At 51.0% G+C, this 57,472-nt stretch carries 61 protein-coding genes and 1 tRNA gene (2 of these 62 cut by a window edge); 10 read left to right on the top strand and 52 right to left on the bottom strand.

Translation table 11 applies throughout. From position 1 onward, the window contains the following. Positions 1–319 carry the 3' portion of a DUF2062 domain-containing protein gene (locus HZ297_RS01170; RefSeq protein WP_178861100.1) on the top strand. It extends 206 nt beyond the left edge of the window, so only the last 319 of its 525 coding nucleotides appear in the window; its start codon lies beyond the left edge, outside the window; its stop codon occupies positions 317–319. A gap of 34 nt (positions 320–353) precedes the next feature. Here HZ297_RS01170 and HZ297_RS01175 read toward each other — a convergent pair whose 3' ends face one another. Together HZ297_RS01175 and HZ297_RS01180 are read right to left on the bottom strand one after the other, a co-directional pair. After that, a complete protein-coding gene (locus HZ297_RS01175; protein ID WP_178861102.1) occupies positions 354–857 on the bottom strand; it encodes a hypothetical protein in 504 nt (167 codons plus the stop codon). Between the two features lie 63 nt (positions 858–920). Further along, positions 921–1,011, bottom strand: a tRNA-Ser gene (locus HZ297_RS01180). 150 nt (positions 1,012–1,161) lie between these two features. On the opposite strand from HZ297_RS01180, the gene HZ297_RS01185 reads away from it, so the two are divergent. Next, entirely contained in the window at positions 1,162–1,476 is a 315-nt protein-coding gene (locus tag HZ297_RS01185; protein ID WP_178861104.1) for an MGMT family protein, read from the top strand. An 82-nt stretch (positions 1,477–1,558) separates the two neighbouring features. On the opposite strand, the gene serS is transcribed toward HZ297_RS01185, so the two are convergent. The 5 genes from serS to HZ297_RS01210 form a co-directional block, all read right to left on the bottom strand. Then, complete coding sequence (serS, locus tag HZ297_RS01190; RefSeq protein WP_178861105.1) at positions 1,559–2,845, bottom strand: serine--tRNA ligase; 1,287 nt, start codon at positions 2,843–2,845, stop codon at positions 1,559–1,561. Between the two features lie 87 nt (positions 2,846–2,932). Next, entirely contained in the window at positions 2,933–3,319 is a 387-nt protein-coding gene (crcB, locus tag HZ297_RS01195; RefSeq protein WP_178861528.1) for a fluoride efflux transporter CrcB, read from the bottom strand. A gap of 33 nt (positions 3,320–3,352) precedes the next feature. Next, a complete protein-coding gene (locus HZ297_RS01200) occupies positions 3,353–4,693 on the bottom strand; it encodes a replication-associated recombination protein A (RefSeq protein ID WP_178861107.1) in 1,341 nt (446 codons plus the stop codon). A gap of 18 nt (positions 4,694–4,711) precedes the next feature. Further along, positions 4,712–5,338, bottom strand: a complete 627-nt coding sequence (gene lolA / locus HZ297_RS01205; protein ID WP_178861109.1) for an outer membrane lipoprotein periplasmic chaperone LolA — start codon at positions 5,336–5,338, stop codon at positions 4,712–4,714. Between the two features lie 16 nt (positions 5,339–5,354). Beyond that, positions 5,355–7,973 (bottom strand): DNA translocase FtsK, encoded by a 2,619-nt coding sequence (locus HZ297_RS01210; protein ID WP_178861111.1) that lies wholly within the window; start codon positions 7,971–7,973, stop codon positions 5,355–5,357. Between the two features lie 223 nt (positions 7,974–8,196). Here HZ297_RS01210 and trxB point away from each other — a divergent pair, with 223 nt between their 5' ends. Then, complete coding sequence (trxB, locus tag HZ297_RS01215) at positions 8,197–9,144, top strand: thioredoxin-disulfide reductase (protein WP_178861113.1); 948 nt, start codon at positions 8,197–8,199, stop codon at positions 9,142–9,144. A gap of 102 nt (positions 9,145–9,246) precedes the next feature. Then, entirely contained in the window at positions 9,247–9,939 is a 693-nt protein-coding gene (bamJ, locus tag HZ297_RS01220; RefSeq protein WP_178861115.1) for a BamJ family beta-barrel-assembly machinery protein, read from the top strand. Between the two features lie 237 nt (positions 9,940–10,176). On the opposite strand, the gene HZ297_RS01225 is transcribed toward bamJ, so the two are convergent. Continuing rightward, complete coding sequence (locus HZ297_RS01225; protein ID WP_178861117.1) at positions 10,177–10,494, bottom strand: YqfO family protein; 318 nt, start codon at positions 10,492–10,494, stop codon at positions 10,177–10,179. Positions 10,495–10,611: 117 nt separating this feature from the next. Between HZ297_RS01225 and HZ297_RS01230 the strand changes: the two genes are divergently transcribed. Beyond that, positions 10,612–10,881, top strand: coding sequence for a hypothetical protein (locus HZ297_RS01230; RefSeq protein ID WP_178861119.1), 270 nt, complete (start codon positions 10,612–10,614; stop codon positions 10,879–10,881). 450 nt (positions 10,882–11,331) lie between these two features. On the opposite strand, the gene HZ297_RS12100 is transcribed toward HZ297_RS01230, so the two are convergent. The 3 genes from HZ297_RS12100 to HZ297_RS01245 all read right to left on the bottom strand — a co-directional run bounded on the left by HZ297_RS12100 (position 11,332) and on the right by HZ297_RS01245 (position 14,727). Beyond that, a complete protein-coding gene (locus HZ297_RS12100; RefSeq protein WP_178861121.1) occupies positions 11,332–12,564 on the bottom strand; it encodes a methyl-accepting chemotaxis protein in 1,233 nt (410 codons plus the stop codon). A gap of 175 nt (positions 12,565–12,739) precedes the next feature. Further along, the gene (locus tag HZ297_RS01240) at positions 12,740–13,870 is read right to left on the bottom strand and encodes a protein-glutamate methylesterase/protein-glutamine glutaminase (protein WP_178861123.1); all 1,131 of its coding nucleotides are present in this window, start codon (positions 13,868–13,870) and stop codon (positions 12,740–12,742) included. A gap of 29 nt (positions 13,871–13,899) precedes the next feature. After that, positions 13,900–14,727: a CheR family methyltransferase gene (locus HZ297_RS01245; protein ID WP_178861125.1), complete on the bottom strand. Its 828-nt coding sequence runs from the start codon at positions 14,725–14,727 to the stop codon at positions 13,900–13,902. A gap of 257 nt (positions 14,728–14,984) precedes the next feature. On the opposite strand from HZ297_RS01245, the gene HZ297_RS01250 reads away from it, so the two are divergent. From HZ297_RS01250 to HZ297_RS01270, 5 genes are all read left to right on the top strand, one after another. Beyond that, positions 14,985–15,932 (top strand): hypothetical protein, encoded by a 948-nt coding sequence (locus HZ297_RS01250; RefSeq protein WP_178861127.1) that lies wholly within the window; start codon positions 14,985–14,987, stop codon positions 15,930–15,932. 180 nt (positions 15,933–16,112) lie between these two features. Next, a complete protein-coding gene (locus tag HZ297_RS01255) occupies positions 16,113–16,637 on the top strand; it encodes a chemotaxis protein CheW (protein WP_178861129.1) in 525 nt (174 codons plus the stop codon). Between the two features lie 69 nt (positions 16,638–16,706). Then, positions 16,707–17,066 carry a response regulator gene (locus tag HZ297_RS01260; protein ID WP_178861131.1) on the top strand — a complete coding sequence of 120 codons (360 nt, stop codon included), beginning with the start codon at positions 16,707–16,709 and terminating at the stop codon, positions 17,064–17,066. Positions 17,067–17,165: 99 nt separating this feature from the next. Next, positions 17,166–17,441 carry an STAS domain-containing protein gene (locus HZ297_RS01265; protein ID WP_178861133.1) on the top strand — a complete coding sequence of 92 codons (276 nt, stop codon included), beginning with the start codon at positions 17,166–17,168 and terminating at the stop codon, positions 17,439–17,441. A 45-nt stretch (positions 17,442–17,486) separates the two neighbouring features. Next, positions 17,487–17,804, top strand: a complete 318-nt coding sequence (locus HZ297_RS01270; RefSeq protein ID WP_178861135.1) for an EscU/YscU/HrcU family type III secretion system export apparatus switch protein — start codon at positions 17,487–17,489, stop codon at positions 17,802–17,804. Here HZ297_RS01270 and HZ297_RS01275 read toward each other — a convergent pair. The 41 genes from HZ297_RS01275 to HZ297_RS01475 form a co-directional block, all read right to left on the bottom strand. Continuing rightward, positions 17,796–18,206 (bottom strand): chemotaxis protein CheW, encoded by a 411-nt coding sequence (locus HZ297_RS01275; protein WP_343034743.1) that lies wholly within the window; start codon positions 18,204–18,206, stop codon positions 17,796–17,798. The two genes, HZ297_RS01270 and HZ297_RS01275, sit on opposite strands and share 9 nt — an antisense overlap. 111 nt (positions 18,207–18,317) lie before the next feature. Continuing rightward, complete coding sequence (locus HZ297_RS01280) at positions 18,318–20,381, bottom strand: chemotaxis protein CheW (protein WP_178861139.1); 2,064 nt, start codon at positions 20,379–20,381, stop codon at positions 18,318–18,320. Between the two features lie 121 nt (positions 20,382–20,502). Next, complete coding sequence (locus tag HZ297_RS01285) at positions 20,503–21,162, bottom strand: protein phosphatase CheZ (protein WP_178861141.1); 660 nt, start codon at positions 21,160–21,162, stop codon at positions 20,503–20,505. A 91-nt stretch (positions 21,163–21,253) separates the two neighbouring features. Further along, positions 21,254–21,664 carry a chemotaxis response regulator CheY gene (locus HZ297_RS01290; protein ID WP_218644503.1) on the bottom strand — a complete coding sequence of 137 codons (411 nt, stop codon included), beginning with the start codon at positions 21,662–21,664 and terminating at the stop codon, positions 21,254–21,256. Between the two features lie 50 nt (positions 21,665–21,714). Next, complete coding sequence (locus tag HZ297_RS01295) at positions 21,715–22,443, bottom strand: RNA polymerase sigma factor FliA (RefSeq protein ID WP_178861144.1); 729 nt, start codon at positions 22,441–22,443, stop codon at positions 21,715–21,717. Positions 22,444–22,452: 9 nt separating this feature from the next. After that, entirely contained in the window at positions 22,453–23,331 is an 879-nt protein-coding gene (locus HZ297_RS01300; RefSeq protein WP_178861146.1) for a MinD/ParA family protein, read from the bottom strand. Continuing rightward, entirely contained in the window at positions 23,321–24,496 is a 1,176-nt protein-coding gene (flhF, locus tag HZ297_RS01305; RefSeq protein WP_178861148.1) for a flagellar biosynthesis GTPase FlhF, read from the bottom strand. The genes HZ297_RS01300 and flhF overlap by 11 nt, the downstream gene beginning before the upstream one ends. Before the next feature lies 1 nt (position 24,497). Then, positions 24,498–26,588 carry a flagellar biosynthesis protein FlhA gene (flhA, locus tag HZ297_RS01310; protein ID WP_178861150.1) on the bottom strand — a complete coding sequence of 697 codons (2,091 nt, stop codon included), beginning with the start codon at positions 26,586–26,588 and terminating at the stop codon, positions 24,498–24,500. 28 nt (positions 26,589–26,616) lie between these two features. Next, on the bottom strand, positions 26,617–27,741 hold the full coding sequence (gene flhB / locus HZ297_RS01315; RefSeq protein ID WP_178861152.1) for a flagellar biosynthesis protein FlhB: 1,125 nt from the start codon (positions 27,739–27,741) through the stop codon (positions 26,617–26,619). Between the two features lie 5 nt (positions 27,742–27,746). Next, positions 27,747–28,526, bottom strand: a complete 780-nt coding sequence (fliR, locus tag HZ297_RS01320) for a flagellar biosynthetic protein FliR (RefSeq protein ID WP_178861154.1) — start codon at positions 28,524–28,526, stop codon at positions 27,747–27,749. 3 nt (positions 28,527–28,529) lie between these two features. Beyond that, positions 28,530–28,799: a flagellar biosynthesis protein FliQ gene (gene fliQ / locus HZ297_RS01325; protein ID WP_178861156.1), complete on the bottom strand. Its 270-nt coding sequence runs from the start codon at positions 28,797–28,799 to the stop codon at positions 28,530–28,532. Continuing rightward, entirely contained in the window at positions 28,799–29,488 is a 690-nt protein-coding gene (gene fliP, locus HZ297_RS01330) for a flagellar type III secretion system pore protein FliP (RefSeq protein ID WP_246261563.1), read from the bottom strand. The genes fliQ and fliP overlap by 1 nt, the downstream gene beginning before the upstream one ends. Before the next feature lie 49 nt (positions 29,489–29,537). Next, on the bottom strand, positions 29,538–30,065 hold the full coding sequence (fliO, locus tag HZ297_RS01335) for a flagellar biosynthetic protein FliO (RefSeq protein WP_178861160.1): 528 nt from the start codon (positions 30,063–30,065) through the stop codon (positions 29,538–29,540). Next, positions 30,065–30,499 carry a flagellar motor switch protein FliN gene (fliN, locus tag HZ297_RS01340; RefSeq protein ID WP_178861162.1) on the bottom strand — a complete coding sequence of 145 codons (435 nt, stop codon included), beginning with the start codon at positions 30,497–30,499 and terminating at the stop codon, positions 30,065–30,067. The genes fliO and fliN overlap by 1 nt, the downstream gene beginning before the upstream one ends. Then, positions 30,492–31,511, bottom strand: coding sequence for a flagellar motor switch protein FliM (gene fliM, locus HZ297_RS01345; protein ID WP_178861164.1), 1,020 nt, complete (start codon positions 31,509–31,511; stop codon positions 30,492–30,494). The genes fliN and fliM overlap by 8 nt, the downstream gene beginning before the upstream one ends. A gap of 19 nt (positions 31,512–31,530) precedes the next feature. Beyond that, the gene (locus HZ297_RS01350) at positions 31,531–32,154 is read right to left on the bottom strand and encodes a flagellar basal body-associated FliL family protein (protein WP_178861166.1); all 624 of its coding nucleotides are present in this window, start codon (positions 32,152–32,154) and stop codon (positions 31,531–31,533) included. A 39-nt stretch (positions 32,155–32,193) separates the two neighbouring features. Beyond that, a complete protein-coding gene (gene motB, locus HZ297_RS01355; RefSeq protein ID WP_178861169.1) occupies positions 32,194–33,078 on the bottom strand; it encodes a flagellar motor protein MotB in 885 nt (294 codons plus the stop codon). Between the two features lie 24 nt (positions 33,079–33,102). After that, on the bottom strand, positions 33,103–33,954 hold the full coding sequence (motA, locus tag HZ297_RS01360; RefSeq protein WP_178861171.1) for a flagellar motor stator protein MotA: 852 nt from the start codon (positions 33,952–33,954) through the stop codon (positions 33,103–33,105). A gap of 44 nt (positions 33,955–33,998) precedes the next feature. Continuing rightward, a complete protein-coding gene (locus tag HZ297_RS01365) occupies positions 33,999–34,991 on the bottom strand; it encodes a methyl-accepting chemotaxis protein (protein ID WP_178861173.1) in 993 nt (330 codons plus the stop codon). A 9-nt stretch (positions 34,992–35,000) separates the two neighbouring features. Then, positions 35,001–37,010 carry a flagellar hook-length control protein FliK gene (locus HZ297_RS01370; RefSeq protein WP_178861175.1) on the bottom strand — a complete coding sequence of 670 codons (2,010 nt, stop codon included), beginning with the start codon at positions 37,008–37,010 and terminating at the stop codon, positions 35,001–35,003. Positions 37,011–37,101: 91 nt separating this feature from the next. After that, the gene (fliJ, locus tag HZ297_RS01375) at positions 37,102–37,539 is read right to left on the bottom strand and encodes a flagellar export protein FliJ (RefSeq protein ID WP_178861177.1); all 438 of its coding nucleotides are present in this window, start codon (positions 37,537–37,539) and stop codon (positions 37,102–37,104) included. A 25-nt stretch (positions 37,540–37,564) separates the two neighbouring features. Then, entirely contained in the window at positions 37,565–38,908 is a 1,344-nt protein-coding gene (fliI, locus tag HZ297_RS01380) for a flagellar protein export ATPase FliI (protein ID WP_178861179.1), read from the bottom strand. A gap of 74 nt (positions 38,909–38,982) precedes the next feature. After that, on the bottom strand, positions 38,983–39,792 hold the full coding sequence (locus tag HZ297_RS01385; protein WP_178861181.1) for a FliH/SctL family protein: 810 nt from the start codon (positions 39,790–39,792) through the stop codon (positions 38,983–38,985). Beyond that, on the bottom strand, positions 39,793–40,806 hold the full coding sequence (gene fliG / locus HZ297_RS01390; RefSeq protein ID WP_178861183.1) for a flagellar motor switch protein FliG: 1,014 nt from the start codon (positions 40,804–40,806) through the stop codon (positions 39,793–39,795). After that, on the bottom strand, positions 40,806–42,500 hold the full coding sequence (gene fliF / locus HZ297_RS01395) for a flagellar basal-body MS-ring/collar protein FliF (protein ID WP_178861185.1): 1,695 nt from the start codon (positions 42,498–42,500) through the stop codon (positions 40,806–40,808). Before fliF ends, fliG begins: the two co-directional genes overlap by 1 nt. Before the next feature lie 42 nt (positions 42,501–42,542). Next, positions 42,543–42,881 carry a flagellar hook-basal body complex protein FliE gene (gene fliE, locus HZ297_RS01400; RefSeq protein ID WP_178861187.1) on the bottom strand — a complete coding sequence of 113 codons (339 nt, stop codon included), beginning with the start codon at positions 42,879–42,881 and terminating at the stop codon, positions 42,543–42,545. 258 nt (positions 42,882–43,139) lie between these two features. After that, positions 43,140–44,513: a sigma-54-dependent transcriptional regulator gene (locus HZ297_RS01405; RefSeq protein ID WP_178861188.1), complete on the bottom strand. Its 1,374-nt coding sequence runs from the start codon at positions 44,511–44,513 to the stop codon at positions 43,140–43,142. A 9-nt stretch (positions 44,514–44,522) separates the two neighbouring features. Then, a complete protein-coding gene (locus HZ297_RS01410) occupies positions 44,523–45,659 on the bottom strand; it encodes an ATP-binding protein (RefSeq protein ID WP_178861190.1) in 1,137 nt (378 codons plus the stop codon). A gap of 63 nt (positions 45,660–45,722) precedes the next feature. After that, positions 45,723–46,847, bottom strand: coding sequence for a sigma-54 interaction domain-containing protein (locus tag HZ297_RS01415; protein WP_178861191.1), 1,125 nt, complete (start codon positions 46,845–46,847; stop codon positions 45,723–45,725). An 84-nt stretch (positions 46,848–46,931) separates the two neighbouring features. Next, a complete protein-coding gene (gene fliT, locus HZ297_RS01420; RefSeq protein WP_178861192.1) occupies positions 46,932–47,228 on the bottom strand; it encodes a flagellar protein FliT in 297 nt (98 codons plus the stop codon). After that, on the bottom strand, positions 47,225–47,665 hold the full coding sequence (gene fliS / locus HZ297_RS01425; RefSeq protein ID WP_178861193.1) for a flagellar export chaperone FliS: 441 nt from the start codon (positions 47,663–47,665) through the stop codon (positions 47,225–47,227). The genes fliT and fliS overlap by 4 nt, the downstream gene beginning before the upstream one ends. A gap of 48 nt (positions 47,666–47,713) precedes the next feature. Continuing rightward, positions 47,714–50,044: a flagellar filament capping protein FliD gene (gene fliD / locus HZ297_RS01430; protein ID WP_178861194.1), complete on the bottom strand. Its 2,331-nt coding sequence runs from the start codon at positions 50,042–50,044 to the stop codon at positions 47,714–47,716. Positions 50,045–50,281: 237 nt separating this feature from the next. Then, positions 50,282–50,758, bottom strand: coding sequence for a flagellar protein FlaG (locus tag HZ297_RS01435; RefSeq protein ID WP_178861195.1), 477 nt, complete (start codon positions 50,756–50,758; stop codon positions 50,282–50,284). Positions 50,759–50,783: 25 nt separating this feature from the next. Continuing rightward, complete coding sequence (locus HZ297_RS01440) at positions 50,784–51,200, bottom strand: flagellar protein FlaG (protein ID WP_178861196.1); 417 nt, start codon at positions 51,198–51,200, stop codon at positions 50,784–50,786. 34 nt (positions 51,201–51,234) lie between these two features. Next, complete coding sequence (locus HZ297_RS01445) at positions 51,235–52,059, bottom strand: flagellin N-terminal helical domain-containing protein (protein WP_178861197.1); 825 nt, start codon at positions 52,057–52,059, stop codon at positions 51,235–51,237. Between the two features lie 111 nt (positions 52,060–52,170). Beyond that, positions 52,171–52,995, bottom strand: a complete 825-nt coding sequence (locus HZ297_RS01450) for a flagellin N-terminal helical domain-containing protein (RefSeq protein ID WP_178861198.1) — start codon at positions 52,993–52,995, stop codon at positions 52,171–52,173. 273 nt (positions 52,996–53,268) lie between these two features. Beyond that, positions 53,269–54,090 (bottom strand): flagellin N-terminal helical domain-containing protein, encoded by an 822-nt coding sequence (locus HZ297_RS01455; RefSeq protein ID WP_178861199.1) that lies wholly within the window; start codon positions 54,088–54,090, stop codon positions 53,269–53,271. A gap of 111 nt (positions 54,091–54,201) precedes the next feature. Then, positions 54,202–55,041 (bottom strand): flagellin N-terminal helical domain-containing protein, encoded by an 840-nt coding sequence (locus HZ297_RS01460; RefSeq protein WP_178861200.1) that lies wholly within the window; start codon positions 55,039–55,041, stop codon positions 54,202–54,204. A gap of 191 nt (positions 55,042–55,232) precedes the next feature. Next, positions 55,233–56,063: a flagellin N-terminal helical domain-containing protein gene (locus HZ297_RS01465; protein ID WP_178861201.1), complete on the bottom strand. Its 831-nt coding sequence runs from the start codon at positions 56,061–56,063 to the stop codon at positions 55,233–55,235. Between the two features lie 111 nt (positions 56,064–56,174). Then, the gene (locus tag HZ297_RS01470) at positions 56,175–56,999 is read right to left on the bottom strand and encodes a flagellin N-terminal helical domain-containing protein (protein WP_178861198.1); all 825 of its coding nucleotides are present in this window, start codon (positions 56,997–56,999) and stop codon (positions 56,175–56,177) included. A 188-nt stretch (positions 57,000–57,187) separates the two neighbouring features. Next, a protein-coding gene (locus tag HZ297_RS01475; RefSeq protein ID WP_178861202.1) for a 6-hydroxymethylpterin diphosphokinase MptE-like protein crosses the window boundary here: on the bottom strand, positions 57,188–57,472 show its 3' end. It continues 2,184 nt past the right edge of the window; the window shows 285 of its 2,469 coding nt (coding positions 2,185–2,469); its start codon lies beyond the right edge, outside the window — the gene reads right to left on this strand; it ends in the stop codon at positions 57,188–57,190.

Genomic DNA, 57,472 nt, shown 5'->3' on the forward strand with positions numbered 1-57,472 from the left:
TTACCTGCGCGCCAATATTCCGCTCGCCACCGCGCTGGCGTGGATTACCAATCCGCTCACCATGTGGCCGATCTGGTACGGCGGCTATAAATTCGGCACTTGGATTCTAGGCACGCCCGATCTTTACGATATGAGTTCTGCCATCCCCATCGGCTCGGAGCAGTGGTTTAACGAAGTCTTTCCGCATATCTGGCAGGCGCTCTATTTCGGCAACCTGCTGCTCGGCGTGATTATCGGCACCACGCTCTATCTGAGCATCCAGCATTTTCATCTGATTCGTTTTGTTCGCAGCCTGTTTAAAAGTAAACAGGCCGGGTAAAGTGGCTCGATAGAAAACCGCAAACATGCAGTTTTCACACCTTATCCACAGCTTGTTCCACAACCAGTCCGAGTGCCATAAAATCCGGCAAGCGTTGCCTGGGAATGGCGGCGGCAAACGCCGGCAACCCCAGTTGCCGCAAATACACCAGACGGTGCCTGCCCTGCAGGATCCGCAGATGACCCATATCCGAAAACGCGGCCTCAAAACAGACGGCAGGAATTTCGCTAGTCAATTGATGTTGCCCCACCCAACGCGCTATTTTGACGCGATGAGATTCGATTTCCGCCTCATAGGCCGCATCATCCTCACAGCAGGAGGTTGGAAAATCAGCCAGATCATCCGGCACATAATTACAAGGTTCCTGCCGCCAATAAGCCTCCCATTTCAGCATATCGACAAGACAGTGCTGATAATCTATCCCCGGCAGGCCGTCACGGCTTTCAACAAAATCAACCGCAAGCGCTTGATCGGCACCTAGCGCCACAAAACCCCATAAGGCCCCGTCATCCTGTTGTGTCTTTACCCATCGCATCATGACAAAAATCGCAGATATAAAAAAACCCGCAATCAATTTCTCGATTGCGGGTTCTAAGAATAATGGCGGTGGACTAGGGATTCGAACCCCAGGTAGGCTATAAACCTACAACGGTTTTCAAGACCGCCGCCTTCAACCACTCAGCCAGTCCACCTTTGTTTGATGTGGCGTATTATAGAGGGTCAGCCTAATTTTGCAAGCATCCCGACGGGATTTTTTGCGATATTTTTGAAAATTTTCTTTCAGCCTCTAAAATCAACAATAAACCCGTGAGCCAACCCATTCGAGCAGGAACATCACCGCCATGAAAACCCGATCCGACCTGTCGCAACGCTGTTATGCGCTTTTAAAAAACATTCCGGCCGGCAAGGTCACCACCTACAAGCTGCTGGCCGAGGCGCTCGATACCCAAGCGTATCGGGCGATTGGTCAGATTCTTTCCAAGAATCCGGATTTAGTGACAGTGCCCTGCCACCGTGTCGTTAAAAGCGATGGTGAAGTCGGCGGTTATGCATCGGGAACAGCCGCCAAAATCGCACTGCTGCAACAAGAAGGGATAGAAGTTGTCGACGGACACATCCACAACCTCAGTGCAGTGCTGTATGTATTCAATGAATAGCCATCAAAAAACTAAAAACCCGGCCTGCTGAATTTTCAACAGGCCGGGTTCACCAAGTTTTAAGCGATTGACTGAAGTCGATTTACAGGACTTCTGTGCCACCCAGATACGGTCTTAAAGCAACCGGAACGGTGATGGTGCCATCGCTATTCTGGTAGTTTTCCAATACGGCAACCAGGGTACGGCCTACCGCCAAACCGGAACCGTTCAGGGTATGCACCAGCTGCGGCTTATCCTGCCCCGCACGGTAACGCGCCATCAGGCGACGCGCCTGAAAGTCTTCGAAGTTGGAGCACGACGAAATCTCGCGGTAAGCCTGCTGACCCGGCAGCCAAACTTCCAAATCGTAGGTTTTGGCGGACGAAAAGCCGATATCGCCGGAACACAACGACATCACACGGTAAGGCAGTTCCAACTTCTGCAATACCTTCTCCGCCTGCTGCGTCAACTCCTCCAGCAATTCATAGGACTTTTCAGGATGGGCAATCAACACCATCTCGACTTTCTCGAACTGATGCTGACGGATCAAGCCTTTGGTATCACGCCCGTAAGACCCTGCTTCGGAACGGAAACATGGCGTATGCCCTGCCAAACGGATCGGCAGCTGCGATTCGTCAATGATTTCATCGCGGAACAGGTTGGTGATCGGCACTTCGGCCGTCGGAATCAGATACATGTCGCGGTCGTTGGTGTCGTGCTCTTCATGTTTACCCAGCTTGTACAAATCCTGCTCAAACTTCGGCAGCTGGCCCGTGCCGCGCAAACTGTGCTGGTTGACCAGATAAGGCACATAAACCTCTTCATAACCGCTTTCCGCGTGGGTATCCAGCATAAATTGAATCAACGCGCGCTGCAGTTTGGCCATTGCCCCTTTCAACACCGAGAAGCGCGACGAGGCGATTTTGACCGCCGCATCGTTGTCGTACCAACCGCGTGCTTCCATCAGGTCGACATGGTCTTTGACCTCAAAATCGAACTGGCGTGGCGTGCCCCACTTGCGCACTTCGACATTATCCTCTTCATCCTTGCCCACCGGGGTTGACGCATGCGGCAAGTTCGGAATGCCGGCATACAGCTCTTCCAATGTGGCTTGAACTTCATCAGACGCTTGTTTGGCGGCTTCCAGTTGCGCGCCCAAATCCTCTACCGCGGCCAGTAACGGGGCGATATCCTGCCCTTGTGCTTTGGCCTTGCCGATCTCTTTGGAGCGGCTATTGCGCTCGGCCTGCAAATCCTGGGTTTTAGTCTGCAGGTCTTTGCGCTGCGCCTCCAGGGCTTCGATACGCGCCACATCCAATGCAAACCCGCGGGTTTGCAATCTTTGCGCAACGGTTTGCAATTCGGTTCTCAATAGCTTTGCGTCTAACATGCTGATTCTCTAAATTAATAAAATTCGAAAACGGTTGAAAAATTGCGGATTATTCTAACATCAAAAAGCAACGAGGATTCACAGGCTTTACAGCACCCACTGCCGTGCGGCGATAAAGCCCAACCACACCGCCAACAAACAGGCGACAAAGCTCACCGCCATATTAAGCACCGCTTTGGAAAGCTCACCCACCTGCAAATACTGCAAGGTCTCGAACGAAAAGGTCGAAAAAGTGGTAAAGGCGCCCAAAAAGCCCACCATAAAAAAGGCACGCCACTCGTTGGAGGCGCCCAACTTATCCACCAACAACACCGCCAGGAAGCCCATTAAAAACGAACCGAGCACATTGACCGACAGCGTTCCCCAGGCAAAATCACGTCCCAACCACTGGTAGACCTGGTGCGACATGGCAAAGCGCGACACGGCTCCCAGAGCGCCGCCTGCGGCAATCGCTGTCCAACCCAGTCCTGTCATACCCAACATGGCTTCCCCTTCTCACTCAAACGCTTAATGTTCGTCCCGACGCTTAAAAATGGCATGGGCATTCAATTCACGCAAATGCGCCAACTTGGCGGCAATTTTGATTTCCAGACCGCGCTCCACCGGCTGATAGTAATCGCGCTCCGCCATCTCTTCCGGAAAATAACACTCGCCTGCCGCAAAGGCTTCCGGTTCGTCATGCGCATAACGATAACCCTTGCCGTAATCCAACTCCGCCATCAATTTAGTCGGGGCATTACGCAAATGCAACGGCACTTCATAAGAACCGTGCTCTTTAACATCTTTCAAAACCGCTTTATACGCCATATAAGCCGCGTTGGACTTGGGCGCCACCGCCAGGTAGGTCGCGGCATGCGCCAATGCCAAGTCCCCTTCCGGCGAACCCAAACGCTCATACGCCTCGGCGGCGTTCACCGCCAACTGCAACGCCTTGGGGTCGGCATTGCCGATCTCTTCGCTGGCCATGCGGATCAGACGGCGAGCCAGATAACGCGGATCGACTCCGCCGTCCAGCATCCGCACCAACCAATAGAGCGCCGCATTCGGATCGGACCCACGCACCGATTTATGCAATGCCGAAATCTGATCGTAAAAGGCTTCACCCCCCTTGTCAAAGCGGCGCACACCGCCTTGCACCACTTCGCGGCAATGGTCGGCCGATAAACTCAACAGGCCGGGTTGCCCCTCCACCGCTTCGGCAAAATCCGCCGCTTGCTCCAGCAGGTTCAGCAAGCGCCGGGCATCGCCGTCCGCCGCCTGAATCAACAGCTCTCTGGCCTTGTCCTCAATCTGCAACGTCTGACCGTCCGCCTGCTGCAAATCGGCCGACAACAAGGCCACACCGCGCACCAGAATCTCCGCCAGCTCGTCCTCGTCCAAGGAGCGCAATACATACACGCGCGCACGTGACAGCAAGGCATTGTTCAATTCAAACGATGGGTTTTCGGTGGTCGCGCCAATAAAAATAAAGGTGCCGTCTTCCACAAACGGCAAAAAGGCGTCCTGCTGCGCCTTATTAAAACGGTGTACCTCATCCACAAACAATAGGGTTCCCTGTTTGAACTGCTCGCGGTGCAAACGTGCCTGTTCCACCGCGGCGCGCACCTCTTTAACGCCGTCCAGCACCGCGGAAAGACTAATAAACTGCAGATCGGACTGTTTGGCAATCAAGAGCGCCAAGGTCGTTTTACCGGTACCCGGCGGCCCCCAGAACACCATGGAGTGCAGCTTGCCGCTGGCAAACATGCGCGACAACGCACGGTTGGCACCAAGCAGATGCGACTGCCCCACATACTCGTCCAAACGGGTCGGGCGCAAACGGTCGGACAAAGGCTGGTAAAGACTCATCGGCTTGGCTCAATCAGCTTAAGGCTGCGCATAACCCGGCTGGCCGAGCAAGTCGTAACCGGCCGGCGCGCGGTACACAAAGGTTTGCGCCGGCAGCGTTTGATTCATGGCGATCTGACTAAAGCGCACCTTGGTGATATTGTCCGGCCCTTGATACATCCACACTTCCTGCATCTGTCCGTCCTTCAAGCCGATTTCGATGCTCTGGAAATAGGTCGCCTCTTTGGGTTTGAGGTTAAACCACTCCATATTATTGCGGTTTCCGGCAGGGATAATCGTAAAACGGCTCTCGATCGGCTCGTCATACAGCAACCAGCTCAACGGAATTTCCGCCTTGATGTCGTTGATCGGGCGCACACTGACCTGCTCCAAATCATCGTCCTGCACCCACAGATTGATGCCGTCCACCACAATCTTCTGCGGCTGCGGCTTGCGGTACTGCCACACCAGCTTACCCGGACGCTGCAACTCAAAATGGCCAAACGACTCGTTCAGTTGAAACTTCTCCTCATCCGGCTGAATCTGCCGGAAATCGGCGCTGAAGGTTTTCAACTGGTTGACATAATCCTGCAACGGATTGGCAAAAACCAGCCCGGAAAAACTCAACAGGCCGGCTAGCAACCATCCTTTGAATGAAAACTTCATCACAAATAAAACCCTCTTAATCCTGATTTTTAGGTGCCAAGACTTCACGGTTACCGTTGGCCTGCATCGGCGACACCACCCCTGCCGACTCCATCGCCTCGACAATCCGTGCCGCGCGGTTGTAACCGATTTTAAAACGGCGCTGAATCAGCGATACCGACACGCGGCGGCCGTGAATCACAAACGCCACCGCTTCGTCATAAAGCGCGTCCTGCTCGGCATCGTCAAAGCCTTCATCGCCACCGCCATCGCTACTATGGCCTTGGGTAATGACCTCCAGATATTGCGGCTCGCCCTGCGACTTAATGAATTCGGCAACGCGATGCACCTCTTCGTCGGTCATAAAGGCGCCATGCACCCGCTTGGGCGAACCGGAACCCGGCGGCATAAAGAGCATATCGCCCATGCCCAGCAACTGCTCGGCCCCACCCTGGTCGAGAATGGTGCGCGAGTCGATTTTGGTATTCACCATAAAGGAGATACGCGTCGGGATATTGGCTTTGATCAGGCCGGTAATCACGTTGACCGACGGACGTTGCGTCGCCAGAATCAGGTGAATCCCGGCGGCACGCGCTTTCTGAGCGATACGCGCAATCAGCTGCTCCACCTCTTTACCCACCACCATAATCATGTCGGCAAACTCGTCCACCACCACAACAATATACGGCAGCGGCGTCAAGGTCGGCGGCGCCTCGCCGAGCTCATGGCCGAAATTGGCGACCTGCTGATAGAGCGGATCAATCATCGGCTGGCCTTTGTCGATGGCTGCCTGCACCTTCTCGTTAAAGCCGGCGATATTGCGCACCCCGACCTTGGCCATGAGCTGATAACGGCGATCCATCTCAAACACACACCAGCGCAGCGCATTGGCGGCATCGCTCATGTCGGTGACCACCGGCGTCAGCAGATGCGGAATGCCCTCGTAAATGGAGAGTTCCAGCATTTTCGGGTCGACCATAATCAACCGCACCTGATCCGGACGGCTCTTGTAAAGCAGGCTCAAAATCATGCTGTTAACGCCGACCGATTTACCCGCACCTGTCGTTCCCGCCACCAGCAGGTGCGGCATTTTGGCGATGTCGGCCACCACCGGTTTGCCGGCAATGTCCTTGCCAAGCGCCACGGTCAGCGGCGACACCGAACGCTGGAATTCGTCCGAGGAGAGCACCTCACGGAAACTCACCAGCTCACGCTGCTCGTTCGGAATCTCGATCCCCACAAACGCTTTGCCGGGAATCACGTCCACCACACGCACCGACTTGACCGACAAGACGCGCGCCAAATCCTTGGCCAAATTGTTGATCTGACTGACCTTGACACCGGGCGCCGGCAGGATTTCAAAGCGCGTGACCACCGGACCGGGTTGCACCGATTCGACTTTCACCGTCACGCCGAACTCCAGTAGGCGCTGTTCCAACAACGACGAAAGCGCCGTGAGGTCTTCGGCCGAGAAGCCCTCTTCGTATTCCGGCGGCGGATTCAGCAGCTCCAGGCCCGGCAGATCGCCCGACTGCACCACCGGCATGGCGCTGGACGGTTTTTGGCGGGTGCCGACTTTGACATGCGACAAAGGCGCAGGCGAAGACTCGGCTGCCACCGCGCCTGGCAGAGTGTCGTCATCCAAGGAGGGTTCATCCTGCTCCCACGGCAAGTCGGCCAGATCGTCGTCATTGATGCGGTGCTCCGGCTCCTTAAGCGCACCCTGCGCCGTTGGTGCGGCTGGCGCCGCTTTGGCGTTATCCGATTTTTTAAACACATCCAGCACCTTGGCGAGAGCCGGCCTGTTGACTTTTTCAGCGGGTTTTTCTGCGGTATTTTCTAAATTTGCGGCAACACTGGTCTGGATGCGCGGCTGAATCACCACCCGGCCTGCTGAGTTTTCTGTGACCGTTTTTGGGCTCAAGTTTGGGCTTACGTTGGGTCTCAAGGCGCGCTGTTTAAGCGTGGCAAAACGCTCCGATTCCAACACCTTATCCTGGAATTGCGCCGACACATACTCGCCCGCCTGCCATGCCAGCCGACCGGTGACCTCGATAATGGTGAGCCAGGAGTAGCTGGTAAACAGACTAAAGGCGATGGCAAACAGCACCAGCAACGTCAAGGTCGCCCCCAAGAGATCCACACCTTCCACCAACCAGTTGCTGAATTCATACCCCCACACGCCACCGGCCGAATACGGCAGTTCAATCATGCCGCCCTGCGGCTGCATATACAGATTGGCGAGTCCCGCCCCGGCGGAAATCAGCAACAACAAACCGAACAGACTCAGGCCAAAGCGCACATAATCCAGATCGCTGCCGGAACGGACTTTCAGCGTGACCCAAGCGGCCATCAGGATACCGAACGGAATCAGAAACCCGAAAATACCGAACACATAGAGGATGATGGACGCCAGCCACGCCCCGGTTTTGCCACCGTAGTTTTTAAGTTCATGCACGCTGCCGGCGGTATCGAATCCCGGATCATTCGGGTTGTAGCTGAACAGCACAATAAACAGAAAGAACGCCAACCCGATACAGCTCAGCACCAGCGCATCCTTGAGCACCCAGTTAAAGCGCCCTTTTGTCTGTGAAGCGGCGGAGGGTCCGGCGGATGAGGTGGTGGCATCGGATGTTTTAACGGGCTTAAAGGTCATTGAGCGAATCGATTCTCTATAGCAGACTTGGTGGTAATTGGATAATAAGTTAGATAATAAGTAGGTTTAACAATGAAAATGGCCGCAAAAGGCTAGTTTATCCAGTAAAAGCTGTTAGAATTTTAGCACAGTGCGAAAGTGAATAACTTATAAGATTACAACGCGGTTTTACAACATTGCGGTAGACAAAACGGCGTTTTAAAACAACAAAAAAGGACACGTCATGGCAACAAGACATTGCAAACTCCTTATCCTCGGTTCGGGTCCGGCTGGTTATACGGCCGCGGTCTACGCAGCCCGCGCCAATTTGGAACCGGTGATGATTACCGGCATGCAGCAGGGTGGACAGCTGACCACCACTACCGAAGTGGACAACTGGCCCGGCGACCCTGAAGGCCTAACCGGCCCGGATCTGATGGTGCGCATGCAAAAACATGCCGAGCGTTTTGGCACCGAAATCATTTTCGACCATATCCATACCGCCGAATTGACTTCAAAGCCGTTTAAACTCATCGGCGATGCCGGCGAATACACCTGTGATGCATTGATTATCGCCACCGGTGCGTCCGCCAAATACCTTGGCCTGCCTTCCGAAGAAGCCTTTAAAGGCAAGGGCGTTTCCGCCTGTGCCACCTGCGACGGTTTCTTCTACCGCAATCAGAAGGTTGCCGTCATCGGCGGCGGCAATACCGCTGTTGAAGAGGCGCTTTATCTTTCCAACATTGCCGCCGAAGTGACCATTATCCACCGTCGCGACAAGTTCAGTTCCGAGAAGATTCTGGCCAAGCACCTGCACGACAAGGCGGAAAACGGCAATATCAACATCGAATTCAACAGCGTGCTGGACGAAGTGTTGGGCGACAAAATGGGCGTGACCGGCGTGCGTATTAAAAATGCACAAAGCGGCGAAACCAAGGAAATCGATGTGGCCGGTGTGTTCATCGCCATCGGTCATACCCCGAACACCGCCATTTTTGAAGGTCAGCTGGAGATGATCAACGGCTACCTCAAAGTGCAAAGCGGTCTGAACGGCAATGCCACCCAAACCTCCATTCCAGGCATTTTCGCTGCGGGGGATGTGATGGATCAGCAATACAAGCAAGCCATCACCTCCGCTGGTGCGGGCTGTATGGCGGCGCTGGATGCAGAAAAATATCTGGACAACCTGTAATCGGGTTAACCAAGATTGAAACCACCGTCATGCGGTGGTTTTTTTTACCCTGAAATTACCTGGCCGATACCCGGCCTGTTGACTTTAAACAAGGATGAAAGAATGAAAAAAGCGTTATGGCTTGCTCTGGGAATGAGCGCAACGTCACTGGCCTATGCGGCTGAACCCGCCCTGCAAACCACCGAGCAAAAAGCCAGTTACACCTTGGGCGTGGATTTGGCCAAAAACATGCAACAGCAAGGCCTGCAAATCGATATCAAGGCCTTGACACTGGGTATGCAGGACGCTTTCAATCAAAAGCCTTTGCGCTTGACACCAGAAGAGATGCAAACAGCCGTCAATGAAGTGAAAAAAGCGATGATGCAAAAGCAGATTGAAGCCCATAAACAGCAGGCAGAAGCCAATACCAAAGCCGGTGCGGCTTTCCTGGCGGAAAACAAAACCAAACCCGGCGTTAAAACCACCGCCAGCGGCCTGCAGTATAAAGTGATTACCGCAGGTAAAGGTCCCTCTCCGACTGAAAACGACAAGATCGTCGCCAACTATCAGGGAGCCTTGCTGAACGGCGAGGTGTTTGACAGTTCCTTCGAACGCGGTTCACCGATTGAGTTTCAGATGGGCAACGTGATCAAAGGCTGGCAGGAGGCGCTTAAGCTGATGAACGCCGGCGCAAAATGGGAGGTCTATATTCCTGCTGAACTGGCTTATGGCGAGAAAGGCGCCGGCAACCGCATCGGCCCGAACGAAACGCTGGTCTTCACCATTGAACTGATTTCATTCGCTAAAGCGGAATAATCTTTCCCTGTTATCAGGACAAAAAAAACCCGGTTACATTGAACCGGGTTTAAATGAAGTTGCTCTTCAAGAGGAGTGTTGGTTAAACAACGAGTTCATAGTAATGCGATTTACTTAACACATCAACATTTTCTTATATTAATTATCCCTGTTTAATTTTGCGCATGAATAAATGCATCTAATGGTCATTAGCAACCCCTGATATAAAGCCACTTTAACACATTTAATAAAACAAACTTATAAGGCAATATCCGCCAGCGCATAAACTTCGTAAGCCGGAGTTTCATAAGGATGCGCTTTGAGTAACGCGCTAACTGCGGCGGCAATCAATGCATCTTCGCAGACCATTTCCACCTTGTACTCCTCCACCCGCTCGACTTCGTTTTGCGAACCGATAAAAGGCCGACTGCCCTCCAATGGCCGGAACTGTCCTGTGCCCAACGCCTCCCAGCTGCAGCAGTCATACTGCCCGATCCTACCGGCCCCCGCCGCAAACACCGCTTGTTTGACTGTTTCGAGATGTGACGTCGGCACAAAAAAACAAAGTTTATACATGGTTATTCCCTTAAATTCGCTACTGATTTAACGTTGTATGTACCTTAGCCCTTACGGCTCGCGTTTAAATTCAATACAATACCGCTGGCTTGTTTTATTTATTCAGGAACGATCGACATGACACCACTTTTAATCACCTATGCCATTATCCTCGGACTCGGCATCGCCTCCATGCTGACCCATATTCATTATTTCGCCAATATCGCGGGTTTTATCGGCGCCATTGGCTTGATGTTTGTTTTCTTTAAGGATCGGCCCGACGAGGAGACGGCAAGAGACAAGCAACTGCGCCGTTACTGGTACATTGTATGCGCTACCGGCATTTTCTTCAGCCTGCTTTTCGGCAGCTTATGGAACGACAAAATGGGCGGCATGATGCCTTCCTGAATAAGAGCGATGAATGGCGGGCGACCATTCATTCGATGAGAAAGAAACCGCTTTGCCACAGCCTGTGGCTCTTCATAAGAAATAATGGCTTCGTCGAAGAAGCCATTTAGAGATCATTGTCAGCGATCATCTGTCCGGGATCTTCAAATGACCCCGTTTATCTTTTAAAGAGTAACCACATTTTATGATTGATTTATTGAACCACAGAGTACACGAAGAGCACGAAGACTTTGAGCGTTAATCAGTTGTTGGTGTTATTTTTGTGTTTTAAAGCCGTTTTAAAAACATTTAAAATCAACAAGATGAGTTTTAATAAGGCATATCAACTACTTAAGAAAACTTCGTACTCTTCGCGTTCTTCGTGGTTTTAATCATCATCAACTTATCAATCACAAAATATGGATACCCCTTTTAAACAGTGTGTTATCCATCACCATGCGGTAACGGCCCCTAGAAAAGATCAACATCACCCTCATCCATACTATCGGCCTGAACGCGGCGCATACGGTTGCTTTCCATATACTCCCGCTGCTGCTGGATAACCAGTTTCAATTGGTCGATACGCTCCTGATGCTCACTTTCGTTACTCACAGGCAATACGGCGCTCTCTTCGAGAAATTTGCTGACCTTGCCGGAAAAATCCTCCAAATGCATCAAGTGATGGATTACCTGATCAACCAACTGACGCACGATATCCTCAAACTGCAGTGAACGCATGGCATTGGACACATTGACCTCAATCTCGGAAATAATGCCGGAAACATCACCCAACTTATCGGAGATACCAGAATTCATTTCCTCCAGACCATTGATCATGCCATTCACTTTGGACTGCGACGAAACCGCATGTTCCATGTCCTTGGTGGCGGTTTCACTGACAATATGTCTGACCTGATCGACCGTACCGCGGGCCTTTTCCGCCTGCTTGCGAATCTGTTCGTTAAGCTGGTTCGAGTTCAGCGACAGTTTACGTACTTCGTCGGCGACCACCGCAAACCCTCGACCCGCTTCACCGGCACGCGCTGCTTCAATGGCGGCGTTCAACGCCAACAGGTTGGTCTGGTCGGCAATGCCTTTAACGTCTTCCAACAGGGTAAAAATAGCCTCGATCTGCCCGACCATGTCGTCGATTTTATTGACCGTTTGGGTACTACGCTGACTGGCATTCATCAATAAATCGATCAAGTATTGCAAAATCGCCTTAATATCGGCCGAGAAACGCTGCACACTCATCTGTTCGGAAGAACCATCGCCTCCCAAGTTATCCAGAAGCGATAACACCATTTTGTACTCGGCCTGCGTCTGCTCATGCAACCCTGCAAAACTGTCGTTCAAGGTATCAATCGCTTCGGCAATCAATTCCTTAACCTGCGCCAACTCCTCGTTAATCACATCAATTTCACGCTTGATGACGCCTTCGTAATCGCTGACAACCGCTTGCAATGACTCATCGACAACAGCGATGGAAACCACGGTTCCCGCCGCCGGCTTGGCTGACGGCTGTTCCTTCTCTAGCGGAGCTGCCGCTGCAGATCCGGCAAGATTTGCCACCATAAATGTCCACAGCAATGACACGACGAAAACGCCGATCGGTGCCGCAAACGGCACATCAAATAAACTCAACGCTATCACCAGCACCGTGATAAGCCATGCCGTCCAATAAGACTTGAGGATTTGAAGCATGTTGATTTCCTTCACTATAAATCTTTAAGACACTTGTGATGAATGACATCCGTTATGAACGCCATCCCGTTATCAGCATCGTGAAATGCCGAGTTAAACCGGCACTGAATAGAAAAGCATGGAATGTGCCAGTACATAAAAACAGCACATCCATACTCAAAGAATCGCGGCTGCGCTATCTGGCGGCCAGCTCAAGAATTTTTGCAGCCACCGCCTCCAAAGGCAGGATGCTATCGGCGGCCCCAAGCTTGACTGCTTCACCCGGCATCCCCCAAACCACACTGGTCTTTTCGTCTTGTGCAATGGTCGGCGCCTTTACAGATTGCAGCTCTTTAAGCCCTTGCGCACCATCATTCCCCATACCGGTCAACAACACGCCGATCGCATTGGGGCCGACATTCTGCACCACCGAACGGAACATCACATCTACCGACGGTTTGTGGCGATTGACCGGCGGGCCGTCATGCAGGCGGCAAATATAACGCGCGCCATCACGCTCCACCAAAAGATGTTTATCCCCCGGCGCGATATAAACGTGCCCCGGTAGAATCTGCTGGCCGTCCTCCGCCTCGGTCACAGACATTTCAGACACCGAGTCCATACGCTTTGCAAAAGGCAGACTAAAGGCTGCAGGAATATGCTGTGTAATCACTATGCCAGGGGTGGATGCCGGCAGTCTCATCAAAACTTCCTTAATCGCTTCCGTTCCACCGGTTGAAGCGCCCAGCGCAATAATCTTGTCCGAGGTTCTAAAATGACGGCTGTTGAAACCGCGTTTTTCGAGGATGGCGTCTGCCGTGTACTTCTCCGAAATGTTTAACGCCGCAGGCACAGGCTTCAATACCACCTGCTTGCGATCGGCGTTAGCCGTATAACGGGCGTACTGACGCTCCAGCATGGTACGCGTCACACGCGATGCCGCTTTCACCTTGCCGCAAATTTCATGAGTGTAGTCCTCGAACGTGTTCACCAAATCGATCTTGGGCTTGGTCACAAAATCGACCGCGCCCAGATCCAGTGCCTCAAAGGTCACGTCCGCCCCTTTTTCCGTCAGGGTTGACACCATCACCACCGGCAACGGATGCAATCGCATCAAATTTTTAAGGAAGGTCACGCCATCCATGCGCGGCATCTCCACATCCAAGGTCAGGACATCCGGATGCAACTCCTTGATTTTTTCACGTGCCATATACGGGTCAGAAGCGGTTCCGACCACCTCGATCATAGGATCAGAAGAGAGCATCTCCTGTAGCATTTTTCTGACCAGTGCAGAATCATCCACAATAAGCACTTTAATTTTCGTCATATTATTCAATCCCCAAAAGCGTCGCCGCCCTAGTGAAGTTTCCGGTAAATGGTCTGACCGATCAGTTCAAACCGGTCACACACTTTGTATAAAGATTCTGAATGTCCAATGAAAAGGTGGCCATGAGAAGGTAACAGATTCGCATAGCGATCAAACAACTTGGCCTGGGTCGGCTTGTCGAAATAAATCACCACGTTACGGCAAAAAATCACATCAACCTGCTCACGTAAAGGCCACTCATTCATCAGGTTGATCTGCCCGAAATCGATGATCGACTGCAGCTCCGGCTTGACCTTGGCAAACCCGCTCTGCGCCCCACCGCCTTTCAGAAACCAGCGCTTCTTACGCTCTTCACTCACGCCTTTCAGGCGCTCCAACGGGTAAATGCCGGTTCGCGCGGTATCCACCACATTGGTATCCAAATCGGTGGCAATCACCTTGGCATCCCAGCCCGCCGGAACCGTTTCTTTCAACGTAATGGCGATTGAATAAGGCTCCTCCCCGGTTGAGCAGCCTGCAGACCAGATGCGGATCTTTTTACTCGACTGATTCGCGCTAAGCAGCATCGGAATCACCTGATTGGCAAGATAATCAAAATGGTGATTTTCCCGAAAGAAAAAGGTCAGGTTTGTGGTGATTGCATTAATCAGGTTGACAAACTCGGCCTCCCCCTGCTCTTCGACATAATTTAAATAAGCCTTAAAGGTATTGAGCCCCAAAATACGAATGCGTTTAGACAACCGGTTGTAGACAAGGTTCTTTTTCGATTCGTTCAAATCGATCCCGGCAAACTCATAAACCATCTTCTTGATTCTGGCAAAATCATCAGAAGTAAATTCAAATTCTCTATCACTCATGATTTATAGTAACCTTAATGGGATTAAACGGATGGAGCCACAGAGGCTCGACTCTATTTTGTCACGCTATTTTGTCTTTACGTTCGTCTTCGTCTTGTTACGCCGACGGCCTATTTTAATTTATTCATGCAAACGTAAAATAAAATTTTTGCCCGATGATTACCATTCCTAACACTGCTAGCGGCAACACCCTTAGCCTGAACACCAGCTCTCCGCTGCTTTCGGGCCTTAAGGCTGGGCAATTGGTAACCATCAACGTGACACAAATCCAAGGCAGTCAAGCCGTCATCACCCTGGGTAACCAGACGCTGACCGCCGATTTAAAAGGACCACAGTTAAAACCCGGGCCTCTGGAAGTCGAAGTCAAGCAAACCCACCCGTCGTTAGTTTTAACCGTTCCCCCAAAAGCCCCCCAGAATCTCCAGAGTGAAGTCTTAAATTCTCAACAGGCCGCCCTGCAAAACCAGTACAAACAACTGCTGGCCAATCAGCAACCCATCACTCAGGTGTTGCAGCAGCTGCAAAACGCCCCGAACCTTTCTCAGAACATACAGACCGTCATTGGCCAACTGCTGGAACAACTCCTAAAACCGGGCGCCAACCTCAACGGCCAGCGCCTTAAGGAGGCGCTCAGCAACAGCGGATTGCTACTTGAAAACAAACTGCTCAAAGCCGACTCGGGCAACCTTGCCAACGACACCAAGGCTCAATTACTCCGGCTGCAACAGCTCATCAAGCAGGAACCGCCGGCTTCCCCCAACGCCAGCCTATTGGCACACCTCGGTAAAGCCCTTGCAGAAGGCATCAATAAAATCACATTGCAGCAACTGCAATCATTTGAACACCCCGAATTAGTTAATCTTGAACTGCCCTTTCAGCAACAGGGCGAAATAAAACCGATACAAGTGGGCATCTACCAAAAGCGCTATCCGCAACAAACGCTCTGGGAGATACTTGTGGAGCTGGAAATCAACCAATCCGACAGCCTTTTTAAACTCACCCTGAACGAATCGAAAGAGACGCTGTATTGTTCAATTTGGTGCGAAACCAGCTCGCTCGAAGCTGCCATACAGACCAAACTGCCGATACTGATCGAGCAGCTGCAAACACTCGGTCTGCACGTTCCCCCGCCACAGATCCTGCCGCAAAAGCCCAAACAATCGGATTTCGCAACCCGCGTCGCCTTAATCGATATCAAAGTTTAACTTCGGTGCAATATTTGCTTGCTACCCTACCCGGCAGGCCTGAACACCGCCTCGTGAATAAACAAAACCTTAGCGTCCAGCCTGGTTTTTACAGTAAAATAAGCCATCCCGGACTAGACGTTTTTAGTTGAATAAGGTACTTTACCCCTAATTGTTTTAATCCAAATAGAGTAACTCAGTATGGACACCAATCTGAATGCAGTTCAAGAGCAAATCGGCCAGAAAAAAGGCCACGACGATCAGGTTCTTAGCTTTATTCTTGGTAGAGAGGAGTATGGGGTGGATATCCTGACGGTTCAGGAAATCAAAGGATGGGAAAAAACCACCGCCATCCCGAATACCCCCGGCTATGTCATGGGCGTGATCAACCTGCGTGGCGCCGTTGTTCCCATTATCGATTTACGCGTTCGTTTTGGCTTAGAAAACATCACCTATAACGAATCGACGGTCGTGATTATTCTTCGCGCCGAAGACGTTTCGGGCTCCCAAAAAATCATCGGGCTGGTGGTCGACGGGGTTTCCGACGTATACACCCTCAACAAATCAGAGATTCAATCCTCGCCGGACATGCAAGGCACCATCCATACCGATTACGTAAACGGATTGGCCACGGTCGGGGAAAAGATGATCGTGGTATTGAATGTCAACCAACTGATCAATGAGGGAATCCTGGCGCGCATCAGAAAAAGCCTGAATCGCGAATAATGCTTATTGTTGAGCAAACCAAATTTAAGTAAAGTTACGTTTTAATTTTTAGAGTGTGAGAGAAAAACAATGTCAAAAATCCTAGCCGTAGACGATTCAAAATCAATGCGCCAGATGGTCAGCATGTCGCTGAAGTCAGCCGGGCACGATGTGACAGAGGCAGAGGATGGTGTGATGGCTTTGGATTTGGCAAAGCAGAATCAATTCGACCTGATTGTCACCGATATCAACATGCCGAACATGAATGGCATCGAGCTCATCACGGCATTACGCGCCCTGCCGAACTATAAGTTCACCCCCATCCTGTGTCTGACCACCGAATCTTCCGGTGACATGAAGACCAAAGGCAAAGAAGCGGGCGCAACTGGCTGGATCGTAAAACCTTTCAGCCCTGAAAAACTGCTTTCCGTTATCGGCCGCGTGCTTTAATTGATTCCATCAAACAGCCGCATCCAAGGGGATCCATTCCCGCGCGGCTGTGTTCATGCAGACCAACCATCCTTATAAATCCTTATAAAGGGACATTCCATGGCTGATATCATTACCCTTCCGGAAACACTGACCATTCACACCATCGGGCAAACCTTTTCTGAACTGCAAGAGCGTTTTGAGAGCGCTGGCGACGCCATCCTAATTGACGGCACCAGTGTCGAAACGCTGGATACTAGCGGCTTGCAGGCCCTTATTGTCCTCATCAACGCGGCACAGGAAAATGACAAACAGGTCAGCTGGCAACAGACGAACGAGCTGATCGCCTCTTCTGCCAAAAAACTGGGATTAAACGACGCCTTGTTGCTGGCATAAAAATTCTCAACAGGCCGGGTACAAGCCGCATCTGAGGAGTTCAACGTGAGCGATCAGAAAAAAAAGGCATCGACTCTGGCGGATAAAATAGCGGTTTCACTCCAGTATGATGGTGAAAAAGCCCCTATCGTCACCGCTAAAGGCAGCGGTCACATCGCCGAGCAGATCATCGAATTGGCTCGCGAGCATCAGATTCCGATTCAGCAGGATCCGGAACTGGTTTCATTATTGAGCCAGGTAGAACTCAATCAGGAAATTCCGCAAGTTTTGTATGAAGCCGTGGCTCAGGTGCTTGTGTTTGCCTATCAGCTCGGCGAAAAATCGCCGCCGCAAGCCAAACAAACACCTCCGCCATCAAGCTAGCTTCATCATCATGTTGTCCACATCGATCAGAATAATCACGTTGTTCTGATAATGCGCAATGCCTTGAATGTAGCGGGATGCATTTTCCTTAGTAGAGGATAAGGCTTCAAAACGGCTTTCGGGGATGTCGCGCACTTCCATCACAAAGTCCACCATCATCCCAACCGTCTGCTCCTCTTCAAGCTCGACAATGATAATACGCGACAGATCCGTAACCGGTTTTCTAGGCATGCCGTAAACCGTACGGGTATCAACCACCGTCACAATCACGCCGCGCACGTTGATAACCCCCAGCACATGCGACGGCGTACCCGCTACTTGGCGGATTTTGCCGACCCGCAGGACTTCACGAATTTTCTTCACGTAAATGCCGTAAATCTCGTCCTCCAGTGTGAACAGCACACAACGTGCGCTCGGACCTGCATAGGCACCATCATCATCAAGCCCTGCATCTACCGCCTGAAACGATGAAAGCTTTTGTCTTGCATCTAAATTCATAAAGAACTCCCTCAATTACTGAAAGCGGTGGATAACACCCGGTAAATCCAAAATCAAGGCAATACTGCCATTCCCCGTAATGGTTGCGCCCGCATAGCCGGCGACTTTTTTGAGCATCATACCCAACGGTTTAATGACAACCTCTTCCTGACCGTTAACCTGCTCCACCACCAAACCGGCACGCTGGTTACCGATGGTCACAATCACGACCTTATCGCCTGCATAATCGTCTTTCACCTTCTCCGGCGCCAACCACTCCGTCAGAAAATACAGCGGAATACTCTTCTCGCGCAATCTCACCATCATTTGACCGTCGATTTTGTTGGTTTTGCCGGTTTCATAATCAAAAATCTCCTGCACACTGGTCAACGGAATAGCGTAGTTGTCCTCTCCGAAGGAAACCATCAGGGTTGGTAAAATCGCCAAGGTTAAAGGCACGCGAATACTCATGCGCGTTCCTTCGCCCAAAACGGAGTGAATGTCAATGCTGCCGTTCAGCTTGGTAATCATGCTTTTGACGACATCCATTCCCACACCGCGTCCGGAAATATCGCTAATCTGTTCCGCGGTCGAAAAACCGGCAGACATAATCAATTCAAATGCCGCCTTGTCGTCCAACTGGTTGGCCGTCATTTCGTCCAGCATGCCTTTTTCAACCGCTTTGCGACGCAAAACATCCGGGTCCATGCCTTTGCCGTCATCGGTGATGGACAGCAGAATATGGTCCCCTTCCTGCTCGGCAGCCAAAATGACTGTACCTTTTTTAGGCTTACCGGCCTTAATGCGATCTGCCGGCATTTCAATGCCGTGATCCACCGAATTACGCACCAGGTGGACCAACGGATCCGCCAGAGCCTCGACCAGGTTTTTATCCAGGTCGGTCTCCTCGCCACGCAATTCAAGTTCGATTTCCTTGCCCAGTTTGCGGGCCAAATCGCGAACAACGCGCGGGAACCGGCCGAACACTTTTTTAACCGGCTGCATACGCGTTTTCATGACCGACGTCTGTAGATCAGTGGTGACATGATCCAAATTGGCCACCGCATTGGAGAGCTCTTCGCCGCTTGCCTGGGTGGTGCGCAAGGTTAGCAAGCGATTGCGTACCAGCACCAGCTCACCCACCAGGTTCATGATCTCATCCAAACGTTTGGTATCGACCCGCACGGTCGATTCCGTCGTACCTGGCTTGGCCGGAGCTTTGCTGGCACCGCTAGAAACGGGTTCATCGTCATCACTGGCAACTTGCGCTCTGGCGACGGCAGGTTTTGCCACTGGCTTCATCACTGGGATTTCCTCTTCAGGCTCAGTCATGGCTGACATTTCCAGCAAATCCCGCTGATTCAGCAAAGCATCGAATTCATCATCGGTAATTTCGCCATCCGGATCCATTCCTTCCGGAAGCTGTAAACTCGGCGTTTGCGCGACTCCGCCAACATGCAAGGTATCCAGAGAATCACGTTGATTCAGCAAGGCTTCGAATTCATCATCGGTAATTTCACCATCCGGATCCAGCCCTTCGGGTAGCTGTAGCGCTTTTTCTGCCTGAGAGACTGCAACGCCTGCTCCACCCTCTAACTGATCACGCTGATTGAGCAAGGCTTCAAACTCATCGTCGGTCATATCGCCATCCGGATCGACATCGGCCGGCAAGGATAATTTAGGCTGAGAAGCCCCCTCTTCAGCGACCGGCGCGGCTAACTGCCCTTTCGTTAAGGCGTCCAACTCTTTTAACAACGTCGGGTTATTTTCGGGCAGTTCTCTATGCCCCTCATTGAGCAGATTGATTGAATCGGAAATGACATCGAAAGCACGCAAAATCACATCTGCCGCGACCGCATCATATTCCACGTCGCCATTGCGTATCTTGTCAAACACGTTTTCAGCACGGTGACATACTTCGATCAGCGGCGTAATGCCTAAAAATCCCGCGCCGCCTTTAATCGTATGAAACCCGCGGAATACGGCATTAAGCAGGTCCCGATCGCTTGGAGATTGCTCCAGATCGACCAACTGCTCATTCAGCTGATCGACCAGTTCCGTGGCCTCTACCAAAAAGTCCTGTAAAATATCCTCATCCACAATCAGTACCTCTTCTCGCTATCGCGTTGCACATTCACTTTTGGAATGCCTTCCAAATTCAGTGCAAATCTATTAGCAATCAATGTGCCATACCCTCTTATCTGCATAGCCTTAAAGCCGCTTAAATCCCTAGATCACTCAATAAATCATCAATATCCTCTTGAGAATCCAAGGCACCCTGTTTCGAGTCGCGGGTAACATTCGGCCCCATCCCTTTGCTCTCCTGAGCCTTCTGCTCCTCTTCGGAATAGCGGCGCTCCGGAATCTTTTCAAAATCGTGCTTGGAACGTTCAATCAAGTTTTTCAGACTCTCTTCAAGCGCCGTCACAATAAGAATCACACGGTTTAATACCTGACCGGTCAAATCCTGAAAGGACTGCGCCAACATAATGTTCGTCAGCTCACTATTCATTTGCTGTTTTAACTGCTTGGCAGCCTCCAGACTTACATCATCTGCCAGCGTCAACTCCTCCAATAATTCAGAAAGATTTTCGGCCGCCTGCAATGTCTTACCGCTCGCCGCCTGCGTTTCATGAATCACATACTGCAAACGTTCAGCAATATCCGGCAAATCATGCTTCGCATGCAGCAGGATCGGCGCATCCACCTCAAGATCGTCTAAAGTTTCGTGCAAATTCTTGGTTAACGCTTCCAACTGTTGATAAATCTGCGTTTCACGGATACGGGTCAATTCATCCAACAAATCCGCCACACGTCCTTGATCTTCCTGCTCGACGGCATCCAATAAGGTTAATACGATTTGCTTATCAATTTGCTTCATGCTTCTTTTCCTCTGGCCATAAAAAAACCCCAGGCTATAAACGCAGTTACAGCTTTGGGGTTTCTATTATCATCGTAATCTACAATAAATATTAAGATTGCGCTTTTTGTCTTTCCGCAACACGCTCGAATATTTTCTGGATTTTTTCATTCAGTGTGGCGGCCGTAAAAGGCTTCACAATATATCCGTCCACCCCGGCCTGCGCAGCTTCGAGGATCTGGCTGCGCTTGGCTTCGGCGGTGATTAGCAAAAAGGGCGTGTCTTTTAATTTTTCATCGGCACGGACATGGCGCAAAAGATCAATACCTGTCATTTGCGGCATATTCCAGTCACTCACGATAAAATCGTATTTACCGGTTTTGACCATTGGCCAAGCCGTCGCACCGTCATCAGCCTCATCAAACTTGCTAAAACCGAGTTCTTTTAATAGGTTTTTTACAATACGACGCATGGTTGAAAAGTCATCCACGACCAAAATATTAATATCTCTATTGATTTGCATCTCGTTTCCTTAACCGTCAACTTTTCACATTTTTAAAAATCTAATAAATTCTACATCCAATCCGCCAAACGCGAACGCAGGCGCTTGATCGCCTGACTATGGATCTGACTGACTCTCGACTCACTCACATCGAGCACTTCGCCAATCTCTTTGAGGTTTAATTCTTCATCATAATAGAGTGCCATGACCAGCTTCTCTTTTTCCGGCAACGCCATAATCTCCCGGGCCAACGCCTCTTGGAAACCATTTTCCGCCAACTCGGCAAAAGGCGTCATCAGCGAACCGACCATGCGCTCCTCTGCCAGCTCCTCATGGTCCGGTTCATCAATGGACAACAGCTGCGCACTATTGGTATCTTGCAAAATCGCGTGGTATTCCATCACTGAAATACCCATCTCCATAGCAATTTCGTCATCCTTGGCCTCTCGACCATTGCGCGCTTCAACCCGGCTGATAGCCTCGCTCACCTCACGGGATTTGCGGTGCACCGAACGGGGCGTCCAATCCCCTTTGCGAATCTCGTCGAGCATGGCTCCACGGATGCGAATCCCGGCATAGGTCTCAAAGCTCGCCCCCTGATCCGGACTGAACTTCTGCATGGCTTCAATCAAGCCAATAATGCCTGACTGAATCAAATCTTCGACAAACACACTGTCCGGCAAGCGCCCTTTCAGGTGATAAGCAATACGCTTCACCAGTGGCAGATATTGCTCCAAATCCATCTCAACACGCTGCACAGCCTGTTTTTGAATGGAAGTATAAGCGTTTGCTCCAGTCATGCAACCTTCCTAGTGACCTGATTGAAAAAGACTTTCCACAAAAAATTGCAGGTACCCCGTCGCCCCTCGCGGCACAGGCCATGAATCAATCGCGTAAGCCATCTCCTTAAACGACTTGGCTGCGGCGCTGTTTGGGTAACTGATCGTCACCGGCACCTGTTTCTGCACAGCTTCACGCAGATCATTATCATAAGGCACGCTCCCCAGATAATCCAAGGTTACGTCCAAAAATTGTTCGCTGACACGTGCCAATTTCTCAAATAATTGCCGTCCATGCTGCGCGGAACGACTCATATTCGCCAATAGTCTGAAACGCGACACCTGATAATCCCGGCTCAATACCTTGATCAATGCATAGGCATCCGTAATGGAGGCAGGTTCGTCCGTCACCACCACCACGACTTCCTGCGCCGCACGGCAGAAACTCACCACACTGTCGGCAATACCGGCGGCCGTATCGATAATCAAAACGTCCAACTCGCCGTTGAGCTCGGAAAACGCATTAATAATGCCGGCGTTCTCCATGGCTGTGAGCTGCGCCATGCGTCGGATTCCAGAAGCGGCAGGAATAATCTTCAAACCGGCAGGCCCTTCAACAATGACTTCCTTCAGCGTTTTTTCACCATCCAACACATGCGCCAGGTTATAGCGAGTTTGCAGACCCAGCATAATATCGACATTGGCCAAGCCCATATCCGCATCCATCAGCAACACACGATTGCCCAATTTGCTCAGCGAAATACCGAGGTTGACCGATACATTCGTTTTACCCACCCCGCCTTTGCCACTGGCCACGGCAATCACACGAACCGGCTTGCCTGACGGCTTAGGCGTTTGCACTTGATTGGATTGCATTGCTCGCAAGCCTGCTGCCTGATCATTGAGCATCAGATATCTCCTTTCCCATCCCCATACGGAGCGCACTCTCTTCATAATCTGCGGACGCATTTTGCTGTCCTAACACCATTGCCCGGTCAATCAATTCACTCACCTTAACAGGCATTAAATCCTCTGGTACACGCTGTCCATCGGACATATAAACCAGCGGTAACTGTTCTTCAATCAATACCGTCAAAATATTGCCAAGCTGTAAGGCCTCATCCACCTTGGTCAGAATACACCCCTGCAATCCCACCTGGCTGAATGACTTGATGATATCCTGCATCACCTTCAGCTGTGTCGCGGCGGAAATAACCAAGTAATTACGGACACTGCTGACCCCTTGCTGCGTGGTGGTCAGCTGCTGTGATAATTGCAAATCACGCTGGCTCATGCCGGCCGTATCAATCAAAATCAGCTTCTTATTCGTTAACGACGCCAACAGCGCATACAACTCACCCTGGGAGTTAACGACATGCACCGGCACGCCCAGCAAATCGGCAAATGTCTTGAGCTGTGCCTGGGCGCCAATTTTATAACAGTCAGTTGTAATCAGAGCCAACTGACTCGCGCTGTTGCGCATCACAAAGCGACTGGCGATTTTAGCAATGGTGGTCGTTTTGCCGACCCCAGTTGGTCCAACCAAAGCCACAATGCCGCCACGTTCGAGAAAATCGCGCTCTTCTGAAGGAATCTGGCGCTCGATTGAACGTAAAATTTCTGACCAGGCCAGGTCTGATCGGGTATCCACCTTTTCAACCAGCTTCTGACTTAAGCCCCAGCCTATCCCCAGACGCATCAGCCGCTTAATCAGCGACACCTTGTGAGGGTCGGCCTGCTCGCTCTGCCCCCAAGCCAACCCCGACAGCTGATTTTCCAGCAATGCACGCATGGCTTTGAGCTCTTGCGCCATATGACTTATCTCGGGCGCACTGTCGAGCTTGCTCTCTTGGCGGCCATACAGCGGGGTTTCAGGAGAAACAAAACTACTACCGGCCTGTTGAGTTTGTTTTTGCTGCTGATAAGCTTGCGCTTCAGGATCAGAAGCGGCCACAATTTCGACGCCCTCGTCCGTGGTGCGGCTCGATAGAATGACCGCATCATCACCATGCGCCTCTCTCACCAATAACATGGCTTGACGCATCGTCGGAGCAAAGTAGCGTTTTATTTTCAACCTAGCCTCCCTGTCCTACATTGGCCACCACACTAATCTGTCGATTTTCTGGCACCTCTGAATACGCCAGGATATGCAATCCCGGCAAGCTATATCTAAACAGACGCGCCAACTGCGCACGTATCTGCGGCGCTACCAACAAAACAGCAGACTGGCCGCTCATTTCTAACTTTTGGGACTCTTGTTTTAAGGTATTGTGCAATCTTTCAGCCAGTCCCGGCTCAATCGCCAATTGCCCTTCGGGAGCCCCTTGCGTTGCCTGCAGCAATAACTGTTCCAATCCAGGCTCTATCGTAATCACTTTCAGTTCACCTTCCGCCCCGGCGATGTCTTGCACGATGGATCTCCCCAAAGCCGCACGGACAAATTGCGTCAACTCGTTGGCATTTTGGGTCTGTGTTGCCCGATTGGTCAACGCCTCCAAAATAGTGCGCATATCGCGGATTGAAACCTTCTCCAACAAAAGGTTCTGCAGCACTTTCACAACCGTTGCCAAAGAGAGTTTTTCGGGCACCAGCTCATTCACCAGCTTAGGCGATGTCTGCTTGAGTTTATCCAACAGCAGCTGCGTTTCATCGTGCCCCAGCAACTCGTAGGCGTAATCCTGGATAATCTGACTGATATGCGTCGCCACCACCGTACTCGCATCCACCACGGTGTAGCCTAATGCCTGGGCCTGGTCACGGTCCTTGACATCAATCCACACGGCCTCCAGACCAAATGTCGGGTCTTTGGTGGCAATACCAGGCACTTCGCCGAATACCTGTCCGGGATTGATCGCCAGTTCCTTATCCGGATAAACCTCTCCCTGCCCGGTATTAACGCCCATGAGCATAATTCTATATTGGTTTGGTTTTAAGTCCAAATTGTCACGGATATGCACGGGCGGCACCAAAAAACCCAACTCCTGAGAAACCTTACGGCGCACGCCCTTTATGCGATCCAACAACTGGCCATTTTGCGACTGATCAACCATAGGGATCAGTCGATAGCCCACCTCAAGCCCCAAAATATCCAAAGCCTGTACATCATCCCAGCTCAATTCCGCCGGTTTGGCTTCAGGAATTTCCTGCGCCTGTTGATCCACCATTTGTGGCTGTTGCACCTGTTGCTTGCGATGAATCAGATAAGCCCCGGCGCCGGCCACGCTGGCGAAAGAGAGAAAGGCCACATTAGGCATTCCCGGAATCAGACCGAGCACACCGACAATACCTGCGGTCATGCCTAACGAACGGGGAGTGGCGAACATCTGCGCCTGCAACTGCTCGCCCATATCCTTTTGATCACCGGAAACACGGGTTACGATAATCGCCGTAGCGGTAGACAGCAGCAAAGCGGGAATCTGGGCAACCAAACCATCCCCGAGCGTTAAAATCGTATAGACTTCGGCCGCCTCCGCCATACCCAGGCCATGCTGCCCCATACCTATCGCAAACCCGCCAATCAGGTTGATAAACAGAATGATGATGCCGGCAACCGCATCGCCGCGCACAAACTTGCTGGCACCGTCCATGGAACCGTAAAAGTCCGCTTCAGAGGCGATTTCACGACGTCGTTCCTGCGCCTGCTCCTGGGTAATAAGTCCGGCATTCAAATCCGCATCAATCGCCATCTGCTTGCCCGGCATGGAGTCCAGTGTAAAACGCGCGCTGACTTCGGCCACGCGCCCCGCGCCTTTGGTGATAACGACAAAGTTGATAACCACCAGAATCGCAAATACCACCAGGCCGACTGCATAGTTGCCGCCAATAACGAATTCACCGAATGCCTCAATCACATGACCGGCGGAAGCGCCGCCTTGATGGCCTTCTAGCAGAATAACGCGGGTGGAAGCAATATTGAGCGCCAGACGGAAAAGTGTGGTCAGCAGGATAATGGTCGGGAAAATGGCAAAATCCAATGGGCGCTTGGCATAGATGGTGACCATCAATACCACCAGGGACAACGCAATATTGAAGGTAAAAAACACATCCAACAGCATAGGCGGCAGTGGAATGGTCACCATCCCCAAAAGCGCGAGCACCGCAATCGGAACACCTAATCCACGGGAGAAATTCTGTCTAAAACTCGCCAGAAGCTGTTGAAAATTCATACAGTAAAATCAATCCAAAAGGGCAAACCTATTGCGTTTTCATGGTTTCAGGAATAGGCAAGTCATTAAACTCGGTGGTTGCAACCTTAGCCCCTGCTTTAAGCTGAAACACATATGCCAAAATCGCCGCCACTGCTTTAAAAAGATCATAAGGAATGGGACGATCCACTTCGGCATTATAGTACAAAGCACGTGCCAAGGGTGGGGCTTCTACAATAGGGATATTATGCTCCCGGGCAATGGTTCTGATCTGTGATGCCATAAAATCGACACCCATTGCCACGACCAACGGTTCCCCCATGCTATCAGGATCATATTTAAGCGCAACCGCGAAATGCGTCGGGTTGGTGACAATCACATCTGCCTCAGGCACCTTTTGCATCATACGATTACGGGCCATCTCACGTTGCAACTGGCGAATTCGTCCTTTGACTTCCGGATTACCCTCTTGTTGCTTGTACTCCTCTTTGACTTCCTGTTTGGTCATTTTCAATTGGCGATTGTGATCCCATAATTGAAAAGGCACATCAATGGCCGCCACGATGATTAACGAGAGACTCACAAAAATAAAGGCCTGGACAATCAGAGTACCTGCATGGGATAACGCCTGATGCAACGGCTCGTTCGCAAGCCCCAGCACCTCAGCGAATACCATATATAGAAAAAACGTGGCGATACTCATGACCAGGCTGAACTTGGCCAGCGCTTTAAACAACTCCAGCAACGCCTTGGCTGAAAACATGCGCTTAATGCCCGATATGGGGTTTAGTTTGCTAAATTTGGGGGCGAGCGCCTGAGTACTAAACGCCCAGCCTCCAAGAAGCATCGGGGAGATAATGGCGATGAATGCCATCAGCAACATAAACGGCAGGATCATTAGAATCGAGGCAATCAACATCGCCTGGATCAGATCCCACATTTTAAGCAGGTCAAAGGCGTGATCCCGATCAAAGCTCAATCCCTTAACGGTAATTTGAGCTATATCCGTCAACATGACACTTCCATAAACCAGTAGAAAAACCGCTGCAGAGAGCGTCATCAACAAACTGGTGAGCTCGCGAGAACGCGGAATCTGGCCTTTTTCCCGGGCCTCCCTGAGTTTTTTCTCGGAGGGTTCTTCCGACTTCTCTGTACCGTCTTCGTTCTCAGCCATTCCAGTCACCCATTTTGCAGACGCAAACTCGTGATTAAATCGACCGCTCTACTGATAAGTTCCTGAAGATGCGGCAATATTAGCGGCGTCATCAATGAGAGCATAACCAGCCCTGCCAGCAGGGTTACCGGGAAACCAACCGCAAAAATATTCAATGCCGGCGCCGCACGCGTCACCACGCCGAAAGATACGTTAATCAATAACAACGCGGTGACGGCCGGCAAGGAAATCAACACACCCGCCGAAAAAATATAGCTACCAAACTCGACCAGCAGACGCAAACTTTCCAGATTTAAAAAATGCGTACCGACAGGCAGATATTCAAAGCTGTCCACAACCACTTGAATCACCAATAAATGCCCGTTCATCGCCAAAAACAACAACGAAGCAATAATGGTGAAATATTGTGAAACGACCGGCGAGTTGACGCCAGTCGCGGGATCGACCATTTGCGCAAAGGCCAAACCCATTCCGGTGGCAACCATGTAGCCGGCCATCGTAAAAGCCTCGAAAACAATCAGAAAGACCGTACCCATCACCAAACCAATCAAAATCTGTTGAAGCAGAAAAAGCACTCCCTGCCAGGTAAAGGGATCAACAGGCGGCGGCAAAGACAAATTGGGGGCCACGATTAAGGTAATGAAGAATGTCAGAATAATGCGTGTTTGCGGAGTCACGGAAGAGGCGCCAAAAAGCGGTAAAATCGACAGCATAGCCCCGATTCTGACAAAGGGCCAAAAATACAAGCCTATCAACTGGAGTAGTTCGTTATAACTAAATGCCATCTCTTAGCCAATCAGGGCCGGAATGTTCTCAAATAGCTCCCGGGTAAATGAGACCAGGGTTGTCAACATCCAGGGACCAAACACAACCAAGGCCACTCCGACAATCGCCAACTTGGGAATAAAGCTCAGGGTCATCTCGTTAATCTGCGTAGCCGCTTGAAACATCCCCACCAATAAACCGATAATCAGGGCAGGAATCAGCAAAGGAGCCGCCAGCATCATGGTAATTTCTAACATACGCTGCCCGAGAGTTAACACAAAATCCTGCTGCATCAGACACCTCCCGGAACTACAAAACTATTAGCCAAAGTGCCCACAACCAGGACCCAGCCATCAATTAATACAAAGAGCATGATTTTGAATGGCAGCGAAATAATCATCGGCGAAAGCATCATCATCCCCATCGACATCAGTAGGCTGGCAATGACCAGATCGATGATCAAAAAAGGGATAAAAATCATAAATCCAATTTGAAAAGCCGTCTTCAATTCACTTGTCATAAACGCCGGAATGAGCACCTTGAAGGGTATGGATTGCGGGTCATCCAATGTCACTCCGGCCATCTCCGCAAACACCTCCAGATCGTCTTCACGCGTCTGCTGCAACATAAACTGATACATCGGCTTCGAACCGATCTCAACCGCTTCTTTGAATTGGATCTGCTCATCCAGATAAGGCGAAACCGCCGTTTCATAAACCTTATCCAATACGGGGGACATGATAAAAAGCGTCAAAAACATCGCCAAGGCGATCAACACCCTGTTTGACGGGGTTTGCATCGTTCCCAGCGCCTGGCGTAAAAGCGCAAGCACCACGATAATACGCAAGAATGAGGTCATCGCAATCAGCGCCGCCGGCAACAGGGTGAGCCCCGTCATCAACAGCAGAATCTGCATGGTTAAGGTATAGTCCTGGTTACCCGCCGCATCGGTTTCCACCGTAAAAGCGGGCACCCCCGGCATACTCCAGCCTACAACAGGGAAGCCTATCCAAAACAAAAAAACGCAATACTTAAGGATTTTCAGTAACGACATGTTCGCTTTTCGGTGAAGGGTTATTGTTAGTTTGGGACTTTCTTTGCAACAAAGCCTCCTGAAGCCTTTCCGAAAAAACCCCTCTAACCGGCTCTGTGACCACAACAGGCTCTTTCAATTCGTGCAAAGTGGAAATTTTGCTGCTGGTGACCCCCACCAATATTTGTTCGGAGCCGACCTGCAGCAGCAAGATGCGTTCTCGCTGTCCAACAGACAACGCACCCAATACCTTAAGATTGCCATCCGCCACGCCGGGGAAGCGCCCGTAACGTCGCAATATCCAGGCAGAGATAAAGATAATTAACAATACCAAAATCAAAGAAAGCATAATCTGCACAAAGTAATCGCTCGGCTGCGACAAACTAGCACCGATTTTATTCACTTCCACCTTGGATTCTTCGGCCCAAACCCATAAAGGTTGAAAGGCCGCCAGAAAGACAAAAAGAGGTTTTAAAAAACCTCTTTTGCCGTTCAAGAATGCCTTTTTACACTTCAGCGTCATCATTACTTCAACTTTTTAATACGATCCTGCGGACTGATGACATCGGTCAATCGCACACCAAACTTGTCGTTGATCACCACAACCTCGCCGTGTGCGATCAATGTGCCATTCACCAGCAAGTCTAGCGGTTCACCCGCCAAGCGATCCATCTCAATAACAGAACCCTGAGTATAAGACAATAGATTGCGAATAGATACTTTCGTGCGGCCGATTTCCAACTGCAATGTCACAGGAATGTCCAACAGGACATCAAGATCCACTTTTTCACCACCGCTACCACGGCTCTCGGAAAGAGCGTCCAACGAAGATTTCGTCGCGGCGGCTTCCGCCTCCGCCTGTTCGTTCAAGGCCGCTCCCCATGGATCATCTTCGGCAGCAGCTTCGGCCTGTTCTGCCAGAGCATCACCCCATGCACTCAAATCATCTTGATCACTCATCATACCACTCCTTGACATTCTCAACCCTGCGTTCTTGATAGGCAGGGTGATGCAAAATACTCTCTATTTTAATCGCTTTCTTATTATGGCTTTCACCCAATTTGCCTCGCAAAATAGAAATACCTTCAGCCTTGACCGTTATCTGTTTTGGCATTTCAATCGGGATAATGTCGCCCTTCTCCATCTTCATCAAGTCGCTGATATGCATCTGCAACTCCAACAGGTTGGCACTCAATGCGATTTCGACATTCTTCGCTTCTTCCTTAAGTGTGCGCGACCAGCGATTGTCGCTTTCACCCTGTAGGTTTTGCATGCCCTCTTCAAGTTTGTCGCGAATCGGCTCCAGCATGGCATAGGGCATCACAATGTCGACACGCCCTTCAACGCCTTCAAAGCGAACGTTGATGGGGCTGACCACGATCATATCCGTCGGATCGACAATCCCCGCAAATTTGGGATTCATCTCCGAATGCATATATTCCACTTCAATATCCATAACCGGGCCCCACGCCTTGCGAAGGTTTTCGGCGGAGATATCTAAAATGCTGCGTACCATACTCATCTCAACCGGCGTGTATTCCCGCCCCTCGATTTTAAAAGGCAACAGGCCGGTACCCCCAAAATAGATATCCACCGCCGTGAAAATCAGCTTGGAATCCAGAGTGAACAACGACACCCCGTTGAGAGGATTAATACGGTAAATATTGAGACTGGTCGGCACAAACAGGTTGCGCAGATAATCGATCATCTTGATGATCTTGACCTCGCCGGGAGTGACTTCGACACTGGCCATAATCATTTCATTGAAATGGCGCTGAAAACCGCGGGCAAAACGCTCGTTGATGATATCCAAGGCAGGCAAACGACCACGAACAATGCGTTCCTGATTGGTAAAGTCATAGACTTTCGCTGACGTGGTTCCTGCCGAATCGTCACCTTCGGTTTCAATGTCCCCGCCGCCTACACCGCGAAGGAGCGCATCGACTTCATCCTGACTTAGAATATCATCCATCTAATCGGCCCTATAAGGTTTATTGCATGACAAATCGCGTCATGTAGACATCTTCCAGCAGATCTGGATAGATATTATGCTTTTCCAGAATCTTTTTAGCGGTCGCTAAAATTTCTTCGCGCAACTTATCCGGACCGTCCGGCGTGTTCAGAGCGTTGAAATGCTGGTTTCGCAGCAAACGCTGAATATCATTCTTCAGAATCGGACGCAAATGCTCCATTTCTCCGGCATCACCCACCAGTTGCGGATAGTAAGACATGAACTTCAAATCTACCGCCAAGAATTTGGCCTGCCCGTCACCGTTGAAATTCACCACAAATTTATCCATTGTAAAGTACAGCGGAGGCGAGCCTGGCGCTGGAGCGTCAAACTGCTTGAACTTGGGTGAATAGGTTTTGGCATGCGAGTTCTGATCACCTTCCGCATCCGCTCCGTGCGCATCATCCTGGCCACTGCCATGCTCTGCCGAGGCATGCATTTCCGTGCTGGTTGAAGCATCGCCCTCATCCTTGTGTCCGGCATTTAACAACATAAACACCAGTACGCCGATGCCCACCATCATCAAAATCATAATCACCAGCAGGATGATAATAATTCCCTTACCACCGCCGCTTTTTTCTTTTTCTTGTACCTCTTCCGCCATCTCAACTATCCTTTTATGAGTATTCGTTAAAACCGTCCGCTATCGCGCATGTGGATTTGCCAGCTGTTCATTCAAGTCTTCCAATTTCGGAGCTTCACTCAGGCTTTTCAGACGACTCTCGGCATCCTTCGACAACACGATAATACTAATGCGTCTATTGCGTGGATTATACGGATTTTCCTGATCAAATGGCACTGTATCGGAGAGCCCGACAACCTGCGCAATATGATTGGGCGCAACACCGCCTTGCACCAATAAACGCCTTGCCGCGTTGGCCCGATCGGCGGAGAGTTCCCAGTTGGTGTACTCGGAATTATCATGATAGCCCGATGAATCAGTATGCCCGGCTATGCTGATTTTATGGTCTGTATTTGCCAATACGGAGCCCACTTCCCTCAACAGTTTAGCCGCATAATCTTTCGGTAAATCCACCCCGGAAGTGAACATCGGACGCTTGCGGTCATCCAATATCTGTACCTGCAAACCATTCGGAGTGATATCGATTTTCAACTGCTCTTTAAGTTGCTGAAGCGTCGGGTTTTGATCCACCTTATTTTCCAAAGCGAGCTTCATGGCCTCCATTTGCGCTTTTTCTTCAGCCTTACCCGAACCGTCTTCATTCCCCTCTTTACCTTTAGGTGCGTCCTGAAACCCGCCCATATCGATCATCGAATCGGACGGAGAGGCGGAGGATTCCGACTCGATTAACTGCATCGGCGTCGCATCAATTACCGTCGGATCACGAAAATACTCCGCAATCGCCTTCATCTCCTCATCGTTGACACCGCCCAACACCCAAAGCATCAAGAAAAACGCCATCGCCGCCGTCATAAAATCGGCAAACGCGATTTTCCATGCCCCGCCGTGCGCTGCATGCGGGCACTTGTTAATGCGTTTGATAATTATGGACTGTTCATCACTCATGACGGTTCTCTATGAATAACTCGGTTATTTTTGCGTCTGCAAAAATTCATCAAACTCTTTAAAACTCGGACGAATCTGGCCGGGAATCGCTTTACGGCCGAACTCCACCGCCACCTGCGGCGCATAACCGTTCAAATTCGCCATAAGACAGGTCTTGATGACTGAATAAAACGCACTTCCGGCATTGGCCCGGTTAGCCAGATCCGAAGAAATCGGCGCGACCACACCATAAGCCACCAAAATACCCAAAAACGTTCCGACCAATGCCACCGACATGTGGTGGGCGATCTCCATCGGACCGGCATCCAGATAGGTCATGGTGATAACAATCCCCAAAACCGCCGCAACGATACCGAACGCGGGCAGACCTTCCGCGACCTTTCCCACCGCCTCCGAGGGCATCAACGCTTCGTGGTGATGAATATCCAGCTCCAGAATCATCAGGTCTTCCAACTGATAGGGGTTGGACGCACCACTGATCATCAGACGCAGGTAATCACAGATAAAGTCCACCGCATGATGGTCATGCGCCACCAGCGGCGCACTGTTGAACAGTTCGCTCGAATGAGGGTCTTCCACATCCGCTTCAATCGACATCAGCCCCTCGCGGCGTGCTTTGTTGAACAGACGAAACATCAGCCCCAGCAATTCCATGTGCAATTCTTTGGTATAGGGTGACGGTTTCGCGAGGCCCAGGCCACCAGCAAAACCGGCTTTGATTACCCAACCGGGATTGGCAATAATGTAAGCCCCCAAAGCGCCACCACAGATGATGACCACTTCAAGCGGCTGAATCAGAATGCCAAAACTACCGTGCGGCAGATACCCGGCGAGCAGAGTACCAAATACGACTACCGTACCAATGATTGCTTTCATTTTTAAGCTACCTTTTTATTATTATCCTGCAATCGGAACGTCCATTACGATTTAATCAGCGAGGCCAACGTTTCCTGCGCGCTCTTAAGCTGGGTCAAATTACCGGCGATTTGGCTCAAGGCCTCATTCACACGTGTCGCCTGCATTTGCGTGGCTTCAACACGCTCCTGACCATGCTCCATTACCTGAACCGCATTGCGGGCACGCTGTTGCAACTCTTCAATGATCTTTTGAATTTCGGTGGTGGCCTGTTGGGTTTTACCGGCCAGAATTCGCACCTCGTCGGCAACCACGGCAAAACCGCGCCCATGCTCACCGGCACGTGCCGCCTCGATCGCCGCGTTCAAGGCCAACAGATTGGTTTGTTCGGCAATATCACGAATCAGTACCAGGACCGTACCGATATTACTGCTGTCCTCTTCCAGTTTCTTGATCACACCCGAGGCATGCGTGACTTCATCCGTCAAACCACCCACTTCGGCAATAACCTTTTCAACCGATTGCATACCCACTTTTGAGTCCGCATTCAAGAGCCCGACGACGGAAGCCAACTTATCCGACGTACTGGTTAGCTCCTCATGATCGACACTGCTTGACGCCTGGATTTGCGCGGGCATCGCTGCCTGCTGCGCATAGCACGCAGACAAGGTTTCATTCAGTTCTTCAACTTGATTTTCCAAATTGGCAATGCGCTCCTGTGCACTCTCTTTTGCGGCATTCGCCTCAACAATCTGCGTTTGCGCCTGCACCAAAACCTGATTCAAACTTTTCAGCAGTTTCGGATTGGTATTTTTGGATTGCAAACGGCCGTGAATATCGCCGGAATCCAGCATCGCCTGCAGATCCTCCAATAACTCGGACTGTTCGCAGATAGCCGACTTATTGCACCACACCAGATAAATCAAAGAGGCAACGATAACCGCCGTAACCACCACCGCGATGGCGACGAAACCCGACACCGGGATATCAGACGAAGCGGCCATTGCAGACGCTGGCATAAACAGCACAGAACCTAAAAACATATGCAAAAACTTCATTTTCTGCTCCTAAGCATAATAATCGACAAGATTGTCGGTTGCATAGACAGTCGTGCTATGCGTTTCACTCAAATCCATTTCATCCTGCAAAGGGTTGGCAAGCCCGCTTGCAGCCGTTCCTCTTCCTTGCTGTTCCTGCTGCTGGGCAAATTCACGCTGATCCTGATTCACATTCACCGAACCCAGATCAATGCCTGCCTGCTCCATCAACTCTCTCAGACGCGGCATGGCGGTTTCCATCGCTTCACGGGTAACGCCATGCTGTGCGGTCATCACCACATGCACCTGCTGATCTTTATCCAAATGCAGCTTGATCTGCACCGGTCCCAGCTTTTCAGGATTTAGCGTAATCTGTGCCTGCTGAACCTGATTGTTCGACATATAGACGACACGTTGTCCCAAGGCTTGCCCCCATCGAGGATGGGCAACCGGCAAGCCGATGGACTGCAAGCCTTGCGGCAACTGCCCTCGACGCTCCGTCGGCGCGGTCAGCAACGACTCCTCAGATGCTTTTTGAGCATCGACTTGAATCTGCTGATTCACTTCCGTTTTCTGCGCCTGCTGCAGATTCAGGCTGTTTTGCTGGCGGCTGACCTGCACTTCCTGGGCAGCCGCTTGCGCCATTTGCATAAACTGCTGCTGCGCTGCCTGCCCCTGACTCTGCTGCCCGGACTGCTGCTGACCGCTCGCCGTCTGACCTTGTGCACTGCTTTCCTGTGTCGCGCCCATACGAGGTGTTGTATGCGCCGCTTGCGGCGTTTCAACCTGACGCGCCTGCATCCCCTCGGACTTGGTTACAACCGCCCCGGGCTTCTGCACAAACTCGGCTCCTTGCTGCTCTGCAAGTGCAGCATCCGCCTCTTTTCCATTTGCTGGGGTTTGTAACTCAACAGGAGCGGCAGCCGTTTTTTGCTTTTCCGCAACTGAGGATGGTTCCCCACCGGCCTGCACCCCATGAGCCACCATGACCGATTTTTGCGAAGCGTCATCGTGCATTGCCAAATCAACATCGCCACCATTCAAACTGTTGGCAACTGCCGAAGGCTTGTTATCCTTATCGGTAAACTGCTCGTCTGTAACCAGCTCGTCTGCAACCTGCTCACTTCCGCGACTATCGGATTTGGCCGCTGCGGAAACATTAATCTGTTTTTTTTCAAAAACATCGGATTCTAACAAATCCGCGGGTTTCATTCCATTGGCATCCTCTTCTCCAACATCAGAGAGTTTGTCGGCAAGCATTGCAGCGGAGTTTGGTGCGTCGCTATATCCCGAATCCGACCAAGATGCTTTGCCATTGAATGCGGCTTTAGCGATTGAAGTGTTTGTTTCAATATCAATATCACGATCACCCCGTGTTTTCACCGTGCTTTCAGGCAAATCAGCAACCTGCTCAACGGAAACCTGCTCAACGGAAACCTGCTCAACGGAAACTTCCGTTGGCGACGAAGTGATCAAATTTATCGCTGAAGACGACTCCAACGAACCTTTTGACGCACTCCCGGCAACAGGTTCCATGTTACCTGTTGCTTTCGACCACCATCCGGATTCGGCACGACTCTGCGTAACGGCTTGTTCTGGCAGACCTTGTGCAAAGCCTGCCGGCACAACAGGCATTTGGTGTTCGCCTTTAGGCTGAGATTGCGGCAAATCCAATAACGGCGCCGGCGCTATCGTAGCGATGCTTTCATCTGCCAAGCCATCATCAAGCAGCGGCACCTGCGCGCCCAACGCGCTAAAAACAGACGTCGTCGGCAGCTCGCCAGCATCGGCCACATTCATATCCGCGGCAGGCAAAGCAAATGGCAAAACGCCCTCCGGAACGGCAGAGGCGGTTTGTTGCAGCCGATTATTGACCAATAACGGCGAAACCTCCGGCTTCTCCTCCAACTTTAACAGCGAGGCAAAGATTCCCGGAAAGACGCCCTGCTTGGGCAAAGATTGCCGCTCACCGCCCGGCAAAACGGCTTGTGTAGCGACGACTCCAGGGGTTTGTACGGGAGAAAAAAGTTGTTCTAACATCACACTGCCCCCTTAGGCATTATTCTGTACCCAGGTTTTAGCAAGGAGCGTGCCGCAATGCGACTTTTAATAGAAAGCAAAAAATTTTAAGTTACTTGCGACTCTGTTGCAGGGCCGAAAGTTCGTCGAGAAAACGTTGTTCGCGTTTATCCAACCCGGCCTGTTCAGTTTGTTTGAATTTGTCGTGAAGTTTTTGCAGCGCCTTGAGTCGGGTGCGCTTTTCCAACCAAACCTGTCTGGCGTGTTCAACCACATCCGCTAGTCTGCCGGTTTTTTCGGATTCGACCTGAATGGCCTGATGCAGTTTCGCCACAAAGGCCTGCGTGGAAAGCATCTGAATCGGCTGTAAAATACGCCCTTGCCCCACGGTGGATTGGCCGTACTCCTCCACATAGGACTTCAACTGCTCTAATTGCGCCAAATGCTGCTGATATTGCTGCTGTACGGCTGCCAAGGTTTTGACAGCTTTGTCCTCCTCGATTTCAGCCAGCTCCACCAGTGTCTGAATTTTTTGACTGCGCGATTTCAAAGCCCACCCCACCCGACCATGTCACTTAACTCAACGTCTGCTGCATGGCCTGCACACTTTGCTGAAGGGTAAAGGCCTGGTCCATCGGCTGCGCTAGAAAGCTGTTCAATGCGGGATATTTGGCAATAGCCGCATCAATTTGCGGGTCGGCACCTCGACGGTAAGCCCCCACATTGATCAAATCCTGATTCTGCTGGTAGGTCGAGTAGAGCTGTTTGAAGCGTCTTGCCTGATTAAGCTGTTCCTTGCCGACAATCTCCACCATCACACGGCTCACCGACGATTCGATATCAATCGCCGGATAACGCCCGGAATCGGCAATATCGCGCGACAGCACAATATGCCCGTCAAGCACCCCGCGCGCCGAATCCACCACGGGATCGGCCTGATCATCACCCTCCGCCAACACGGTGTAAATGGCGGTAATCGAACCCGACCCGGCCTGTCCATTTCCTGCACGTTCGACCAGTTGCGGCAATTTGGAGAAAACCGACGGCGGATACCCTTTGCTGGCCGGTGGCTCACCCACCGCCAAGGCAATTTCTCGCTGCGCCTGCGCAAAACGCGTCAGTGAATCCATCAACAGCAGTACATTCATGCCCAGATCGCGGAAATATTCCGCAATCGCGGTGGCCATCATCGCACCGTGCAAACGCATCAACGGCGGATCATCGGCCGGCGTCGCCACCACCACGGAACGGCGCAAACCTTCTTCCCCCAGGTTGTTACGCACAAAATCATTCACTTCACGGCCGCGCTCGCCGATCAAGCCGACGACCACGATATCGGCATTGGTAAAACGCGTCATCATGCCCAGCAAAACACTCTTACCCACCCCGGTGCCGGCCATCAAGCCAACACGCTGCCCGCGCCCCAGCGTTAAAAGTCCGTTGATCGCCTTGACGCCAACATCCAGCGGTTCGGCAATCGGCGCACGGCTTAAGGGATTGAGGCGTCTGCCGGAGAGCAACACTTCATCCTCGATTTCAATCGGCCCCTTGCCATCCAGCGGCTTGCCCGATCCATCGACAATCCGCCCCAGCATGGCTCTGCCCACCCCGACTTTAACGCCGCCGGGAACCGGCACCACCTTGGCATTGGGCGCCAACCCCTGAGTATCGCCAATCGGCATTAAAAACAGACGGTCATCGTGAAAACCGACCACTTCCGCCTCAATCGGCGTGCCTTGGGTAGAGATAATCTGGCAGCGTGAGCCGATGGGGGCATGGGTGCCCACTACCTCCAGCGTCATGCCCACCATTCTGACAAGACGGCCGGCAACCACCACCGCCGGCGGCAGCTGAATCTGCTCGGAAAGTTGCGCGATTTTTTGCGCAAGCGATTGGTTGAGGCGTTGAGAAAAGTCCATAGGCGATGCTTATTATTCAAAAAAGACCATAGGTTACAGCCTGTACGAAAAACGAGTCCGTTGGGGACTAAGGACTATTCGTCGGCGTCAGCGCTAGAAGATTGTTCCGCCAACGCTTGCGCTTGAAGTTTGACGGACATGGTTTCGAAACGATTTTTCCAGTTATGCTCGACCGTGGAAAAACCTTGTTTGACGCGACAACTGCCCAAAGCCACATCATGATCGCCCATTACCCGCCAGTTTTTGGAAAACTCCGGCTGATGCGATTCGATTAACAGCAAATCCTGAGGGTTGAGAACAATCTCGATGGGGCTCAAGTCGTCCTGCAGCACTTTAACCGCATCCTGAACGATTTTTAGAATCCAGTCACTATTCTGCTGCAGCTCCTGCTCAATCACCTCTTCGGCAATCTGCAGCGTCAATTTCACCAGGTTTTCGAACACCTTGGCTTCCAGCCGCTCATAAGGTGTACTAAAGGATTTCAGAATGGTCTGCAAACGTTCAATTTCAGGCAGCAAGGCCTCTTTCGCCTCGACCAACGCGATTTCCTTGCCCTCCTGCTCCCCGAGCGCCTTGCCCTCGGCATAGCCGGCATCAAAGCCGGCACGCTTGGCCTCTTCAAACGCCTCTTTTTTCAGCAGTTCGGTCTGGCGCGTGATTTCGGGTTGCATCTGCTCTTTGATTTTGGCGTAAACCTGCGCCTCAACCGCTTTGTCTTGCTGCTTGTCCTCATCCGCCAGATTGCTCAGCTTCCAGGTGCGAATAGTCGGTTGTTCGAGGTCTTTGGCCTGAATCAACGTGGCGACCTCCGGTGCCTCCTCAGACCCGGCCTGCTGAGATTCCGGACGATAGTTTTTTTCAACAAACGAGGATGCGTCGCCCACCTACACAAACTCCTCGCCGCCGCCAGGCATCATAATCTTGTCTTCGTCGGCTAGGCGGCGCACCGTCTGCACAATGGTACGCTGCGCCTCTTCGACTGCGCTGAGTTTGACCGGACCGCCGGACTCCAGATCGTCACGCATAATATCCGCCTGACGCTTGGAAACGTTGGCAAGGAATTTCTCTTTGAGCTTGTTGTCGGCACCTTTAAGCGCCAGCACCAACACTTCGTTGGGCACTTCGGCCACGATCGATTGAATGCCGCGGTCATCAATGCCTTCGATATCGTCGAATACAAACATCTTGTCTTGAATCGCCTTACTGACGTCCTCATGCTCAACCGCGATATCATCCAGAATACGCGAATCGATGCCGCTGCCAACCAGGTTAAGGATTTCGGCCGCACGTTTCTCACCGCCGATGGTCGCCAATTTGCCGCCCTCGCCGTCGCTGGAGGCGTTTTCGAGCACATCATTCAAGTCAAACAGCGCACGCGGCTGAATGGTTGTCAGCGTGGCGATACGATAGATGACCTCGGCCTGGAAGCGCTCGGGAATTCCGCGCAAGACCTCCGCGGCCTGGTCCGGTTCAAAATACGACAGCACAATCGCCACCACCTGCGGGTGTTCATTGCGCAACATATTGGAAATGGTCGAGGGGTGCATCCATTTGAGGGCTTCCAAGCCTTTGACCTGATCGCCAAGCAGCGCCGCATCCATCAGATGACCGCCACCGCCGCCGAGGGCATCCGCCATAAGGGTCTGTGCATATTCGTTCGGATCGACGCCCAGCGCGTTTTCCCCCACGTCTTCCAGAAAGCTCAGCATCACATTATGAATATCGCGACGCGTCACATTTTCGACCGACGTCATGGCCGAACCGATTTGTTGCACTTCGCGCGGATTGAGATGCTTGAGAACTTTGGCGGCGTTGTCCTTACCCAGGGCAAGCAGGAAAATCGCCGCGCTGTCCAAGCCGCTCAGTTCGCGCACTTCTTCAATGGCTGAATTCGGCATTATTTCCCTCCCGACATCCATTGTTTAATGATATGCGCCGCCATTTTCGGATCGGCCGCCACCATGGTACGGACGCGCTCAATCAGCTCATGCTCGTCCGCAGATTCCGCCTCGGATTGCGCCGCGGTATTCTCGACCTCCTGATTCATCTGCTCAAGGGCCTTAGCGATCTGATCGACATTTTCGAGCTTCTCTTCTTCCTCAGGCACTTCCTCAGGATAGAAAAGCACGCTCTCCTCTTTCTTCGAGAGATCCTTGAGCATCGGTCGGATAACACCGAAAATAATCAGCAATACCGCCAATCCGGCCAATAGCTGTTTAACCAGATCCCAGAACCAGTTCTCCTGCCAGATCGGCGTGACTTCCACCGCTTCCGGCGGCGCCACCACAAACGAGGCATTCACCACCGTCAAGGTATCACCGCGCGTTTCATCCAAACCGACGGTGTCACTCACCAGACGGCGGTAGCGCAACAACTCTTCTTCGGTCAACGGGGTTCTGACCACATTCTGCTGGTCATCAAACGCGGTTTTGTCATCCAAGACCACCGCCACAGACAGGCGATGAATGGTACCGACCGAATTCTTGATATGACTGACGGTGCGATCCAATTCATAGTTCTTAGTGGACTTTTCCGTGGAGTTGCGCAGATTGGGATCGTTTTCGGCCTTGTAACCCTCTTCCGGAGCAAGACCAGCGCGCGGTGGCTGATTGGTCAAGGCGCCGGGAATGCCGGTTGGACCTTGATTACGGTTGATTTCGCGGATTTCCTGTTCGGAACGAATCGCCTCAGGATCGGGTTCGTAATTTTCGCGCGTCTGCTCCTGCTGGGTGAAGTCCAGCTCCGCGGTGACTTGCGCGCGCACCTTATTCTCTCCGCCCACAATCGGTGCAAGCAGCTTGATAATGCGACCCGACAGAGTCTCTTCGACCATGCGCGTGTAATCCAACTGCTTGATGCTCATGTTCAAAGTGCCGCTGGAGTGCGCATCGCCCGTCAGCAGATTCCCGTTCTGATCCACCACCGTCACATCTTTAACATCCATGTTCGGGATGCTGGATGCGACCAGGTAGACAATGGAACTCACCTGCTCTTCATTCATGGTGCGCCCGGGATGAAGTCTGACGACCACCGAGGCGGAAGGCTTTTGCTGCTTACGCACGAATACGGAACGCTTCGGCAGCCCGAGCATGACACGCGCCGACTTGACGGCATTGATCGATTCGATTGATTTAGCCAGCTCACCTTCCAGCGCGCGGTGATATTGAGTGGTCTCTTTGAATTGGGAAATGCCGAAGCCCTGTTCGGCATCCAAAAGCTGATAGCCGGTTGCCGCCTGCTTGGGGAAGCCCGCAGCCGCCAGCTTCAAGCGCAAGGCGTACACCTGATCGGATGGCACCAGAATACCGCCACTGGCCTGGTCGATTTTATATTCGACTTTTTCCTGATCGAGCGTTTGCACCACCTCATTGACATCTTTGGGATCGAGACTGCCGAACAAGAGGGTATAGGAAGTGTTTTGCGACCAGAGAAGAATCCCCACCACCAGTGCGACGGTGGCGGCAATGGCAATGACCAGACTCACTTGCTTGGCAACCGACAACGCCATCAAATTATTGAGCAACGTTGAGCCAAAGCCGCTTGGCGGAGCCGGGTTCAAGTTGGGGTCAAATGAGGCTTGAGGTTCGGCCATGAATTATCTTCTTTAAGAATGGGGTCCCGGTTGAGAGCATGCTTAGATAGGCATGTTCATAATGTCTTTATAGGCTTCGGTGAGTTTGTTTCTGACTTGCGTCATGGCTTGGAAAGATAAGCTGGCCTTTTGCGCCTGCAACATGACCTCGGACAGTTCGACGTCCAGATCGCCACGCTCAAAAGCCTCTTTCATTTGCGTTGACTTGTGCTGTTCGGCATTGACCGCATTGACGGAATTGGCCAGCAATTCGGCAAAATTGTCCGCCTTTGCCGCTCCGCTCTGTTCAGCCGCATCAATAGGCTCATTAGGCTTGGACGCCGCCTGGGCAGCCAAAGAACGCATTTGCAACATCAAACTTTGGGTATCAATCGTGCTCATCCGAACAGAAACTCCAACACTTTCAAGCCGTATTAAACGAAATGATCGATTTTAAACGTTAAAACAGAATCTCCACCGCTTCGGCGGAAACACCAACCATTATAGTATCAAGCCTCTTTACGAAAGAGGTTTTTTGAAAATTAAGCAATTCAGATGCCAATGCCTCGAAGCCCTTTCAAGATATTGCAGCCATCGCCTAAATTATTATCGATATCAGCCGATAATACCATGTCAGCCGTGCAATACGGCTAAACGGCATTACGGAATATCCACACCCTGCTCTTTGAGCCTGGCCAGTTTATAGCGCAGGGTTCGCGGGCTGATATTCAAAATTTCAGCCGTTTTCTGACGGTGCCCGTTATATTGACGCAAGGTATCCAAAATCAACGTCACTTCACGCGCCTTGAGATCCATAGGCAGCTCATCCGATGCCCCGTCAAAAACATGACTCTCCTGGAACGTCTCTTCAGGCTTGCCTTCCGACATGGCATAAGCCTTCTCCATCACTGCCGTATCCATATCCAGCAGAATGTCTTCCTTGTGGATCGTATCACCCGACATCATCACCAGCGCACGCTGAATCACATTATCCAACTCGCGAATATTACCCGGCCAGCCATATTCCAGCAACCGCTTCATCGCCGGCGCCGAAATCATCGGTTCGATGCGATTGCGACCGCAGTGGCGCTGCAACAGTTTTTCGGCAATTGCCGCAATATCCTTGGGACGCTCGCGCAAAGGCGGCAAACGCATCGGAAACACATTCAAACGGTAGAAAAGATCCTCTCTAAAGGTCCCTTTCTCTATGGCCCGCTTCATATCCACATTAGAGGCGCTGAGGACACGGACATCCAAATGAATCACCTTGTGACTGCCGATGCGCTCCACCTCCCTCTCCTGCAGCACACGCAGTAACTTGGCCTGCAGATCCGGCTTCATCTCACCGATTTCGTCCAAGAACAGGGTGCCGTGCTGCGCCTGTTCAAACTTGCCGGGCATGGATTTCATAGCGCCGGTAAAAGCCCCTTTCTCGTAACCGAACAACATCGCTTCGAGCATATTCTCAGGAATAGCGGCGCAGTTGATCGCCACGAACGGCTGCTTGGCACGTGATGACTGATGGTGAATAAAGCGCGCCAAGACCTCTTTGCCGGTACCGCTTTCGCCACTGATAAAGACACTGGCATCACTCTCGGCGACCCTTTTGGCCATGGTTTTCAACTGCTGCGTGACGGGATCGGCCACCACAAAATCATCTTCGCTGGAGGCATCGCGATTAAAATAAGCCTTAGCCTTTTCAACCAGCACATTCGCTTCAAACGGCTTGACAATATAATCTACCGCACCCGATTTCATCGAATCCACCGCCTGCTCGATCGTGCCGTACGCGGTCATCAGCACAATCGGCAAATACGGTTTGATGGCGCGGATACGCTTCATCAACGTATAACCGTCCATGCCATCCATGCGGATATCACTGAAAACCATGCCGATATCATCATCCAGAGCCACCAAGGCATCCTCGGCATTACTGACGCTCATCACCTCAAAACCATTGAGGGTCAGCGTATCCACCAGAGCCTCCTGCAGCTCCTGATCGTCTTCTACTATCAGGATTTTGGCGATATTCATTCCATCCCCTTAACTTTGCACCAATGGCAAACGAATGCCGAATTTTGAACCGTAACCCGGTATCGATTTGACCCACACATGCCCATTATGCGCCTCGGCAATCGCTCTGACCACCGCCAGGCCCAGGCCCGTTCCTTTGGCGCGGCTGGTGTAAAAAGGCTCAAACACTTTTTCAAGACGCTCCGGCTCTATGCCCGGGCCGCGGTCGCTGACGACGATATCAATTTTATCGTCGGCGATTTTATGCACACTCACCTGCACACTGGCCTGCTTACCTACCACATCCATGGCATTCACAATCAGATTCTGCAGCGCCGTAACCAGACCGTCCAAATCACCGTTAATCGTCAAACCGGGCAAGACGGACTCAAACACCACCTCACTTTGCGTCATTTTAGCCTGAGTTTCAACCGACTGTTCCGTCAGCGCCAACAACTCCCGCAATTCAATGCGCTTCTCACTGCCTTTTCCGCCCTTGGCGTATTGCAGCATATCCTTCACCAACCCCTCCAAATGCCGCAGGCTGTGAAGCGCCTTGTCGACGAATTTGGTACGTTTGGCCTCATCCAACTGATCGGAATTCATCTGGGAAACATACAGCAAGGCGGATGATAAAGGGGTGCGAATCTGATGCGCCAAGGAGGCCGCCATCTCACCCATCGAACTCAGACGCTGATGGCGATTGATATGCTCTTGCAAATGTCTCGCCGAGGTGACATCCTGAATCAGCAAAATACGCCCCAAGGCTTCATCGAGCGGCGTTTCGGAAAGCTGGAAAATCCGCTCATCATGCGTGGTTAACTCACCGGCATCCGTCGCACTCAGAAATACGTTACGCAATACAATTTCCCAACTGCGATGCAACGCATCGGCCCCCAATATAGCCTCGGCACTGGGATTCATCTCAACAATCTGATCCTGGGCATTGAGGACGATCACCCCCGCGGGCAACAATGTCAGCAGACGGCTTAAACGATCGGCCACCTTACGCTTTTCCTGATCGCTTCTGGCGAGTTGAAGCTGCAGCTCCGCCACCTGATGCTGCAACGCCTCATAGGCATGCGTCAACTGCAAAGACGTTTCATTAAACAGCTCAAATGCCTGTTCCAGCTCCGCTAAACGGCTTTTTTCCACCTCATTTAACACGCTTCTTCTCCGCTTTTTCGCTGTTTTGCAAACTCAACAGGCCGGCTCCCAGAAATCTTTAATTCAACTCAAATCATACTTGCGTATTTTCTCAACCAGCGTCGTACGGTTGGTTTGCAACAATTTGGCCGCCTGCGAGACATTCCCTTCAGTCTGCTCCAATGCCTTCTGAATCAACTGCACTTCCAGTTCCACCAAATACGACTTCAAATCGATGCCTTCGTTCAAGTTCGGCAACTGATTCCAGCCCGAGACATTCAGCGGCGTCATCTGCTGAACACCGCTCGGTTCATCCGATTCCAGCGCATTGTCACCCTGTTCGAAATCGGACGCAACACGCTGCTCCTGAACCTCTAGCGGCGCTTCCACCGCCACCTCGCTCGCTTGAGGTACACCAATCAAGCGGGCATCTTCATCCAGCTCGATTTGATAACGGGCGGGCAAGTCATCGTAATCAACCAGCGACCCCGGATAGAGAATGGACAGGCGTTCCGCCAGGTTGCCGAGCTCGCGCACGTTTCCAGGCCAGTTGTAATGCTGCAAGGCAATCAGGGCACGCTCGCTCAAAGAGGGCACATCGCGACCACTGGCCTGAATATTTTTGAACATGAAATCGAACAGCGCCGGAATATCCTCACGGCGTTCGCGCAAGGCGGGCATTTCAATAGGAAAGACATTTAAGCGGTAAAACAAATCCTCACGGAACTTGCCGTCAGAGATACTCTCTTCGAGATTACGGTGGGTCGCGGCAATCACCCGCACATCGCACTGAAAGCTGGTGTTTCCGCCCACGCGCTCATAAGTACGCTCCTGCAGAATACGCAAGAGCTTAACCTGCATGGGCAGCGGCATATCGCCGATTTCATCTAGGAAGATAGTGCCCTTTTCGGCCATCTCAAAACGGCCTTTACGGGCGGTGATCGCACCGGTAAACGCGCCTTTTTCGTGGCCAAACAATTCGCTTTCAAGCAGTTCCGCAGGAATGGCTCCGCAGTTGATGGGCACAAAGGCTTTACCGGCGCGGGCCGACGCGTTGTGCAAAGACTGCGCCACCACCTCTTTACCGGTTCCGGATTCGCCTAATATCAGCACCGTCGCATCGGTTTTGGCGACTTGAAGAATCAATTTTTTGACTTTTTGCATAGCCGGCCCGTCGCCGACCAAAGAGGATAAGAGTTCTTGAGACATTTCCCGTCATCTATTAATGAACATTAGCTCTTTATATACGGGTTTTTACAGAATGTCAAAAATTTGGCATTGATCTTTATGGGTTTATTTCAAATATTGCTTGATAGCCGCATTAGCCTTGAACTCTTTCTGAAACTGCAATGCTAAGGTGTTTTGAGCCTGCGCCAATAAATCACTGATACGCGTCTGATTTTCAAGCAACTGTGCGCCGATTTCATCAAAACGCCCGGGAAAGTCGCTAAACGCTTCATTAAGGAGTGCACGCCATTGTGAATCCAAACGCTCAAATTGAGACCATTTTCCTGATTCAGCGGCATGCAACATGGCTTGCGAGTGGCTGAGCAACTTCAAACGCATACGCTCAACAGAGATTTCGCTCATGAAGCCACTCCTAAACGTTCAATCTGCGTTCTGTCCATGCGTTTCAGATGTTCCGGCATTTGCTGCCAGGCTTCCAGCAATGTTTTCATGTGCTCGATGAGCTCGTCCAGCACCTCAATATCATTCTTGCTACTGGCTTCAAATAAACGGCGATAAGTATAGTCATACAGTGCATAAAGGTTATTTCCAACCTCGGCACCCTTTTCGAGATTCAATCCGGCACGCAATGAATTAACAATAGCCATTGCTTTGTTGATGTGCTCGGATTTTTTGGCCATGTTTTTTTGCTGAATAAACACTTTTGCCAAACTCATATTCTTGATGGCACCTTCATATAGCATTTCAACCAATTTATGCGGTGTGGCCTCAGAAACTGCCGTTTCCACATAGTTGTTTGCATATGTTTGAATAAATTGTTTTTTCATTGCCATATTCATGTTACTGCCCTTCCCTTGTTATTCGCGTATCTCTCACGTACGTTTTGCTTAATTATTGTTGTTATTTGAGAATGTTGCCGTTAAGAAACTGCGTGTTTGCTCACTACTAGACATTAACGACTGCAAAACCGAAAACTGAAGCTGGTATTTCATCAATAATTTTTCATATCGCGCATCAATCGCTTTGGATTTTTCTTCATAAGAATCCATTTTATCGTTGAGCGTGTTAATACGCTGACCCACCAACCCCGTATCGGCCTCCAAAAGATTATTAATGGAATCTTGCAACTGGCTGGCGAAACCCTGTGAATAAGTAATCGTACCGCGTGCCCCCGTAGCACCGCCCAATATCTCAAACTCCAGCCCCCTCGCTTCTAGCTGTGGCGCAAAATCACTGATTTTGATTTTGCGTCCATCCTGCGCATCGGCATAAACTCCAATGCTAATGTCGCCGGAAGGGGTCGACAAAGTGCCGTCCACACTCTGTCCCTGGTCACTCAGCGTAGCGCCATCCGCAAAACCGGCGCCGGACAACCCGGCAATATTGGTCAGCTCTACCATCGAAAGCCCACCAAAACGGGTCGAGGCAATGGAAATAACACTGCCATCATGCGTAACACTTACAGACGCACCTGCTGTACTGACATCGCTGTTATTGTTGATATTGTTTGCCATGACCTGTGTCAGTTCGTCCAGGGTGTAGCGCCCCTCTGCGATCGAAACGCTGGTTGTATCCGCATCATTAACTTTAACGTTGAAGCCGGCACCAGCACCGATATCCAAAAGCGCCTGGCCTGTGTAATCAGTTTGGGAGAACCCCTGATTGCCCAAGCCTACAATATTGCTCATACTGGCGCTGCCACTGGCAGCCGTGATTTCAAAACGCGACTGCGTACTGTCGTAAGCAATAGTGGCTTCACTTGCCGTAAACTGTGCGCTTATTGCCGCTTGAATCGCCTGGGTTACTGCATTTTTATCGGCATATACACCTGCTGCTCCTGATAGATCAATCGTATGATTTACACCTGCAATATCTAAGTCAAAACTCGCACCCGCCTCAATCGTCAGAACCGCTTGCGCATCGGTAACGCGATCACCTGCAACACGCTCATCAGCAGTCAATCCGGTAACACTACCGGCCGTCACACTGGCGCGCTCTGCCAACTGCGTAATGTTCAATGCATAATTTCCGGTTTGGGTTTTGTCGTTTCCGCCGACAACATTTACCAAAGCGTCGTCACTGCTTCCACTCATGGCAAACAAGCTGGATACGGCCTGCATATTATTAGCCAAGACCGCATCGAGCTTGGTCGTATCAACAGAAAGCTCGCCATTTCGATCAAACGAAACCCCCACGTCAGCAAGCGATTGAAAGCTGCTCGAACCCAAGCCGTCAATCACACCGGTCAGTGATTCGCGCATCTGCGAACGAATCGAACGCAGCAGGCTGTTGCCCGCCAAATCACCGTAGTAGAGATACTCTTCCGACGCCAACTCCTCCTCGGTAAGATCGCTCTTGTCATAACTGCCCAGTTCATCGAGAATGGTGTTCATCTGGTTATACACATCCACAAAACTGGTAATGGTTTCTTTCACCTTGGCGCTGTCCTGGGTGACAGACACCGTTGTCGGCGAAGAAGGTGCCGCCGATTTCAGCTCAAACGCAACCCCTTCGATCACCTGATCAAAGGTGTTGTTGGCACTGGTCACAGTCAGACCGTTCAATACCATCACCGCATCTTGCGCTTCTGCAGTGGTTGTGAAGCCGCTTGTATCGAAATCGGGCAGGCCGGAAATAGCAATCTCTCCTGCCGCACCTGTCTGTTTAGAGGTGAACATCAGCTGATAGCTGCCGCCATTATTGATAATTGCTGCATTCACACCGTAATCGCCGTTATTGATCAGCTTTTGCAGACCTTCAAGGGTGTTGTTGGTACCATCAACCGGGATCACATGGGTTTGACCGCTCACACTAATGGATAAAGTGCCGGCAGACAAGGTATCAGAGGGTGAAGCAAAACCTTTATTGGCCACCAAGGTATGCGCCTGCGCTAGCTGTTTTGAAACGATCTGGTAGGCCCCCAGTGCAGCCTCGTTTTCAGCAGTCACCGTTACGATACCGTCGTTAGTGCTGGCAATGCCTTTCTGACCAAACAAGTCAGGCGACGAAAGGTCGGCAACATAGGTATTAAAAGCTGACAAATTGGTCTGCAGGTATTTAAGAGCATCCAACTCTGTAGTGGTTTTGGTCTGGTTACGCTCCAAAATCGCTTTTGGGCCAGCCACTTCCGCTTCCGCCAATGCCTTTGACATATTGCCGATGTCAAAAGTACTTTTGGTCAAGCTGTTAAGTAGCGTATTGCCGATTTCGTTTGCCATCGCCTGTTCTCCTGGTCGTCTATCTGCAGCATTTTCATGCAAAACTGTTAAGCATGAAAAAGGCCATCAAACTTTTATTCTTCTATTTTATGTATTTGCTATGTGCGTTGTATATTCACATGACTTCTCATTAATTTTATCGGCCATCATTCTATAACTTTAGGGAGCTGCCAAAAACACATGCGTTTGCGCTAATAAAAAAAGCGGCCAAAAGACCGCTAAACACACAAGGGAAACTTAGACTGTCGAATGCGTAATCAAGCCGGTAGGCAGACTGTTGTCATTCGGCCGTTGCTGACGCATTTCTATGAAATCGTTGATGTTCTTAGAAATTTTCAGGAATTCGTCGGATGGAATTTGGCGAATCACTTCACCGGTATCGCCATTTTTGATGAAGATTACCATCCGCTGCGTATCTTCATCACGCTCAAACCTCAAGAAGGTTTTTAAGCGTTCAAGCTGGATATTAATATTTTCAAGCGTTGTATCCATGTCTGCGTTCGATTTCATGGATTCGGAGAGAGCAACCTCTCCATTATGAACCGACTGGGTAGCGTTTGTCTCATCCGACTTCTGGGTTAATGCACCTGTATCAGAACCGCCCTTAGGCAGCACAGACTCATTTTCCCTCTCAGACGAGACGCCCGCAACTGGCGTGGCATTTTTTAGATAAGCCCCAACGGTATTTGGCTGTATTGTTTGGACATCCATCATACACCCTCCCCAAACAAGAAATCATCTATATGATTTCATTGAATAAGGTACCTGTCAAACCTTCTTTTGATGCCACCATTCCAGAGTGTTTAACCGAATTCAGATAATCTTGAATATTTTGCATAATTTTCAAGGAACCTTCCGTCGGAAACTGTCTTATCACTTGTTCGGTGGTTTTATCAATAACTTTGACAACTGATGAGTTCGTCGTCTCGTCTACAGTGAAAACCAACCCTTGCCCAAACTTATCCAACAATCCATTAAGTTGCTGAGCCTGTTCTGCAATGGTCTTCGCTGACTCGAGTACATTTTCAGTATTCAAGGCAGCGACCGAACGTTCTGACTGTTGTAAAGGTGTTCGGCCAATCTGTTCCGCCACTTGCGGATCAGAACCGGCCTTAGTGACCGTTACAGCAGGTGATGAAATGTGTGATATCTCCATACCTGCCTCCTTTCTCATTACTCAGCTAGCTAGCTTATCTCAATAAAGACAACACATTCTGCGAGTTCTGGTTGGCTTGGCTCAACATGCTCATACCGGCCTGTTGAAGTACTTGTGTACGTGCCAAGTTGGCCGATTCACGCGCAAAGTCCGCATCCTGAATACGTGAACGCGAAGCATTGATGTTCTCGTTGACGTTGCTCAGGTTGCTGATCGTGCTTTCCAGACGGTTTTGCAAGGCACCCCATTTGGCGCGCTGGGTATTGATATCACTCAGCTTGGCGTCCAAAACCGAAATCGCGGCGGAAGCGTTGGTCACGGTTGTAAGATCTCTGGCATCCAAAGAACCGCCTAATTTACTGACATCAAATGTAGATACATTGATTTTGTTATTGGCGCCTTTTTCCCAACCAACGTGCAGACTGACAGTTGTTACAGAACCGTTCATCATTGATACTTCGTTGAACTTAGTGGTTTGACCCACACGCTTGACTTCCGCCGCCAGCTGCTGGAATTCCGCATCCATCTGCGTACGGTTTTCGGCACTGTAAGAACCGTTCAAGGATTGCACCGCAAGCTCACGCATACGTTGCATCATATTGACGACTTCTTCCATCGCCCCGTCCTGCGTCTGAATCAACGAGATACCGTCATTCGCGTTACGAATCGCCTGATCCGTCCCCTTGATCTGCGTGGTCATACCGGTGGTCACCGCCAAGCCTGCCGCATCGTCCGCCGCACGGTTGATACGCAAACCCGAAGTCAGTCGCTCCATCGCAACCGATTGCTCGCGGCTTGTCGCATCCAGAATGCGGTTGGCGTTGATGGCTCCCATATTGGTGTTGATTACCATTGCCATGTCTTTTCTCCTTTTTTAACTTGGCCGCTTTTGTTAAGCGACTTCTTTGCGTTTAAAAACCATCGCTTGGCGATGACTTTTTAACTGCTCTTGGGGATTCAGCCGCCTATTTTATTGCAGCAGCTGCATCACATTCTGTGACATCTGGTTGGCTTGACTTAGCATGCTCATGCCGGCCTGTTGAAGTACTTGTGTACGTGCCAGGTTGGCAGACTCTTTGGCAAAGTCGGCGTCCATGATGCGTGAGCGCGAGGCGCTCATGTTTTCGTTCACGTTGTTGAGGTTGCTGACCGTGCTTTCCAGACGGTTTTGCAAGGCACCCCATTTGGCGCGAATGGTGTTGATATTGGATAGGTCTGCATCAATCGCCGTCAATGCGGCCGATGCACCGGCAACTGTTGAGATGGTGTCGCCTGCCACACTTAACGCCGCTGAGTTGAAGTCAAAGGTGGAGATGGTGATTTTGTTGTTCACTCCCTTTTCCCAACCAGCATGAATCACAACGGAGGCATTGGTGCCGTCCATCAGAGATGTTTCGTTGAATTTGGTGGTGTTGGCGATACGGTCTATCTCGGTGCGCAACTGGGTGAATTCGGCGTGCATCTGCGTGCGGTTTTCGTTGCTGTAGGTGCCGTTAAGCGATTGCACACCAAGCTCGCGCATACGCTGCAACATGGAGACGATTTCTTCACTCGCTCCATCCAGGGTTTGCAGCATGGAGATGCCGTCATTGGCATTACGCATGGCCATATCTGTACCGCGGATCTGGGTGGTCATGCCGGTGGTGACCGCCAGGCCCGCCGCGTCATCTGCGGCTTTGTTGATGCGCAGCCCGGAGGTCAGACGCTCCATAGCCGTTTTTTGTTCGGATGAGGTTTGATCCAAAATACGCACTGCGTTGATGGATCCCATATTTGTGTTGATTACCATTGCCATGATAAGTCTCCTTGTGTCTGTGTATTTTGTCGCTTTGTTATTTTTAACAGTGAGGCGATGTTTCCCGCCTTCAATCTATTTATCGGCCTGCAAAAAATTACTTTAGATTTTTTTCATCAATAAAAAAAAAGCCGTGTCAATCAATTGATTGAACGGCTAAACACACAAGGGAAACGTTTTAATCTAACCTCTACCCGCTCAGGCAAGAAAAGTACAGGTTAGATCCCTGAGAACTCAGTAATACTTAACCGGGTTCTCAGGCAACCAAACGGATTATCTCAACAAAGACAACACATTCTGCGAGTTCTGGTTGGCTTGGCTCAACATGCTCATACCGGCCTGTTGAAGTACTTGTGTACGTGCCAAGTTGGCCGATTCACGCGCAAAGTCCGCATCCTGAATACGTGAACGCGAAGCATTGATGTTCTCGTTGACGTTGCTCAGGTTGCTGATCGTGCTTTCCAGACGGTTCTGCAAGGCACCCCATTTGGCGCGCTGGGTATTGATATTGCTCAGCAAACCATCCACTGAAGTGATCGCCAACGAGGCATTAGCGACTGTGGTAATATCTCTGGCATCCAATGCACTGCCCGTGCCGCGGATGTTGAAAGTAGATACGTTTATCTTGTTATTTGCACCCTTTTCCCAACCCACGTGCAGCGAAACGACTGTGGCGGTACTACCAATCACAACTTCGTTGAATTTGGTGGTCTGCCCTACACGTTTAATTTCCGCCGCCAACTGCTGGAACTCAGAATCCATCTGGGCACGGTTCTCGGCACTGTAAGTTCCGTTCAATGACTGCACGCCCAGCTCACGCATACGCTGCATCATATTGACGACTTCTTCCATCGCCCCGTCCTGCGTCTGAATTAACGAGATACCGTCATTCGCGTTACGAATCGCCTGATCTGTTCCCCTAATCTGCGTGGTCATACCGGTGGTCACCGCCAAGCCTGCCGCATCGTCCGCCGCACGGTTGATACGCAAACCCGAAGTCAGTCGCTCCATCGCAACCGATTGCTCGCGGCTTGTCGCATCCAGAATGCGGTTGGCGTTGATGGCTCCCATATTGGTGTTGATTACCATTGCCATGTCTTTTCTCCTTTTTTAACTTAGCCGCTTTTGTTAAGCGACTTCTTTGCGTTTAAAAACCATCGCACGGCGATGACTTTTTAACTGCTCTTGGGGATTCAGCCGCCTATTTTATTGCAGCAGCTGCATCACATTCTGTGACATCTGGTTGGCTTGACTTAGCATGCTCATGCCGGCCTGTTGAAGTACTTGTGTACGTGCCAGGTTGGCAGACTCTTTGGCAAAGTCGGCGTCCATGATGCGCGAGCGCGCCGCGCTCATGTTTTCGTTCACGTTATTGAGGTTGCTGACCGTGCTTTCCAGACGGTTTTGCAAGGCACCCCATTTGGCTCGAATGGTATTGATGTTGCTCATTTTTTGATCCAACACATTCAAGGTAGCCGAGGCGTGCGATACTTTTGCAAGACCCAATGTACTTGCCACAAGACTTCCGCCCAAATTACTCACGTTAAAGACAGGAATTTGAATTTTGTTATTAGAGCCTTTTTCCCAACCCGCATGAATCTTGATGGAGCCGGCCGTTGAGGCAGAACCGTTCATCAACGGCGTTTCGTTGAATTTGGTGGTCTGGCCAACGCGCTGAATTTCGGCAGCCAACTGATCGTATTCGGCATTCATTTGTGCGCGGTTATCGTCACTATAAGTACCGTTAAGCGATTGCACACCCAGTTCTCGCATACGCTGAAGCATATTGACGACCTCTTCCATGGCACCGTCCATGGTTTGTGTCAGACTGATACCGTCATTGACGTTGCGTATCGCCATATCTGTACCACGAATCTGGGTAGTCATACCGGTGGTGACCGCCAGGCCCGCCGCGTCATCTGCGGCTTTGTTGATGCGCAGTCCGGATGTCAGGCGCTCCATAGCTGTTTTTTGTTCGGATGAAGTTTGATCCAAAATACGCACTGCGTTGATGGATCCCATATTTGTGTTGATTACCATTGCCATGATAAGTCTCCTTGTGTCTGTGTATTTTGTCGCTTTGTTATTGTTAACAGTGAGGCGATGTTTCCCGCCTTCAATCTATGTATCGGCTTGCGCGTCAGAACTTTAAGCTTTTTTTTGAAATAAAAAAAAGCCACCGAATTCACTGCAATCCGGTGGCCTTGTGAATGGCCCAGCTATTGGCGTATCAATACTTAGCGCAATAGAGACAACACATTCTGCGAGTTCTGGTTGGCTTGGCTCAACATGCTCATACCGGCCTGTTGAAGTACTTGTGTACGTGCCAAGTTGGCCGATTCACGCGCAAAGTCCGCATCCTGAATACGTGAACGCGAAGCATTGATGTTCTCGTTAACGTTGCTCAGGTTGCTGATCGTGCTTTCCAGACGGTTCTGCAAGGCACCCCATTTGGCGCGCTGGGTATTGATGTTGGACAGATCCTGATCGATCGCCGCAATAGCCGCAGACGCCTGAGAAACCTTGCCGATACTGACGGTACCTGAGCCTGCATTCAACGCAGCAGCACTGAAATTTTTCATAGAAACCGTGATTCTATTATTAGCGCCTTTTTCCCAGCCAACGTGCAGACTAACTGCAGTGTTACTGCCATTCATAACGGCAACTTCGTTGAACTTAGTGGTTTTGGCGACGCGGTTGATTTCACCTTGTAGCTGTTTAAACTCCGCATTCATCTGGGCACGGTTCTCGGCACTGTAAGTTCCGTTCAATGACTGCACGCCCAGCTCACGCATACGCTGCATCATATTGACGATTTCCTCTGTAGCACCATCTACCGTTTGCAGCAGAGAGATACCGTCATTCGCGTTACGAATCGCCTGATCCGTCCCCTTGATCTGCGTGGTCATACCGGTGGTCACCGCCAAGCCTGCCGCATCGTCCGCTGCACGGTTGATACGCAAACCCGAAGTCAGTCGCTCCATCGCAACCGATTGCTCGCGGCTTGTCGCATCCAGAATGCGGTTGGCGTTGATGGCTCCCATATTGGTGTTGATTACCATTGCCATGTCTTTTCTCCTTTTTTAACTTGGCCGCTTTTGTTAAGCGACTTCTTTGCGTTTAAAAACCATCGCACGGCGATGACTTTTTAACTGCTCTTGGGGATTCAGCCGCCTATTTTATTGCAGCAGCTGCATCACATTCTGTGACATCTGGTTGGCTTGACTTAGCATGCTCATGCCGGCCTGTTGAAGTACTTGTGTACGTGCCAGGTTGGCAGACTCTTTGGCAAAGTCGGCGTCCATGATGCGTGAGCGCGAGGCGCTCATGTTTTCGTTCACGTTGTTGAGGTTGCTGACCGTGCTTTCCAGACGGTTTTGCAAGGCACCCCATTTGGCGCGAATGGTGTTGATATTGGATAGGTCTGCATCAATCGCCGTCAATGCGGCCGATGCACCGGCAACTGTTGAGATGGTGTCGCCTGCCACACTTAACGCCGCTGAGTTGAAGTCAAAGGTGGAGATGGTGATTTTGTTGTTCACTCCCTTTTCCCAACCAGCATGAATCACAACGGAGGCATTGGTGCCGTCCATCAGAGATGTTTCGTTGAATTTGGTGGTGTTGGCGATACGGTCTATCTCGGTGCGCAACTGGGTGAATTCGGCGTGCATCTGCGTGCGGTTTTCGTTGCTGTAGGTGCCGTTAAGCGATTGCACACCAAGCTCGCGCATACGCTGCAACATGGAGACGATTTCTTCACTCGCTCCATCCAGGGTTTGCAGCATGGAGATGCCGTCATTGGCATTACGCATGGCCATATCTGTACCGCGGATCTGGGTGGTCATGCCGGTGGTGACCGCCAGGCCCGCCGCGTCATCTGCGGCTTTGTTGATGCGCAGCCCGGAGGTCAGACGCTCCATGGCCGTTTTTTGTTCGGATGAGGTTTGATCCAAAATACGCACCGCGTTGATGGATCCCATATTTGTGTTGATTACCATTGCCATGATAAGTCTCCTTGTGTGGATAACGGCTTACAGACGGTATAACTCCGCTTCTGTTTAGGTTATCGGCACACCACGAGAATCTTTAGCAAAAACAATCGGACTTTAGAAAGGGCTATAATTTCGACTAGAGGAGGGGTAATGAGGTGCCCATTAATCAGAAATTAACGGGCATGAAGAACTTTAGATGGTTAAATCTGTGCTAACAAATGCCGTGCCGTTTGATGATGCGGCGTCGCTTGCAATACGGCCTGCAATACCACCCTGGCCTGTTCAGTTTCGCCAAGCTCAATCAACTTTTGAGCATAATGAACTTTCACTGACTCGTTTTCAGGATTTTGTTGTAGATAGAGCTTCAAGACCTCTACCGCAAAGGCTTTATGTCCAAGCAACTCCAGTAAGGAGGCATACGGAAGCATATACTCCAACGAATAATGGCACAGCTGCTCCAATAGATTTAACGCTAATTCATCATT

This window comes from Thiomicrorhabdus cannonii (genome assembly GCF_013391695.1).
Taxonomy (GTDB): Bacteria; Pseudomonadota; Gammaproteobacteria; order Thiomicrospirales; family Thiomicrospiraceae; genus Thiomicrorhabdus; species Thiomicrorhabdus cannonii.

What these genes read in the sequence shown, in the direction of transcription:
- fliO (WP_178861160.1), bottom strand. Translation starts at nt 30,065, where the DNA reads ATGATGACGCTGAAGTGTAAAAAGGCATTCTTGAACGGCAAAAGAGGT.
- HZ297_RS01185 (WP_178861104.1), top strand. Translation starts at nt 1,162, where the DNA reads ATGAAAACCCGATCCGACCTGTCGCAACGCTGTTATGCGCTTTTAAAA.
- HZ297_RS01470 (WP_178861198.1), bottom strand. Translation starts at nt 56,999, where the DNA reads ATGGCAATGGTAATCAACACAAATATGGGATCCATCAACGCGGTGCGT.
- HZ297_RS01245 (WP_178861125.1), bottom strand. Translation starts at nt 14,727, where the DNA reads ATGAGTGATAGAGAATTTGAATTTACTTCTGATGATTTTGCCAGAATC.
- serS (WP_178861105.1), bottom strand. Translation starts at nt 2,845, where the DNA reads ATGTTAGACGCAAAGCTATTGAGAACCGAATTGCAAACCGTTGCGCAA.
- HZ297_RS01295 (WP_178861144.1), bottom strand. Translation starts at nt 22,443, where the DNA reads ATGACTGGAGCAAACGCTTATACTTCCATTCAAAAACAGGCTGTGCAG.
- crcB (WP_178861528.1), bottom strand. Translation starts at nt 3,319, where the DNA reads ATGACAGGACTGGGTTGGACAGCGATTGCCGCAGGCGGCGCTCTGGGA.
- fliM (WP_178861164.1), bottom strand. Translation starts at nt 31,511, where the DNA reads ATGGATGATATTCTAAGTCAGGATGAAGTCGATGCGCTCCTTCGCGGT.
- HZ297_RS01445 (WP_178861197.1), bottom strand. Translation starts at nt 52,059, where the DNA reads ATGGCAATGGTAATCAACACCAATATGGGAGCCATCAACGCCAACCGC.
- lolA (WP_178861109.1), bottom strand. Translation starts at nt 5,338, where the DNA reads ATGAAGTTTTCATTCAAAGGATGGTTGCTAGCCGGCCTGTTGAGTTTT.
- HZ297_RS01255 (WP_178861129.1), top strand. Translation starts at nt 16,113, where the DNA reads ATGGACACCAATCTGAATGCAGTTCAAGAGCAAATCGGCCAGAAAAAA.
- motB (WP_178861169.1), bottom strand. Translation starts at nt 33,078, where the DNA reads ATGAGTGATGAACAGTCCATAATTATCAAACGCATTAACAAGTGCCCG.
- HZ297_RS01415 (WP_178861191.1), bottom strand. Translation starts at nt 46,847, where the DNA reads ATGTCTCAAGAACTCTTATCCTCTTTGGTCGGCGACGGGCCGGCTATG.
- HZ297_RS01365 (WP_178861173.1), bottom strand. Translation starts at nt 34,991, where the DNA reads ATGAAGTTTTTGCATATGTTTTTAGGTTCTGTGCTGTTTATGCCAGCG.
- HZ297_RS01300 (WP_178861146.1), bottom strand. Translation starts at nt 23,331, where the DNA reads ATGCTCAATGATCAGGCAGCAGGCTTGCGAGCAATGCAATCCAATCAA.
- HZ297_RS01240 (WP_178861123.1), bottom strand. Translation starts at nt 13,870, where the DNA reads ATGACGAAAATTAAAGTGCTTATTGTGGATGATTCTGCACTGGTCAGA.
- HZ297_RS01455 (WP_178861199.1), bottom strand. Translation starts at nt 54,090, where the DNA reads ATGGCAATGGTAATCAACACCAATATGGGAGCCATCAACGCCAACCGC.
- HZ297_RS12100 (WP_178861121.1), bottom strand. Translation starts at nt 12,564, where the DNA reads ATGCTTCAAATCCTCAAGTCTTATTGGACGGCATGGCTTATCACGGTG.
- fliE (WP_178861187.1), bottom strand. Translation starts at nt 42,881, where the DNA reads ATGAGCACGATTGATACCCAAAGTTTGATGTTGCAAATGCGTTCTTTG.
- fliG (WP_178861183.1), bottom strand. Translation starts at nt 40,806, where the DNA reads ATGCCGAATTCAGCCATTGAAGAAGTGCGCGAACTGAGCGGCTTGGAC.
- fliF (WP_178861185.1), bottom strand. Translation starts at nt 42,500, where the DNA reads ATGGCCGAACCTCAAGCCTCATTTGACCCCAACTTGAACCCGGCTCCG.
- HZ297_RS01210 (WP_178861111.1), bottom strand. Translation starts at nt 7,973, where the DNA reads ATGACCTTTAAGCCCGTTAAAACATCCGATGCCACCACCTCATCCGCC.
- fliS (WP_178861193.1), bottom strand. Translation starts at nt 47,665, where the DNA reads ATGAATATGGCAATGAAAAAACAATTTATTCAAACATATGCAAACAAC.
- fliD (WP_178861194.1), bottom strand. Translation starts at nt 50,044, where the DNA reads ATGGCAAACGAAATCGGCAATACGCTACTTAACAGCTTGACCAAAAGT.
- HZ297_RS01460 (WP_178861200.1), bottom strand. Translation starts at nt 55,041, where the DNA reads ATGGCAATGGTAATCAACACAAATATGGGATCCATCAACGCAGTGCGT.
- fliR (WP_178861154.1), bottom strand. Translation starts at nt 28,526, where the DNA reads ATGGCATTTAGTTATAACGAACTACTCCAGTTGATAGGCTTGTATTTT.
- HZ297_RS01435 (WP_178861195.1), bottom strand. Translation starts at nt 50,758, where the DNA reads ATGATGGATGTCCAAACAATACAGCCAAATACCGTTGGGGCTTATCTA.
- HZ297_RS01260 (WP_178861131.1), top strand. Translation starts at nt 16,707, where the DNA reads ATGTCAAAAATCCTAGCCGTAGACGATTCAAAATCAATGCGCCAGATG.
- fliI (WP_178861179.1), bottom strand. Translation starts at nt 38,908, where the DNA reads ATGGACTTTTCTCAACGCCTCAACCAATCGCTTGCGCAAAAAATCGCG.
- HZ297_RS01450 (WP_178861198.1), bottom strand. Translation starts at nt 52,995, where the DNA reads ATGGCAATGGTAATCAACACAAATATGGGATCCATCAACGCAGTGCGT.
- flhA (WP_178861150.1), bottom strand. Translation starts at nt 26,588, where the DNA reads ATGAATTTTCAACAGCTTCTGGCGAGTTTTAGACAGAATTTCTCCCGT.
- HZ297_RS01370 (WP_178861175.1), bottom strand. Translation starts at nt 37,010, where the DNA reads ATGTTAGAACAACTTTTTTCTCCCGTACAAACCCCTGGAGTCGTCGCT.
- fliN (WP_178861162.1), bottom strand. Translation starts at nt 30,499, where the DNA reads ATGAGTGATCAAGATGATTTGAGTGCATGGGGTGATGCTCTGGCAGAA.
- HZ297_RS01440 (WP_178861196.1), bottom strand. Translation starts at nt 51,200, where the DNA reads ATGGAGATATCACACATTTCATCACCTGCTGTAACGGTCACTAAGGCC.
- HZ297_RS01285 (WP_178861141.1), bottom strand. Translation starts at nt 21,162, where the DNA reads ATGAAGCAAATTGATAAGCAAATCGTATTAACCTTATTGGATGCCGTC.
- HZ297_RS01265 (WP_178861133.1), top strand. Translation starts at nt 17,166, where the DNA reads ATGGCTGATATCATTACCCTTCCGGAAACACTGACCATTCACACCATC.
- HZ297_RS01200 (WP_178861107.1), bottom strand. Translation starts at nt 4,693, where the DNA reads ATGAGTCTTTACCAGCCTTTGTCCGACCGTTTGCGCCCGACCCGTTTG.
- fliQ (WP_178861156.1), bottom strand. Translation starts at nt 28,799, where the DNA reads ATGCAGCAGGATTTTGTGTTAACTCTCGGGCAGCGTATGTTAGAAATT.
- HZ297_RS01175 (WP_178861102.1), bottom strand. Translation starts at nt 857, where the DNA reads ATGATGCGATGGGTAAAGACACAACAGGATGACGGGGCCTTATGGGGT.
- HZ297_RS01405 (WP_178861188.1), bottom strand. Translation starts at nt 44,513, where the DNA reads ATGAATATCGCCAAAATCCTGATAGTAGAAGACGATCAGGAGCTGCAG.
- fliT (WP_178861192.1), bottom strand. Translation starts at nt 47,228, where the DNA reads ATGAGCGAAATCTCTGTTGAGCGTATGCGTTTGAAGTTGCTCAGCCAC.
- HZ297_RS01230 (WP_178861119.1), top strand. Translation starts at nt 10,612, where the DNA reads ATGACACCACTTTTAATCACCTATGCCATTATCCTCGGACTCGGCATC.
- trxB (WP_178861113.1), top strand. Translation starts at nt 8,197, where the DNA reads ATGGCAACAAGACATTGCAAACTCCTTATCCTCGGTTCGGGTCCGGCT.
- fliP (WP_246261563.1), bottom strand. Translation starts at nt 29,488, where the DNA reads ATGCCGGGGGTGCCCGCTTTTACGGTGGAAACCGATGCGGCGGGTAAC.
- motA (WP_178861171.1), bottom strand. Translation starts at nt 33,954, where the DNA reads ATGAAAGCAATCATTGGTACGGTAGTCGTATTTGGTACTCTGCTCGCC.
- HZ297_RS01225 (WP_178861117.1), bottom strand. Translation starts at nt 10,494, where the DNA reads ATGTATAAACTTTGTTTTTTTGTGCCGACGTCACATCTCGAAACAGTC.
- HZ297_RS01465 (WP_178861201.1), bottom strand. Translation starts at nt 56,063, where the DNA reads ATGGCAATGGTAATCAACACCAATATGGGAGCCATCAACGCCAACCGC.
- HZ297_RS01350 (WP_178861166.1), bottom strand. Translation starts at nt 32,154, where the DNA reads ATGGCGGAAGAGGTACAAGAAAAAGAAAAAAGCGGCGGTGGTAAGGGA.
- flhB (WP_178861152.1), bottom strand. Translation starts at nt 27,741, where the DNA reads ATGGCTGAGAACGAAGACGGTACAGAGAAGTCGGAAGAACCCTCCGAG.
- bamJ (WP_178861115.1), top strand. Translation starts at nt 9,247, where the DNA reads ATGAAAAAAGCGTTATGGCTTGCTCTGGGAATGAGCGCAACGTCACTG.
- HZ297_RS01290 (WP_218644503.1), bottom strand. Translation starts at nt 21,664, where the DNA reads ATGCAAATCAATAGAGATATTAATATTTTGGTCGTGGATGACTTTTCA.